The sequence below is a fragment of the Pseudomonas sp. GW822-FHT02G04 genome (assembly GCF_058802085.1).
The window spans coordinates 57,672-115,342 of the sequence record NZ_JBXANU010000011.1 but is presented as its reverse complement, the minus strand read 5'-3'; the positions used below and the strand labels follow the sequence as shown (position 1 = coordinate 115,342).

Here is a 57,671-nt window from a genome sequence, read left to right as displayed (position 1 = left end):
AGGTCCAGCAGCACATTGTCGGTAATGAAGGCGATACCGATCCCCGAGGTGTTGGAGGAAGTCCCAAGGTCGACGAACGGCGAGTTGGTGCTGGTGCTGCCCGGCGTGCCGACGGTGGTCGAAGAGCCGTTGACCCCGGAGCCGTTCCAATTACCCTTCTGCACTGAACCGCCCCAGCGCACGCCAAGGCTTTTGTCGTAATCGACGTTGGCTTCGACGATGCGCGCCTCGATCATCACCTGACGCACCGGAATATCCAGTTGCGCAACGATGCGACGCAGCTCGTCGAGGCGGTCCTGAGTCTGGTAGGCAATGATGTTGTTGGTCCGCTCATCGACAGTGATTGAACCGCGCTCGTCGACTTTCGCCTCGGCGCTGGTCACCGACTGGAACAGCTTGGCGATATCGGCGGCCTTGGCGTAGTTGACCTGCAGCAGCTCGCGACGCAGAGGCGCCAGTTCGGCGATTTGTTTCTGCGACTCCAGCTCCTGACGCTCCCGGGCGGCGATTTCATCGGCCGGCGCCACCAACAGAACATTGCCGATCTTGCGTTTATCCAGGCCTTTGGTTTTCAGCACCAGGTCCAGCGCCTGATCCCACGGCACATTCTGCAGACGCAACGTGATGCCGCCCTGCACCGTGTCACTGGCCACCAGATTGAGGTTGGTAAAATCGGCGATCAGCTGCAGCACCGAACGCACATCAATGTCCTGGAAGTTCAGCGAGAGCTTTTCGCCGCTGTAGGCAAAACGTTCGGCGTTGCGCTTCTGCAAGTCATCGACAGTCATCGGCCGGATGCTGATGGTCAGTTTGTTATCGGTCTGATAGGTCGAATAATCGAAGGCGCCGCTGGGCTCGATGCTGATGATGGCCCGGTCGCCAGTAGCGCTGGCGTTGACGAACTGCACCGGGGTAGCGAAGTCCTTGACGTCGAGGCGTACGCGCAACCGTTCAGGCAATTGAGTCTTGGTGAAGCCGACGATGATCTTGCCATCCCGCTCCTGGATGTCCGGAGCGATGGACGGATCCGACAAATCGATAACCACATTGCCTTCACCCTGGGTGCCACGCTGGAAATCCACGCCACGAATGGCTTTGCCCACGGGAGCACTGGCTCTGGCGGGCGCGGGTACCGCAGTGGCCGCGCGCGGTGCGCTGGCAATCGGTTTGGACGCCTTGTTACCGGCCGCCTGCCCGACGACCACGAACAGGTTGTTGCCTTCGACGCGTGCGTTATACGGAGTCAGCTGAGTCAGACTGATGATCAGCCGTGTGCGGTCCTTGGCTTCCACCACCGTGGCGCTGCGGGCATTGCCGCTGCCCAGGTCTCGACTCTTGCTCGCCAGCTGGCTGGTAATCCCCGGCAAGTCCAGCGCAATCCGCGCAGGCTGCTCAGTCGTATAGCCATGAGGCTGCGGCGGCGGTCCGTCGAACGACAACTTCAGTTCGACACGGTCACCGGGCAACGCGGCGACATCCAGCGCTTTGAGGTTGGCCGCCTGTACCATCGGCGACAGAAACGCTATCCATAGCGAAATACCGAAGGTTGAGAAAATCCTGTTCATTGTTCGAGTTCCACTATGAGTGCTCTTTCAAAGGGATGGTCCGCGGCCGCTCCAGCCAGGCGCCTTCGCCATCGGGGACGATTTCGACCACATCGACTTGCGAACCGCTGATGGCGACGATCCGCCCATCGTTGCGCCCCAGGTAATCGCCGACTTTCAGCCGATGCACACCGCCCGCCCCGCGCAGCAGCGCAAAGGAGCCGGAGGCATTAGAGATTGTGCCGACCATTTCAAATTGCTCGATGTTGAAACCTTCGAGGTACTGCTTGACCCGGTTGGGGTCGGGCTTGACGTTACGCGAGCCATGCTTCTGGCCGGCCAGATCGACTCTGACCTGGCGGGAGAACGGGCTGCGCAGGCTGGCAGCGCTGTAGGTGAATGTCGGATAAGACTGGAATGTCGGCGTTGGTTCAATCTTGCCGGGCGCACGCAGGCGCACTTCGTTCAGGTAGCCGTCGATGTCGCTGAAACCATTGTCACCGCCGCAACCGGCCAGGACGATCAGGCACATAACCATCGACAGGCAACGAATCGGGCTCATTTCTGCAACCCCTTGTCGTTGTAGCGGTAGGTCTTGGCAAGGATGCTCATGCGCAATTTCGGACCGTCCTCGGGATTGGCCGGCACCAGGTCGAAATCATGCAGGGTAACGATCCGCGGCAACCCCGCCACTCCGCTGACGAACGTGGCCAAGTCGTGATAAGCGCCGGTGACGGTGATCTGGATAGGGAGTTCGATGTAGAACTGCTGGGTGACCTCCGGCAGCAGCTTGATCTCTTCAAACTCCAGGCCGCTGCCCAGGCCGGCGCGGGTGATATCCTCCAACAGACCGGGCACTTCGGTGTCGCTGGGCAGTTGCCGTAATAACATGCCGAAGGAGTTCTCCATTTCCTTCATCTGCTGGGTATACAGCTCCAGATTAGCCGCCATGTGGGCTTTGGTCGCGAACTGCTCCTTGAGCGTCGACTCCTCCTCACGCTTGAGTTCGAGGTGGCTTTGCAGGTCGCTGATCAGGAAGCTGTAGCCCAGGGCCAGCACCAGCACCATCAGCAGAACACTCGCCAGGACCTTGATCGCCCTTGGCCAGGAACCCATGTTGTTGGTGTCCAGATCGTTGATGTCGATCTGGCGCAACCCTTCGAGCCATTCGGACAGCCTCATTTAGCCACCCCCACAATTGCCGGCTGGGTCTGACGGACGGTCAGCTGAAAAATATTGGCCTGATCCAGCTGACCGGCGGTGGTCGCTTTGACTTCCGTGAGATTGGGCGCATCGAACCAGTCGGATGCATCTAAATTGCGCATCAAATCCGAAACACGATTGTTGGACTCCGCCGCGCCGGTGATGGACAAGGTCTTGCCGACCATTTTCACTTCGGTGAAGTACACGCCGTCCGGCAAGGTGCGCGCCAACTGATCGAAAATTCTCCCGCTGATCGGACGGTTGCCTTGCAGGTCTTGGATGATGCGCATGCGCTCGACGAGTTGCTGGCGACGAGCCTTCAGGTCGCTGATCTGTTTGATCCGTTCGTCGACCACGGCAATCTGCTTGGCGATGTAATCGTTACGCGCGACTTGTCGATCAATGGCGCCGTTAATGACCTGGTCCGTGATCAGCAACGCCCCCACCGACCCTGCCAGCACACCGACCAACGCCAGCAAAAAGCGTTTGCGACGCGCTTCGCGTAACTCTTCACGCCAGGGTAAAAGATTGATCCGCGCCATCAGTCGAAACTCCTGAGGGCCAGCCCGCAGGCGATCATCAGTGCCGGTGCATCGCTCGCCAGGGCACTGGCGTTGACCCTGTTGCTCAGGGTCATGTCGGAGAATGGATTGGCGACCTGCGTCGGCGTCCCCAGACGCTGCTCGATCAACCGGTCCAGCCCCGGGACCGAGGCAGTGCCGCCGGCCAGGAGAATGTGATCAACCGAGCTGTATTGGCCGGAGGCAAAGAAAAACTGCAATGAGCGCGATACTTGTTGCACCAACGCATCACGAAACGGCTGCAAGACCTCACTGACGTAATCGTCCGGCAAACCGCCCTGTTTCTTCGCCAACCCTGCCTGCTCGACCGTCAGGCCATAACGGCGCTGGATTTCTTCCGTCAGTTGTCGGCCGCCGAACAATTGTTCGCGGGTGTAGATGATCCGCCCATTGTTCAACACGCTCAGGGTGGTCATGGTGGCGCCGATATCGACCACCGCCACGGTCAGATGCTCCTGAGAGGCGGCCAGCTGGGTTGCCAGCAGGCCGAACGATCGCTCCAGGGCATAGGCTTCGACATCGACCACTCGCGCGGTCAGCCCGGCCAGAGCCAGGGCCGCTTCACGAACCTCGACGTTTTCCTTCCGACAGGCGGCCAGCAGTACATTGACCCGCTCGGGGTTGCGCACCGACGCGCCTTGCACTTCGAAGTCGATCGCCACTTCATCCAGCGGATACGGGATGTACTGATCGGCCTCGATCTTCAGCTGGTTTTCCATCTCGTCGTCGGAAAGACCAGCGTCCATCTCGATGGTCTTGGTGATCACCGCCGAACCGGCGACTGCCACCGCGACGTTCCTCTGGCTGGTTTTGGCCTTGAGCAGCACGCGCGCAAGGGCCTGCCCCACGCCTTCGAGCTCGGCGATATTTTTTTCGACCACGGCACTGGCGGGCAGTGGCTCGACCGCATAGGCCTCGACCCGATAACGGTCGCCTTGACGGCTTAACTCCAACAGCTTCACCGACGTAGAGCTGATGTCGATCCCCAGAAGCGCATTGGTTTTTTTATTGAAGAGTCCTAACACTACCAATTCCCTATGACTATCCGTGAGTTACGGACTCTGTAATATCCATTGCGTTCAATACCCCCCGTCTTGACAGAAGCGCAAATGACGCTCCCCGCGGAAAAATGCTTATAATGCCGAGCGTTTTTTCCGCTTTCACTGCAAGCGCGGGTCATTCTCTTTATAGCTTGAACCCTGATGCCTAATTCATTCTTTGCCCTGGATATCCAAAAGCCTTGATTCGTCTGCTGAAATTTTTCGGTTGGTCCATCGTCGCCGTTTTCTGCGGACTGCTCCTGGGTCTGAGCGGCGCTTTTCTTTACCTTAGCCCTGGATTGCCATCTGTGGAGGCTCTGAGAAGTATTCAGTTGCAGATTCCTTTGCGGGTGTACAGCAGCGACAACAAGTTGATCGCAGAGTTTGGCGAAATGCGCCGTACGCCGATCCGTTTCGCCGACATTCCCCCCAATTTCATTAATGCGTTACTAAGTGCTGAAGACGACAATTTCGCCAATCACTACGGCGTCGATCCCAGCAGCCTGATGCGTGCCGCCACCCAGCTGGTAAAGAGCGGACACATTCAGTCCGGCGGCAGCACCATCACCATGCAGGTGGCGAAGAACTTCTTCCTGAGCAGCGAACGCAGCTTCTCGCGCAAGACCACCGAAATCCTCCTGGCCCTGCAGATCGAACGGCAGCTGACCAAGGACGAGATCCTCGAGCTGTACGTCAACAAGATCTATCTGGGCAACCGTGCCTACGGCATCGAGGCGGCGGCGCAGGTCTATTACGGCAAGTCGATTCGTGATGTCAGCCTGGCGCAGATGGCGATGATCGCCGGTCTGCCAAAAGCCCCGTCGCGCTTCAACCCGCTGGCCAACCCGGCGCGCAGCAAGGAGCGTCGCGACTGGATCCTGGGGCGCATGCACAAGCTCGGCAAGATCACCGAAGCCGACTACAGCGCAGCGATCAACGAACCGCTGAACGCCAGTTACCATGTGCCGACCCCGGAAGTGAACGCACCGTACGTCGCCGAAATGGCCCGCGCCGAAATGGTCGGTCGCTATGGCAGCGATGCGTACACCGAAGGTTTCCGCGTCACCACTACGGTGCCGAGCGATTTGCAGGAAATGGCCAATAGCGCGGTTCACGAAGGCTTGATGACCTACGATCAACGCCACGGTTATCGCGGCCCCGAGTCACGCCTGCCGGGTAAAACCCGAGAGGCCTGGACCCTGGAGCTGACCAAGCAGCGGACCATCAGCAGCCTGGAACCGGCGATCGTGACCCAGGTCGACAAGAACGGCGTGCAAGTGCTGACCCGCACCGGCGAAGAACACGTTGCCTGGGACACCATGAAGTGGGCCCGTCCGTTCCTGAACACCAACAGCATGGGCGCCAATCCGAAGCAGCCGTCGGATGTCGCACAGGTCGGCGATCTGATTCGCGTACAACGCCAGCCAGACAATTCGCTCAAATTCAGCCAGATTCCACAGGCCCAGGGCGCACTGGTTTCCCTCGATCCACAGAACGGTGCCATTCGTTCGCTGGTCGGCGGTTTTGCCTTCGAGCAGAGCAACTACAACCGCGCCATGCAGGCCAAGCGTCAGCCGGGTTCGAGCTTCAAGCCATTCGTCTATAGCGCCGCCCTGGACAACGGCTACACCGCCGCCAGCCTGGTGAACGACGCACCGATCGTGTTCGTCGACGAGTACCTGGACAAGGTCTGGCGCCCGAAGAACGACACCAACACCTTCCTCGGCCCGATCCGCATGCGCGAAGCGCTCTACAAGTCGCGCAACCTGGTATCGATCCGCCTGCTGCAAGCGCTAGGCGTCGACCGCACCATCGACTACATCAGCAAGTTCGGCTTCAACAAGCAGGACCTGCCACGCAACCTGTCCCTGGCACTCGGCACCGCGACCCTGACACCAATGGAAATCGCCACCGGCTGGAGCACCTTCGCCAACGGCGGCTACAAGATTTCCCCGTACATCATCGACAAGATCGAAAGCCGCAACGGCGACACGCTGTTCGTTGCCAACCCGCCGAGCGTTCCGAAAGGCAACGTAGTCAGCGACGGTATTGCCGTGCCGGCCACCAATACCTTCACGGTCAACGCCATCCCAGGCGAAGCGCCGGGCGCCCAGCCAGTGTCACAAGCGCCAGCGGTGGCCGAACGTATCATCGATGGTCGTACCACCTACATCCTCAACAGCATGCTTGAGGACGTGATCAAACTCGGTACCGGCCGTCGCGCGCTGGCCTTGGGCCGCAGTGACATTGCAGGCAAGACCGGCACCACCAACGAATCCAAGGACGCCTGGTTCTCCGGCTACAACGCCGATTACGTGACCACCGTCTGGACCGGCTTCGACCAACCGGAAAGCCTCGGCAAACGCGAGTTCGGCGGCACCGTCGCCCTGCCGATCTGGATGAACTACATGGGCGCCGCCCTCAAAGGCAAGCCAGCCCATACCCAGCCGGAACCTGAAGGCATCCTTAGCCTGCGGGTCGACCCAGTCAGCGGTCGTGCAGCCACCCCAAGCACGCCAGGTGCCTACTTCGAGCTGTTCAAGGCCGAAGATACGCCGCCGTCGGTGAATGAGCTGGGTAACGGCAACGTACCGGGCAGCCCGCTGCCAGCAGACGAGGCGGCGCCGATCGATTTGTTCTGATCGCTGCAACACCAAAAAGCCCCGCCTTCGAAAGAAGTGCGGGGCTTTTTATTGCCTGCGGTTGATCGTTCCCACGCTTTGCGTGGGAATGCAGCCCGGGACGCTCCGCGTCCCTTTCGGGAACTGGAACGCAGAGCGTCCCTTGAGGCATTCCCACGCAGAGCGTGGGAACGATCAATACAAACCCCTCAGATACAAAAAAGCCCCGACTCAGAATGAGCCGGGGCCTTTGGTTGAAGCGCTACAACAGCTTAGCCATTGAACACATCATCCACGCTTTTCAGCGGGTAGTTCTTCGGATACGGCAGGGTCGCCACACCTGTCTCGATCGCAGCCTTGGCCACGGCATCGGAGATCACGGTGATCAGACGGGCATCCATTGGTTTCGGGATGATGTACTCACGACCGAATTCCAGCTTGATGCCGCCGTAGGCGTCGCACACTTCCTGAGGCACTGGCAGCTTGGCCAGTTCACGCAGGGCGTTGGCGGCAGCCACTTTCATTTCTTCGTTGATGCGCTTGGCGCGAACGTCCAGGGCACCACGGAAGATGAACGGGAAGCCCAGTACGTTGTTGACCTGGTTCGGGTAGTCCGAACGGCCGGTGGCCATGATCACGTCGTTGCGAGTGGCGTGTGCCAGCTCCGGGGAGATTTCCGGATCCGGGTTCGAGCACGCGAACACGATCGGGTTGGCCGCCATGGACTTCAGGCCTTCAGCGCTCAGCAGGTTCGGACCGGACAGGCCAACGAACACGTCAGCGCCTTCCAGCGCGTCAGCCAGGGTGCGCTTGTCGGTCGCGTGAGCGAACACAGCCTTGTACTGGTTCAGGTCGTCACGGCCGGAGTGGATCACACCGGTACGGTCAACCATGTAGATGTTTTCGATGTTGGCGCCCATGCTCACCAGCAATTTCATGCAGGAGATGGCGGCAGCACCGGCGCCCAGGCAGACGATCTTGGCTTCTGGCAGGGTTTTACCGGCGATTTCCAGGGCGTTGATCATGCCGGCAGCGGTCACGATCGCGGTACCGTGCTGGTCATCGTGGAATACCGGAATGTCGCACTGCTCGATCAGAGCGCGTTCGATCTCAAAGCATTCAGGTGCCTTGATGTCTTCCAGGTTGATGCCACCGAAGGTGATGGAGATGCGCTTGACGGTGTCGATGAAGGCTTGCGGGCTTTCGGAGTCGACTTCGATGTCGAACACGTCGATGCCGGCGAAGCGCTTGAACAGAACACCTTTACCTTCCATCACCGGCTTGGAAGCCAATGGACCGAGGTTACCCAGGCCCAGAATCGCGGTGCCATCGGAAATGACTGCAACCAGGTTGCCTTTGCCGGTGTATTTGTAGGCCAGTTCAGGATCGCGGGCGATTTCGCGTACTGGTTCGGCTACGCCGGGGCTGTAGGCCAGCGACAGATCGCGGGCGGTAGCAGTGGCCTTGGTGAGCTCGACACTCAGCTTCCCTGGACGAGGATTGGCGTGATATTCGAGAGCGGCAGTTTTCAAATCAGACATGTGGGCATTCCGCTTTTTACTGTTGGACAGACGGACCGCCGAGGATACGCGTGTCGCAAAGTCCCCACAAGACTGACCAGTCACCCCTGTCAAGCGCCCTGCCCTACGACTTTGGGCCAAGAGCCACGGAACACAAGGGATAGACTGTTCACAATCGACAGAGTAAATGTCTACAATTTTTTATTACGGTGCGACCTGCAACATCGCCGGATCGGTCAGCGGCAACAGCCAGCGCGCCTGTCCGGGCTTCAGCCCGCCACGGCGCGAACGATCCACGACCCAGCCACGAGCCTCGATTTGCTTGCCTATGAGCCTTTCAAGCGATGCGCCATCGAACTGGCCCAACATATTGGGTGCAACCCGCAATACAACTGAATCCTGCAACTCGATCCAAACTCCGCCACGATTGCGCTGAACCTTGCTCACACGGCCACTGAGCACGGCGAAGCCGGACGCGTTGATCTGCTCCGCTTTCAGTACAGGTGACTGTCGCCACAGCCCGAGGCCGGCCTGACGAGCACTGCGTTCCGCCGCCTGCTGGCAGCCGACCAAATCGACGTTCGGCGCTACAGCGACCTGAAAACCGAGACCTTCAGCCAGCATCTGCGCTTCGAGGTTGGCGCCATCGAGGCTGTAGACATGGGCCAGGGTGCGGCCGTAATGGTCCTTGCCTTCTTTACCCGGCAGCAAACCGACCCGTCCGTCGCTGGCGGCCACCAGGGCTTCCAGGCGTTTGCGCGCGGCCACGGCGAACGGCTCGTCGGACGACCCTGCTTGCCCAGCTCCGGCGTGTTCAAACCGATCATGCGCACACTGCGCCCGTCGCTCAGGCGCAAGGTGTCGCCATCCACCACCCGCTGCACCGCGACTGGCGTCAGCCCGCTCGGCGCCGGGCAGAAGGCCTGGGCAGCGGAAAGCCAAATCGCAGACATAAAAAAGGCGCCCGCGAGGGACGCCTTTTTCATCAGCATGGAAAAACCGTAACGGCCTCCCAAGTTGATCGGCCTTAGGCCTTTTTCGCGCCGAAAGCACCGAAACGGTCTGCGAAACGCTGAACGCGGCCGCCAGTGTCCAGAGTCTTTTGCTTACCGGTGTAGAACGGGTGGCATTCGTTGCAAACGTCGATCGCCAGGGCTTTGCCGTAGGTCGAACGGGTTTCGAACTTGTTGCCGCAGCTGCAGGTAACAGCAACTGCTGGGTATTCTGGATGGATATCAGCTTTCATGGTGTCTTCCTCAGGCTAGCGTGCCGCCACCCAACACTATTGTTGAATACCGCACGTAATTAGGCCGCGGATTCTACCAGACAATGCCGATCACGCAAGCTGTCACTGAAACCGACCGTCTGCTAGGCTCCCGGCCTTCGTCATCGCTCCCCTATCGAGAAAACAATCGCGTGCCCAACGCCATTCTGCGCCTCGCCCTGCCTTCGCCCCTGCGCCGCCTGTTCGACTATCGCGCGCCGGCCGGAGTCCTGCGCGCCCAGTTACACCCGGGCATGCGCTTGCGGGTGCCGTTCGGTCGACGGGAGATGATCGGGATTCTGGTGGAGATCACCGACCACAGCGAAGTCCCGACGGAAAAGCTCAAACCGGCGCTGGCGCTGCTCGATGCCGTACCGCCGCTGCCGCCCGCGCTGTTCAAGCTGTGCCTGTGGACGTCCCAGTATTACCAGCACAGCCTCGGCGACACGTTGAGCTGGGCGCTGCCGGTGTTGCTGCGCCAGGGTGAACTGGCCGAAGCCCGTCAGGAGCGGTTCTGGTCCGCCGCGCCCGGTGCCAGCCTCGATGACCCGCGCATCGCCCGCGCCCCGCGGCAGCGTGAAGCCCTGGCGACCCTGGCTCAACATCCCCACGGCGTCGCCCATCAGTTGCTGAGCAAACTGATGCTGAGCAAGGACAGCCTCGACCTGTTGCTGGCCAAGGATCTGGTGCAGGTAGACATCCGCAGGCACGCGCCCGGCGCTCGCCACGAACACTGGCTGGCGCAACCGGAATTGCCGCTCAACCCGGAGCAGCGCGCCGCTTATGAAGCGATTCGCGCCGGGTTCGACAGTTATCACGCGTTCCTGCTGGCCGGCGTCACCGGCAGCGGCAAGACCGAAGTTTATTTACAGCTGATCCGCGAAACCCTCGAGGCCGGCAAGCAAGCCCTGGTGCTGATCCCGGAGATCAACCTCGGCCCGCAAACCCTGGCGCGCTTCGAGCAGCGCTTCAATGCACGCATCGCGCTGATCCATTCCGCCGTCAACGACCGCGAGCGCCTGGACGCCTGGCTGGCCGCACGGGATGGCGAAGCCGACATTATTATCGGCACCCGTTCGGCGCTGTTCACGCCAATGAAGAACCCCGGCCTGATCATCATCGATGAAGAGCACGACGGCTCCTATAAACAGCAGGAAGGCTTGCGCTACCACGCCCGCGACCTGGCACTGGTTCGCGCCCGGCAGGAAAACATTCCGATTGTCCTCGGTTCCGCCACGCCGTCACTGGAAAGCCTGCAGAATGCCTACACCGGCCGTTATGGCCTGCTGCGCCTGAATGAGCGGGCCGGTGGCGCCAAGCAACCACGTTTCCTGCGCCTGGACGTGAAAAGTCGTCCACTGGACAGCGGCATTTCCGGGCCGATGCAGCAAGCCATCGGTCAGACTCTCGCCGCCGGCCAGCAGGTGCTGGTGTTCCTCAACCGCCGAGGATTCGCCCCGACGCTGCTATGCCATGACTGCGGCTGGATGTCTGAATGCCAGCGCTGCGACGCACGAATGACCGTGCACCAGCGCTCGGGCGAACTGCGCTGCCACCATTGTGGCTACGTCGAACGCGTGCCCCGGCATTGCCCAAAGTGCGGCAAGGTCGATTTGCGGCCTGTGGGCGCCGGTACCGAGCGCGCCGAGGAACGCCTGGGGATTCTATTCCCGGACGTCCCGGTGCTGCGGGTCGACCGCGACAGCACTTCGCGCAAAGACGCGATGAATCAGTTGTTCGCGACCATCCAGAAAGGCCAGCCATGCATTCTGGTCGGCACGCAGATGCTTGCCAAAGGGCACCACTTTCCTCGCGTGACCTTGGTGTCGATTCTCGATGCCGACGGTGGACTGTTTTCCGGCGACTTCCGCGCCAGCGAGCGCATGGCACAGTTGATCGTCCAGGTCGCCGGGCGCGCGGGCCGCGCCGAAGAGCCGGGCAAAGTGATCATCCAGACGCACCTGGCGGACCATCCGCTGCTGGTGCAACTGACCGAACAGGGCTATTTCGCCTTTGCCGAACAGGCATTGAGCGAACGCCGCTCCGCCGGGTTGCCGCCGTTTGCGCATCTCGCGCTGCTGCGGGCCGAAGCGCATAAACCGGGGCAGGCCGAAGGGTTCCTCGACGAGGCGTGCAGCGAGGCCGAGCGACTTCTGGCCGAGCAGCATCTGACCGGTATCGAGTTGCTGGGGCCGGTGCCGGCGCCGATGGAGCGCCGGGCCGGGCGCTATCGCGCACAGTTGCTGCTGCAAGCCACGGCCCGGGCGCCGCTGCATCGATTGCTGAGCTGTTGGTTGCTGGCTTTGGAGCAGATGCCGAGTGGGCGGGCGGTGCGGTGGTCTCTGGATGTCGACCCTGTGGATTTGTATTGATCGAGAGATCGTCTTCGCGGGCAAGCCTCGCTCCTACGATGGATCTTGCTGATCCGCACACTCCCTCTGTAGGAGCGAGGCTTGCCCGCGAAGGCGGCCGATTTGTCACCACATATCCATAACCTGCCCGCTATAGTTGGCAAGCCCGTCTTCGCAACGGATAATGCCCAGTTTTTCCACCAGCGCATCGAAGCGCCGCCGCGCCTGCGGTCGAAAGAGAAGACCATGAAAGACACCATTCGCCAGCTGATCCAACAAGCCATCACCCAACTCGTCAACGAAGGTGTGTTGCCTGAAGGCCTGTCGCCGGCGATCCAGGTGGAAAACTCCCGTGACAAGACTCACGGCGACTTCGCCAGCAACATCGCGATGATGCTGGCCAAACCGGCCGGCATGAAACCTCGTGACCTGGCCGAGAAAATCATCGCCGCGCTGCCGGCTGACGAAAACGTCTCCAAAGCCGAAATCGCCGGCCCAGGTTTTCTGAACTTCTTCCAGAACACTCAAGCCCTGGCGACCCGTCTGGACGCGGCCCTGGCCGACGACCACATCGGCGTACGCAAGGCCGGCCCGGTGCAGCGCACCGTGGTTGACCTGTCGGCACCGAACCTGGCCAAAGAGATGCACGTCGGCCACTTGCGCTCGACCATCATCGGCGATGGCGTGGCCCGGGTGCTGGAATTCCTCGGCGACACCGTGATCCGTCAGAACCACGTTGGCGACTGGGGCACCCAGTTCGGCATGCTGATGGCTTATCTGCAGGAAAACCCGATCACCAGCGACGAGCTGTCGGACCTGGAAAACTTCTACCGCGCAGCCAAACAGCGCTTCGACGAATCCGAAGAGTTCGCCGACCGTGCCCGTGGCCTGGTGGTCAAGTTGCAAGCCGGCGACCCGGACTGCCTGACGCTGTGGACCAAGTTCAAGGACATCTCGCTGTCCCACTGCCAGAAAATCTACGAACTGCTGAACGTCAAACTGACCATGGCCGACGTAATGGGCGAAAGCGCCTACAACGACGACCTGATCAACGTGGTCAACGACCTCAAGGCCAAAGGCATGCTGGTCGAGAGCAACGGTGCCCAGTGCGTGTTCCTCGACGAGTTCAAGACCGCCGATGGCGACCCGCTGCCGGTGATCATCGTCAAGGCCGACGGCGGCTACCTCTACGCCACCACCGACCTGGCGGCCGTGCGCTACCGCAGCGGCGTGCTGAAAGCCGATCGCGCGCTGTACTTCGTCGACCAGCGCCAGGCCCTGCACTTCCAGCAAGTGTTCCAGGTCGCGCGCCTGGCCGGTTTCGTGACCCATCCGATGGAAATGGAACACATGGGCTTCGGCACCATGAACGGCGCCGACGGCCGTCCGTTCAAGACCCGTGACGGCGGCACCGTGAAGCTGATCGATCTGCTGACCGAAGCCCAGGAACGCGCCTACACACTGGTGAAGGAGAAGAACCCGGAGTTGGCCGAAGACGAGTTGCGCAACATCGCCAAGGTCGTGGGGATTGGCGCGGTGAAGTACGCCGACCTGTCCAAGCACCGCACCAGCGACTACAGCTTCAACTTCGACCTGATGCTGAACTTCGAAGGCAACACCGCGCCATACCTGCTGTACGCCTACACCCGCGTGGCCGGCGTGTTCCGCAAACTCGGCAAGGACTTCAGCGAAGTCGAGGGGCAGATCGTCCTCGAAGCGCCGCATGAACATGAGCTGGCAGCGAAACTGGCGCAGTTCGGCGAAATTCTGAATAACGTGTCCGACAAAGGCACGCCGCACATTCTCTGCACCTACCTGTACGATGTCGCCGGCCTGTTCTCCAGTTTCTACGAGAATTGCCCGATCCTCGGCGCCGACACCCCGGCGCAAATGCAGAGCCGTCTGCGCCTTGCTGCACTGACCGGCCGCACTCTCAAGCAAGGCCTGGAACTCTTGGGTCTGGAAACTCTGGAGCGTATGTAAGTTGGCTGCCAAGAAAAAACCTGCACCCAAGCGTGGCGCCAGCCGTTACCAAGCTCCTGCAAAGCAACCGATCCCGGGCTGGCTGTGGATGGCCATCGGCCTGACGGTCGGCGCGTTCATTGTGTTCCTGATGAAGCTGGAGCCGGGCAAGGGCAGTGACAGCGTCAAGCGCGAGAAGGTCGAGCAGCAGCAGAAAGCCACCAAGATCGCCGAGGCCAACAAGACCCCGCCGAGCCCGACGCAGCCGGTGAAGCCGAAGTACGACTTCTACACTTTGCTGCCGGAATCGGAAGTGATCGTGCCGCCGGATGCGGTGCCGGAGAAAACCCTGCCGACGCCACAAGTGCCGGCCGTACCGACCACGCCAGTGACGCCTGCGGAAGCGGCGAAGATCGACACTGCCCGGGCTCAAGCGGCATTGGCCGGCATCACCCCGCCGCCAGCGCCACCGGTGGCAAAAGCGGCGCCGGTGACCAAGTTCTTCCTGCAGGCCGGTTCGTTCCGCAAGCAAGCCGATGCCGACAAGGTTCGGGCGCAGATCATCCTGTTGGGTCAGGCCGTGGCGGTTGAATCCGGCACGGTGAAGGACGAGACCTGGTACCGGGTGCTGGTCGGCCCGTTCAGCAACCGCGAACAACTGACCACCGCCCAGAAGCAACTGGCGGGCAGCGGCTTCAGTAACCTGTTGTTACAACAACGCCAGAGCCGCTGACTCCCTCAGGGACACCGCATCTGATCGTTCCCACGCTCTGCGTGGGAATGCCTCAAGGGACGCTCCGCGTTCCGGCGCCGCAAGGGACGCAGAGCGTCCCGGGTTGCGTTCCCACGCAGAGCGTGGGAACGATCATCTGTCAGGCACCGCTCGTCCCCTCTCCCGTCCTACAGTTGAAAAACGCTCCACCACCCCCATATGAGTTGGCATAAGGCATTTTCGCCCCGCTGCGTGGAGACTCTCCCTTGACCACCATCGTTTCAGTTCGCCGCCACGGCAAAGTCGTCATGGGCGGCGACGGCCAGGTTTCGCTCGGCAATACCGTGATGAAAGGCAACGCGAAGAAAGTTCGCCGCCTGTACCACGGCCAGGTTATCGCCGGTTTTGCCGGGGCCACCGCTGACGCCTTCACCCTCTTCGAACGTTTCGAAGGCCAACTCGAAAAACATCAGGGCCACCTGGTTCGCGCTGCTGTCGAGCTCGCCAAAGAATGGCGCACCGATCGCTCCCTCAGCCGCCTCGAAGCCATGCTCGCGGTCGCCAACAAAGATGCCTCCCTGATCATCACCGGCAACGGTGACGTGGTTGAGCCCGAAGAAGGCCTGATCGCCATGGGCTCCGGTGGCGGCTACGCCCAGGCTGCGGCCAGCGCGCTGTTGAAAAAGACCGACCTGTCGGCCCGGGAAATCGTCGAAACCGCTTTGGGCATCGCTGGCGACATCTGCGTGTTCACCAACCACAACATCACCATCGAGGAGCAGGATCTCGCTGAGTAAGCCTGTCTTGGCCTAAGCGCCACGGCTCACTTTTGCTTGAGGACCGCCAATTACTATGCCCATGACCCCCCGTGAAATCGTCCACGAACTCAATCGCCATATCATCGGCCAGGACGATGCCAAACGCGCCGTCGCCATTGCCTTGCGCAACCGCTGGCGCCGGATGCAGCTGCCCGAAGAGCTGCGCGTCGAAGTCACCCCCAAGAACATTCTGATGATCGGCCCGACCGGCGTCGGTAAAACCGAGATCGCCCGTCGCCTGGCCAAACTCGCCAACGCGCCGTTCATCAAAGTCGAAGCAACCAAATTCACCGAAGTAGGCTATGTCGGCCGCGACGTCGAATCGATCATTCGTGATCTGGCCGACGCGGCGATCAAACTGCTGCGCGAACAGGAAATGACCAAGGTTCGCCACCGTGCCGAAGACGCCGCCGAAGAGCGCATCCTCGACGCCTTGCTGCCTCCGGCACGCATGGGCTTCAGCAATGAAGACGCCGCCCCGGCCCAGGACTCCAACACCCGTCAGCTGTTCCGCAAACGCCTGCGTGAAGGTCAGCTGGATGACAAGGAGATCGAAATCGAAGTAGCCGAAATCTCCGGCGTCGATATCTCCGCGCCACCGGGCATGGAAGAAATGACCAACCAGCTGCAAAGCTTGTTCGCCAACATGGGCAAGGGCAAGCGCAAAAACCGCAAGCTCAAGGTCAAGGAAGCGCTGAAACTGGTTCGCGACGAAGAAGCCGGTCGCCTGGTCAACGAAGAAGAATTGAAGGCCAAGGCGCTGGAAGCCGTCGAGCAGCATGGCATCGTGTTCATCGACGAAATCGACAAGGTCGCCAAGCGCGGTAACTCCGGTGGCGTCGACGTGTCCCGTGAAGGCGTACAGCGCGACTTGCTGCCGCTGATCGAAGGCTGCACCGTCAACACCAAACTGGGCATGGTCAAGACCGACCACATCCTGTTCATCGCCTCCGGTGCATTCCACCTGAGCAAGCCGAGCGATCTGGTGCCGGAGCTGCAAGGTCGCCTGCCGATCCGGGTCGAACTCAAGGCCCTGAGCCCGGAAGATTTCGAACGCATTCTTAGCGAGCCGCATGCATCGCTCACCGAGCAGTATTGCGCGCTGCTAAAAACCGAAGGGCTGCTCATCGAGTTCCAGCCGGACGGCATCAAGCGTATTGCCGAGATTGCCTGGCAGGTCAACGAGAAGACCGAGAACATCGGCGCACGTCGCCTGCACACCTTGCTGGAGCGTCTGCTTGAAGAGGTGTCGTTCAGCGCCGGCGATCTGGCCAGCACCCATGACGAAAAGGCGATCCTGATCGATGCCGATTACGTCAACAGCCACTTGGGCGAATTGGCGCAGAACGAAGACCTGTCCCGTTATATCCTGTAGGTCTCATTCTGTGTGAGCGGGCTTCTGTGGCGAGGGAGCTTGCTCCCGCTGGGTCGCGAAGCGGCTCCAAAGTCGGTGAATGCGGTTTATCTACAAGACCTCATTCGCCGGATTTACGACTGCTACGCAGCCGAGCGGGAGCAAGCTCCCTCGCCACAGGTCACCCGCCGACACAGGGCCTTCATACAAACGGAAGATCGGCCCCATGACGACCCAACTCCCCACCGACATCAAACTGCACAAAGCCTCGAAAACCCTGACGCTCAAATACGCGTCCGGCGAGGAGTATCACCTGCCCGCAGAATTCCTTCGCGTGCACTCTCCTTCCGCCGAGGTCCAGGGCCACGGCAAACCTATCCTGCAATTTGGCAAGATCGGCGTAGGCCTGAGCAAGGTCGAACCGGCCGGTCAGTACGCACTGAAATTGACCTTCGACGACGGCCACGACAGCGGCCTGTTCACCTGGGAATATCTGTACCAGTTGGCGGTGCGCCGAGAGGATCTGTGGAACGATTATCTTGCCGAACTCAAAGCGGCTGGAAAGACCCGTGATCCGAACGAGTCGGTCGTCAAGCTGATGCTCTAGGTCAGGCCTCGAGGTATTTAGAGGGCATTTTCTAATTCCATCTGTTTGAATGCTTGGCTGCCGGGTCAACGATTGGCCCGCTTGCGAAAAAAATTAAACTCGGGTAACCAATGGAGCTGGCAAGTTCCGTGCAGTGCTCTCTGAACTAAAAAGCAGCTATGCGCAATTAACGGTCACCCCGAGCAGTAGTACCTGGCGTTTGTTGTGTGACTACACAGCTGGGCTCAGGTACTCGCCTCAGGACAATGGAGCGTCGTAGATGAGTAACAAGCAAAACGATGACCTGAAATTCCAGGCTTCAGAAAATACCTTGGGACTGAATCCTGTTGTTGGGCTGCGTAGAAAGGATCTACTGGGTTCTGCTCGAATGGTGCTGACCCAGGCCATCAGACAACCCATCCACAGTGCCAGGCACGTCGCCCATTTCGGCATCGAACTCAAGAACGTGCTGTTCGGAAAATCCGAGCTTCAACCGCAAAGCGACGACCGCCGTTTCCTCGACCCGGCCTGGAGTCAAAACCCTCTCTACAAACGTTATTTGCAAACTTATCTGGCGTGGCGCAAGGAGCTCCACACCTGGATCGATAAGAGCAATCTCTCGCCCAAGGACGTCGCTCGCGGGCATTTCGTGATCAACCTCATGACCGAAGCCATGGCCCCGACCAACACGGCGGCCAACCCGGCGGCGGTCAAACGCTTCTTCGAAACCGGCGGCAAAAGCCTGCTCGACGGCCTCTCCCATCTGGCCAAGGATCTGATCCACAACGGCGGGATGCCGAGCCAGGTCAACATGGGCGCGTTCGAAGTCGGCAAGAGCCTGGGCGTGACCGAAGGCGCAGTGGTCTTTCGCAACGACGTGCTGGAGCTGATCCAGTACAAGCCGATCACCGAGCAAGTGCATGAACGCCCACTGCTGGTGGTGCCGCCGCAAATCAACAAGTTCTATGTTTTCGACCTCAGCCCGGACAAGAGCCTGGCGCGATTCTGCCTGCGCAACAACGTGCAGACGTTCATCGTCAGCTGGCGCAACCCGACCAAGGAGCAACGCGAGTGGGGTCTGTCGACCTACATCGAAGCGCTCAAGGAAGCAGTCGATGTAGTCACCGCGATCACCGGCAGCAAAGACGTGAACATGCTCGGTGCCTGCTCCGGCGGCATTACCTGCACCGCCCTGCTGGGTCATTACGCAGCGATCGGCGAAAAGAAAGTAAACGCCCTGACGCTGCTGGTCAGCGTGCTCGACACCACCCTCGACAGCGACGTGGCCCTGTTCGTCGACGAGCAGACCCTCGAAGCCGCCAAGCGCCATTCCTACCAGGCCGGTGTGCTGGAAGGCCGTGACATGGCGAAAGTCTTCGCCTGGATGCGCCCCAACGACTTGATCTGGAACTACTGGGTCAACAACTACCTGTTGGGCAACGAGCCACCGGTGTTCGACATTCTGTTCTGGAACAACGACACCACTCGCCTGCCGGCCGCTTTCCACGGCGACCTGATCGAGATGTTCAAAAACAATCCACTGGTCCGCCCTGACGCACTGGAAGTGTGCGGCACGCCGATCGACCTGAAACAGGTCACTGCCGACATCTTTTCCCTGGCCGGCACCAACGATCACATCACCCCGTGGAAGTCCTGCTACAAGTCGGCACAACTGTTCGGCGGCAAGGTCGAGTTCGTGCTGTCCAGTAGCGGGCATATCCAGAGCATTCTGAACCCGCCGGGCAATCCGAAAGCACGCTACATGACCAGCACTGACATGCCGGTCAAGGCCGAGGACTGGATGGAAAACTCCACCAAGCACACCGACTCCTGGTGGTTGCACTGGCAGGCGTGGCAGGCCGAACGTTCAGGCAAACTGAAGAAGTCCCCCGCCAACCTTGGCAACAAGGCCTATCCCGCGGGTGAGGCGTCGCCAGGCACGTATGTGCACGAACGTTGAGCTTCAAACAACTCGCAGTCCGCGGCACTGGGAGGTGCCGCGATTGTCATTAATCAGCCTCGAGGCCAGCCTCGAACATTCTGCGACGGCCCGGGATGGCCCGATCAGCGTTTAAAACCTACAGGGCTTCGTGCATGCCGCAACCGTTCGTATTCCGTACCGTCAACCTGGATGGGCAGACCCTCCGCACCGCGGTACGCCCCGGCAAGCCTCACTTGACGCCCTTGCTGGTTTTCAATGGCATCGGTGCCAACCTGGAGCTGATATTTCCGTTCGTCCAGGCGCTGGATCCGGACCTGGAAGTCATCGCCTTCGACGTACCTGGTGTCGGCGGCTCATCGACGCCCAGCCGGCCGTATCGCTTTTCGGGCCTGGCGAAACTGACGGCGCGAATGCTCGATTATCTCGATTACGGGCAGGTCAATGTGATCGGCGTGTCATGGGGTGGCGCCCTGGCGCAGCAATTTGCCCATGACTATCCCGAGCGCTGCAAGAAGCTGGTGCTGGCAGCCACGGCGGCCGGCACAGTGATGGTGCCGGGCAAACCGAAAGTGCTATGGATGATGGCCAGCCCACGACGCTACATCCAGCCGTCCCATGTGATTCGCATCGCGCCGATGATCTATGGCGGCTCGTTCCGTCGCGATCCGACCCTGGCGGCCAGTCACGCCGCGCGGGTTCGCTCGGCAGGCAAACTGGGCTACTACTGGCAGCTGTTCGCCGGGTTCGGCTGGACCAGCATTCACTGGCTACACAAGATCCACCAGCCGACCCTGGTGCTGGCCGGCGACGATGACCCCCTGATCCCGCTGATCAATATGCGCATGCTGGCCTGGCGAATTCCCAATGCCCAATTGCACATCATCGACGACGGGCATCTGTTCTTGATTACCCGGGCCGAAGCGGTGGCTCCGATCATCATGAAGTTTCTCGAAGAGGAACGTCAGCGCGCAGTGATGCATCCGCATCCGGCGCCATCGGGCAGTTGATCGGCCCCGGCTTTGGTTCAGGAAAAGAGCGTCGACAGGACGTCGTACCGCGCAACAATCCGCAACAACGTCTATGGTGATTTGTTCGGTGAGTTTGTTTTTGGCCTGATGACGAAGGAGTGTTGACTCATGCGCGACAAACCAGCGAAGGGCTCCTTGCCCACTCCCGCTGCATTCATCAACGCACAGAGTGCGGTTACCGGTCTGCGCGGCCGGGACTTGCTTTCAACCTTGCGCAGCCTGGCCGCCCACGGCCTGCGCAATCCGGTGTACACGGCCCGGCATGCCTTGAAACTGGGCGGCCAGCTGGGTCGCGTGCTGTTGGGTGAGACCCTGCACCCGATCAGCCCAAAGGACAGTCGCTTTGCCGACCCGGCATGGAGCCTCAATCCTTTTTATCGCCGCAGCCTGCAGGCCTATCTGAGCTGGCAGACAGAGGTCAAGAACTGGATCGACGAGAGCAACCTCAACCCGGACGACCGCGCCCGCGCCCACTTTGCGTTTGCCTTGATCAACGATGCCGTGGCGCCGTCCAACACCCTGCTCAATCCGCTGGCGATCAAGGAGATCTTCAACTCCGGCGGTCACAGTCTGGTGCGGGGTATCGGCCATCTGCTCGACGACTTGCTGCACAACGACGGCTTGCCCAGACAGGTCACCAAACAAGCATTCGAGGTGGGTAAAACGGTCGCCACCACCACCGGTTCCGTGGTGTTTCGCAATGAGCTGCTGGAACTGATCCAGTACAAGCCGATGAGCGAAAAACAGTATTCCAAGCCGTTGCTGATCGTGCCGCCACAGATCAACAAGTTCTACATTTTCGACTTGAGCCCCAGCAACAGCTTCGTCCAGTTCGCCCTTAAAAACGGCTTGCAGACCTTCGTGATCAGCTGGCGCAATCCCGATGTGCGTCACCGCGAATGGGGGCTGTCGTCTTACGTCGAAGCTGCCGAAGAAGCGATGAATGTGTGCCGGGCGATCACCGGCGCGCGCGACGTCAACCTGATGGGTGCCTGCGCCGGCGGGCTGACCATCGCCGCGCTGCAAGGGCACTTGCAGGCCAAGCGGCAGCTGCGGCGGGTGTCCAGCGCGACCTATCTGGTCAGCCTGCTCGACAGCCAGATAGAAAGCCCGGCCACCCTCTTCGTCGATGAACAGACCCTGGAAGCGGCCAAGCGCCGCTCGTATCAGAAGGGCGTTCTGGAAGGTCGCGACATGGCCAGGGTTTTTGCCTGGATGCGCCCCAACGATTTGATCTGGAATTACTTCGTCAATAACTACCTGCTGGGCAAGGAGCCACCGGCGTTCGACATCCTCTACTGGAACAATGACAACACGCGCCTGCCGGCAGCGTTTCATGGCGACCTGCTGGACTTTTTCAAGCACAACCCGCTGAGTCATCCGGGCGGGCTGGAAGTGTGCGGCACACCGATCGACCTGCAGAAAGTCACCGTCGACAGTTTCAGCGTGGCCGGCATGAACGATCACATTACCCCGTGGGATGCGGTGTATCGCTCGACCTTGCTGTTGGGTGGCGAGCGGCGTTTCGTGCTGTCGAGCAGCGGTCATGTGCAGAGCATTCTCAACCCGCCGCACAATTCGAAAGCCAACTACGTCGAGAACCCGAAACTGAGCAGCGACCCGCGGGCCTGGTATTACGATGCCAAACGCGTCGACGGCAGTTGGTGGACGCAATGGCTGAGCTGGATTCAGGAACGCTCCGGCGCACTACACGAAACCCAGATGACCCTTGGCAACCAGAACTATCCACCGATGGAGGCGGCACCCGGTACTTACGTGCGCGTGCGCTGACGTTCAATGATCCACGGCCGCCAATGGCCGTGGCCTGACTCGACCATTAAGAAGACTGGATGAAAACCCGCGACCGGATTCTCGAATGTGCCCTGCAGTTGTTCAATCAGAAGGGCGAACCGAACGTTTCCACCATGGAAGTGGCCAACGAAATGGGCATCAGCCCGGGCAACCTCTATTACCACTTCCACGGCAAGGAGCCGCTGATACTGGGGCTGTTCGAACGCTTCCAGACCGAACTGACGCCCTTGCTCGATCCACCGTCCGATGTGGAATTGGCACCCGAAGATTACTGGCTGTTCCTGCACCTGATCGTCGAACGCCTGGCCCAATACCGGTTTCTGTTCCAGGACCTGTCGAACCTTGCCGGCCGCCTGCCGAAACTGGCCAAGGGGATACGCAACCTGCTCAATGCGTTGAAGCGCACACTGGCTTCATTGCTGGCGCAGTTGAAGGCTCAGGGGCAGTTGGTCAGCGACACCCAGGCGCTGGGGCAACTGGTGGAACAAATCACCATGACATTGCTGTTCTCGCTGGACTATCAGCGGATTCTCGACCGTGAAGGTGAAGTGCGACTGGTGGTGTACCAGATCATGATGCTGGTGGCGCCGCACTTGTTGCCGCCGGTAAAAGTCGCGACCGAGCGGTTGGCGTTGCAGTATCTGGAAGAGCATTAAGATCTTTTCAACGCTCAAACAAAAACGCCCGACCTTTACAGGCCGGGCGTGATCGTTCCCATGCTCCGCGTGGGAATGCAGCCGGTGACGCTCTGCGTCACTGCCGCAATGGACGCGGAGCGTCCGGTGAGGCATTCCCACGCGGAGCGTGGGAACGATCATCAGGACTGACTGGTTGGCGCCGATGGAGTCGGTGCGATAGTCGGGGTTACAGCAGGGGTCGGTGCAGCGGCGGAGTTCGCCGGACTGACCGGGGTTACCGGTTTGGCCGCAGCCACTGCTGGTTTCGGGGCGGCCGCTTTCGGGGCTGCCGGTTTTTTCACTGCTGGCTTCTTCGCTGCAGCGGGTTTGGCCGCTGCGGTTTTAGCTGCAGGTTTAGCGGCTGGTTTAGCAGCAGCTTTTACAGCGGGTTTAGCGGCCGCTTTGGCTGCAGGTTTCGCAGCAGCAGTTTTGGCTGCCGGTTTGGCGGCAGGTTTCGCTGCGGCCTTGACCAATGGTTTGGCAGCGCTTTTAGCTGCCGGTTTGGCCGCCGCGGTTTTCGCCGCAACGGGCGCAACCTTGGCACCGGTGAGTTTTTCGATTTGCTTGGTCAGGGTATCGACCTTGCTGTGCAGTGCCTTGACTTCATTGCGGCTCGGTACACCCAGGCGCGAAATGGCGCTGTTCAGGCGCTTGTCGAAAGCCCCTTCCAGCTCATCCCACTTGCCCAGTGCGCGATCTTTCACGCCGCTGATGCGCGACTTGGCCGACGAAGCGGAGTCCTTGGCAGCATCGACAGTCTTGCCGACAGCGCTCTTGGTGAGCTTCTCGGCTTTCTCGCCGTCCTTAACCAATGCATCGAAGAGTTTGCTGCCGTCAGTATCAATCTTCGAGTACACGCCTAAACCAGCCAGCCAGATCTTGCGGGAGTAGTCTTCGACCTTCCCGATCCACGAGCTGCCTTCTTTTTCAGTATTCTTTTTGCCAGCCATCCCGTTCTCCTTAAGATTTACGCGCGACACGTTCGAGCAATGCTGTCAGCTCATCGAGCTTAGCAGAGAGTGTCTCCACGTCATGTTTAGACGGAATGCCGATACGATTCAAGGCACTTGCGATACGCGTATCGAAAGCCTTCTCGACTTTGTCGAGTTGAAGTTCGACTTTGCCTTTGAAAGTACTCACTTCACTCTTGGCTTCATCGATCTCGGCATTAGCCGCTTCAAGTTTCTCAGCAACTACTTTTTTGCCTTTCTTTTCAACAGCTTGACCAGCCTTGATCAACTCTAGAACGTACTCGCTACCCTCTTGACCGACCTTGGTGTAAGCACCCAGGCCTGCCAGCCAGATCTTGCGGGCATACGATTTGACGTCGCTCAGCGTGTTGGTCTCAACGTCGACTTTTTTCTTCACAATAACTTTGGCCATGGTCCACCTCACGCGCAGAAGGGTTGAGGAACTGCCCGCGAAAGTGTCGGGCTCCGGCACAAAGTAGGGAGAAAAATTAGAAACGGCACCCTAACAACCGCAACAATTGCGTGCCGTGAAATACCTGTAGGAGCGAAGCTTGCTCGCGAAGAGGCCGGCCCATCCGCAACATCTTCGATGGCAGGACCTCCGCCTTCGCGAGCAAGCTTCGCTCCTACAGGTCGGAATCACGCGAGGGCTTTGTCGAGGGCCCTTTCGATTTCCGATTTGATGGTGCCGCTCATGGCGGACATCAACAGCCCCAGTTCGACATCGACCCTGATCGAATCCTCGCCCACATGCACCGCGCCTTTCACACCGGAGCGCTTGAGGTTCAGGGTGTCGCCGGACCACTGCGGCTCCAGGCCATATTGATCGGACAGTTTCTGCGCCAACTTGTCGGCCTTCTCGCGGGCCGCTTCCTTACCCAGGCCATGGGCACGCTCAACACTAATATGGGCCATCGAATGACTCCTGCTTTATGGACACTTCCTGAAGCATCTTGACCGTTACTGCGTCAAAACGTCCCGGTTTCTCTATATCTTACCTTCAGCCTTGCCAAGACAAAGCAGGCCACCGGGATTAGAATGTCCCGCATTCTATTTTGGTGACAGCGATATGACTGATCAGCGCAAAGGCAGCGATGCCGAACCCACCACTCACTTCGGCTTCAAAAACGTTCCGGAAAGCCAGAAAGCGGAAAAAGTCGCTGAGGTTTTCCACTCGGTAGCCGCCAAGTACGACTTGATGAACGACCTCCTGTCGGGCGGCATGCACCGTCTGTGGAAGCGTTTCGCGATCGAACTGTCGGGCGTGCGTGCCGGTAACCGCGTGCTGGACATCGCCGGCGGCACCGGCGACCTGACCAAAAAGTTTTCGCATCTTGTGGGACCGACTGGTCAGGTAGTGCTGGCCGACATCAACGAATCCATGCTCAAGGTCGGTCGTGACCGCCTGCTGGATCTGGGTGTGTCCGGCAACGTCGAATTCGTCCAGGCCGACGCTGAAAAGCTGCCGTTCCCGGACAACCACTTCGACTGCGTGACCATCGCTTTCGGCCTGCGCAACGTGACGCATAAAGAAGACGCCCTGCGCTCGATGCTGCGCGTGCTCAAGCCCGGCGGTCGCCTGCTGGTGCTGGAGTTCTCCAAACCCACCAACGCACTGATGTCCAAAGCCTACGATGCCTATTCGTTCGCCTTCATGCCGTTGATGGGCAAGCTGATCACCAATGATTCGGAAAGCTATCGCTACCTGGCCGAATCGATCCGCATGCACCCGAATCAGGAAACCCTGAAGTCGATGATGGTCGAGGCCGGTTTCGACCGCGTGACCTACCACAACATGACCGCAGGCATCGTCGCCCTGCACCGCGGCATCAAACCCTGATGTTGCTGGCCGGCCTGCTCGCCAGCGTTGAACTCGGTCTGAACCGGGTGTTGCGTCTCGACAGCACGGCGCTGCCGCGGCTGGCGCATTTGAGTGGCAAGGTGATTGCCGTCGACTGCCGCAGCCCGGCACTGCAATTGTTCATCCTGCCCAGCGACGAAGGCCTGATGCTGGCGTCCCACTGGGAAACCGGTGCCGACTGTACCTTGCGCGCACCCGCCTCAAGCCTGCTGAAACTGGCGACGAGCAAAGACAAGACGTCGGTTCTGCATGGCCCGGAGGTCGAACTCGACGGCGACAGCGGCGTGCTGCTGGAACTGGCGGCGGTCCTGCAGGACCTGGAGCTGGACTGGGAGTACGAACTCTCGCGCTGGCTGGGACCTGTGGCCACGCAACTGGTCGGCGGTCACCTGCGCAGTCGCGCACGCTGGTATCAGCAAGGGTTCGCCAGCCTCAACCAGAACCTGGGCGAATACCTGGCCGAAGAATCGCGCACCCTCGTCGGTCAGCGCGAAGCCGAAGCCCGTTTCAGTGAACTGGACCAGATCAAGCTCGATCTGGAACGTCTCGAGGCGCGTTTCGAGCGCCTTTCCCGATCCCTCGACCCAAGCGATAACGCATGAAGCTGCTTGCCGTCCGCCGTTTGTTGCGCATCCAGCGCGTCGTGATCCGCTACCGCCTCGATGACCTGCTGTTCGCCCTGCCATTGCCCTGGTTTCTGCTGGCGCTGCGCTATGCCTTGCCGTGGCGCTGGTTCCCGCGCAAACCCCTGGACCTGAGCCGTGGCGCACGATTGCGCCTGGCGTTGCAGGACCTTGGGCCGATTTTCATCAAGTTCGGCCAGATTCTCTCGACGCGCCGCGACCTGCTACCCGAAGACATCGCCGATGAGCTGATGATGTTGCAGGACCGCGTGCCGCCGTTCGACTCGCAAGTGTCGGTCCGGCTGATCGAAGAGCAGCTCGGCAAGAAGATCAGTGAAGTCTTCTCACGTTTCGACGTCGAACCGCTGGCCTCGGCCTCGGTGGCGCAGGTGCACGCCGCGCAACTGAAAACCGGTGAAGAAGTGGTGGTCAAGGTGATCCGCCCTGGCCTGAAACCGGTGATTGCCCAGGACCTGGCGTGGCTGTTCATTCTTGCCCGCGCCGCAGAAAAACTCTCGGCCGATGCCCGTCTGCTGCACCCGGTGGACGTGGTCAGCGACTATGAAAAAACCATCTACGACGAACTCGACCTGCTGCGCGAGGCGGCCAACGCCAGCCAGTTGAAGCGCAACTTCGACGGCTCACCGCTGCTGTATGTGCCGCAAGTCTATTGGGACTGGTGCCGACCGAAAGTGCTGGTGATGGAGCGCATCTACGGGATTCAGGTCACCGACCTCGCGACCCTGGCCGATCAGCGCACCGACATGAAAATGCTCGCCGAGCGCGGTGTGGAGATCTTCTTCACCCAAGTGTTCCGCGACAGCTTCTTCCACGCCGACATGCACCCCGGCAACATTTTCGTCAGCACCGTGCAGCCCTGGAGCCCGCAGTACATTGCCATCGATTGCGGCATCGTCGGCAGCCTGACCCCGGAAGACCAGGACTATCTGGCGCGCAACCTGTTCGCATTCTTCAAGCGTGATTACCGGCGTGTCGCGCAGTTGCACATCGACTCGGGCTGGGTACCGGCGGAAACCAAACTCAACGAATTCGAAGCGGCGATCCGCACGGTGTGCGAACCGATTTTCGAAAAACCGTTAAAAGATATTTCCTTCGGTCAGGTGCTGATGCGCCTGTTCCAGACCGCTCGACGCTTCAACATGGAAGTGCAGCCGCAGTTGGTCTTGCTGCAAAAAACCCTGTTGAACATCGAAGGCCTGGGTCGTCAGTTGTACCCGGACCTTGATCTGTGGAACACCGCCCAGCCGTTCCTCGAACGCTGGATGCGCGAGCGCGTCAGCCCCAAAGCCTTGCTGGGCAACGTGCAGAGCCAGTTCGAACAGATCCCGCACCTGGCCAACATGGCCCGCGACCTGCTTGAGCGCATGTCCCAACCCCACGCCAACGACCCGCCGCCTCCGTGGCACAGGCGCAAGGACGACGTGTTCCTGCGCCTGCTTGGTACCGCTCATCTGGCGGGTGGCACGATACTCGCCGCCGGTGGCCCGCTGCACGAACTGGGGCATTGGCCCGCCGGAATCATGGTGGCGATCGGCTTGTATCTGGTCGTTCGCCGATAGCCAGTTGGATCATCGGCTGGCACACTGTTTGAACGCTGAATTTGAACATTGGCCTCAACTATTGAAGTAGAGCCCGCTGTCGGAGTCGAAGATGAAAAACTGGCTGGACGAGATCAAGTGGGACGCCGATGGACTGGTGCCCGCGATTGCCCAGGATCACAAGACCGGACGCGTCCTGATGATGGCCTGGATGAACCGCGAAGCACTGCAATTGACCGCCGCCGAGAACCGTGCCATTTACTGGTCACGTTCCCGTGGCAAGCTGTGGCGCAAGGGCGAAGAGTCCGGCCACGTGCAAACCCTGCATGAGATGCGCCTGGACTGTGACGCTGACGTGATCATCCTGATGGTCGAGCAGATCGGCGACATCGCCTGCCATACCGGCCGTCAGAGCTGCTTCTACCGCGTCTTCGAGAACGGCGACTGGAAAACCGTCGACCCGGTGCTCAAAGACCCGCACGCCATTTACTCCGCAGGACATACTCATGAGTGACACCCTGACCCGTCTGGCCCAGGTGCTGGAAGAGCGCAAAGGCGCCGCCGCCGACAGCTCGTATGTCGCCAGCCTGTACCACAAGGGCTTGAACAAGATTCTGGAAAAAGTCGGCGAAGAGTCGGTCGAAACCATCATTGCCGCCAAGGATGCCGCCATCAGCGGTGACTGCAGCGATGTGATCTACGAGACCGCCGACCTGTGGTTCCACAGCATGGTCATGCTCGCCCAGCTGGGGCAACATCCACAGGCTGTGCTCGATGAACTGGACCGTCGCTTCGGTCTGTCCGGACACGCCGAGAAAGCCTCGCGTCCGTCCGCCTGAATAATTATTAGAGAGGAACGCAACATGGGCATTTTTGACTGGAAACACTGGATCGTCATCCTGGTTGTCGTGGTGCTGGTGTTCGGCACCAAGAAACTGAAAAACCTCGGCACTGACGTGGGCGAGTCGATCAAGGGCTTTCGCAAGGCCATGAACGACGAAGAGAAACCGGCCGACCCGACTGCGACTCCGGCCCAACCGGTTCCGCCGACCCAGCCACAGGCCACAACGTCTGTGAACCCGCCGCACACCATCGACGTGCAGGCGCAAAAAGTCGAAGAGCCGATCCGCAAAGACTCGTGAGCACTGACTAATGTTTGGTATCAGCTTCTCTGAACTGCTGCTCGTCGGCCTCGTCGCCCTGCTGGTGCTGGGCCCCGAGCGCCTGCCGGGTGCTGCGCGCACCGCTGGCCTGTGGGTCGGGCGGCTGAAGCGCAGCTTCAACGCGATCAAACAGGAAGTTGAACGTGAAATCGGTGCCGACGAGATTCGCCGGCAACTGCACAACGAGCACATTCTGTCTCTGGAGCAGGAGGCGCGGAAGATTTTCACGCCGACTCAGCAGGAGCCAACACCGGTGGAACCTGTAGCCACGCCGACGATTCATGCGCCGGCGGCCGAGACTACGCCGACTGAAACGGTGAAAACCGTTGAAACAGCACCGGTTATTGCTCCAGTAGAACCTGTTGCTCCTGCCGCCGCGCCGACAACGCCGGCGCCTCACGACACCACTTTGCCGCCGCGAGCCCCATGAGCGATCTCCCCGAAAACGACCAGCACATGCCGCTGGTTTCGCACCTCACCGAGCTGCGCACCCGTCTGCTGCGCTGTGTAGCGGCGATCTTCATTATCTTCGCCGGGTTGTTCGCCTTCACCCAGCAGATTTACACCTTCGTCTCCACGCCGCTGCGCCAGTACCTGCCGGCCGGCGCGACGATGATTGCCACTGACGTGTCGTCGCCGTTCCTGACGCCGCTGAAGCTGACCATGATGGTCTCGCTGTTCCTGGCAATCCCGGTGATCCTGCATCAGATCTGGGGTTTCATCGCGCCAGGCCTGTACAAGCATGAGAAGCGCATCGCCGTGCCGTTGCTGGTCTCCAGCATCCTGCTGTTCTACACCGGCATGGCCTTCGCCTATTTCCTGGTGTTCCCGCTGATCTTCAAGTTCTTCGCCGCCGCCACCCCGGCCGGCGTGGAAATGATGACCGACATCACCAGCTACCTCGACTTCGTCATGACGCTGTTCTTCGCCTTCGGTGTGGCGTTCGAAATCCCGGTGGCCGTGGTGCTGCTGGTGTGGATCGGCGTGGTCAACGTCGCTTACCTGAAGAAAATCCGTCCGTACGTGGTCATCGGTTGCTTCGTGGTCGGCATGATCCTGACCCCGCCGGACATCTTCTCGCAGACGCTGTTGGCCGTACCGATGTGGTTGCTGTTCGAGATCGGCATCCTGTTCGGCAGCCTGATCAGCAAACGCAGTGAGCACCTGGACGAAAAACCGGCTGACGATCACAACGACCAGCCGCCAGCGACCCAAGCGTGAACCTGCTGCTCCTCGAGGAGGCCGACTTCATTGCGGCCGACCGGGCGATCCTGCGCGATCGCCGATTGACTCATATGCAGGAAGTCCACCGCTGTGAAGTGGGTGACAGCATGCGCGTCGGACGTATCGGCGGGCTGATGGGTGCCGCCGAAGTACTGCGCCTGGACGCTGACGAAGCCGAGTTGCGCGTCACCCTCGATCAACCGCCACCGACCAAGCTGCCACTGACCCTGGTGTTGGCCCTGCCACGCCCGAAAATGCTCCGCAGGGTGTTCCAGACCGTGGCCGCCATGGGTGTGCCGCGAATCGTGCTGGTGAACAGCTATCGCGTCGAGAAGAGCTTCTGGCAAACCCCGTTCCTGGAACCTGAAGCGATTCGCGAGCAATTGATCCTGGGGCTTGAACAAGCCAGGGACAGCGTGCTGCCGGAAGTCGTGATCGAGAAACGCTTCAAGCCTTTTGTCGAAGATCGTCTGCCGGCGATCACCGAAGGCACCCTCGGTCTCGTCGGCCATCCCGGCCACTACCCGCCCTGCCCTCGTGGCCTGGACGAACCCGTGACCCTGGCCATCGGCCCCGAAGGCGGCTGGATTCCTTACGAAATCGACCTGCTGGCCAAGGCTGGCCTGCAACCGGTGCAACTTGGCGAGCGCATCCTGCGGGTCGAAACCGCCGTCACTGCGCTGCTCTCGCGTCTGTTTTAACCCAGACACTTACCCTGTGGCGAGGGAGCTTGCTCCCGCTTGGGCGCGAAGCGGCCACCGCTTTTTTCCAGCAAGACCGCATTCACCGGTTTTACGACTGCTTCGCAGCCGAGCGGGAGCAAGCTCCCTCGCCACAGGTGTTTGCTCACCTACAGGTTCCAGCCTGCCTGCCGATACAGTCCCCATAAAACCGATTAATGGTCCGAGGGGAGTTGCAGCATGTACCGTTGGCTAGCCGAAAAACTTGGAAACGTAAGCGTCAATCGCAAACTGGGTGTCGGCTTCGGTCTGGTGCTGCTTCTAACCTTGTTGATCACCTTCACCGGCTGGACCGGCCTGAGCGGTGTGATCAGCCGTGGCGACACGCTCGGGTTTATTTCCAGCCTCAATGAGCTGACCAAAGACCTGCGCCTGGCCCGTCTGGACTACGACATGCGCCGTGGCGAACAAGGCCCGGGCGCCGTCAACGAGCTGATCGGCAAACTCGATGCCGGCCTGAAAACCGCCCGCACGCTGATCGAGCAACCTGGCGACGTGGCATTGCTCGACCAGCAACTGGCCGCCATCAGCGAGTACAAACGCGCCTTCGCCGACCTGACCCAGGCCACCGCCGCTCGCGAAGATGCTCGCAGCAAACTGGGCGCCACCGCCGATAACGCCGTGGCCCGCGTCGCCGGAGTCGAAAAATCCATGCTGCAGGGCGACAGCGTCACCCAGTTCAACAGTGTGATCGACCTGAGCAAACTGATTCAGCAAGCGCGCTTCCAGGTCCGCGGCTACACCTACAGCGGCAAACCCGAGGCCGAGCAGCCAGCGCTGGACGCCATCGACAACGCCCTGAAAAACCTCGAAAGCCTGCCAGCCAAACTGCCGGAGCAGCACATCGCCAACCTGCAACAGGCGACCGACTCGCTCAAAGCCTATCGCGCGGCGGTCAGCCAGTTCCGCGACTCCCAGGTCGCCAGCGCTGCCGCCTTCAAACGCATGAGCGCCCAGGGCGACATTCTGTTCGACGTCAGCAAAAAGCTCACCACCTCGCAAACCGCCGTGCGTGACGCCGATACGGCGCATGCCAAAAACCTGCTGCTGATGGCCACCGTCCTCGCGTCGGCCTTTGGTCTGTTCGCGGCCTGGGCCATCACCCGCCAGATCGTCATTCCCCTGAGCCAGACCCTGAAAGTAGCCGAGCGTGTCGCCGCGGGCGACCTGAGCCACAACCTGATTTCTGAACGCCAGGACGAACTGGGCCAACTACAGCGCGCCATGCAGAGCATGACCCTGGGCCTGCGAGAACTGATCGGCGGCATCAGCGACGGCGTGACCCAAATCGCCAGCGCCGCTGAAGAACTGTCTGCCGTTACCGAGCAGACCAGCGCCGGGGTCAACAGCCAGAAGGTCGAAACCGATCAAGTGGCCACCGCCATGCACGAAATGACCGCCACCGTGCAGGAAGTCGCGCGCAATGCCGAGGAAGCGTCCGAAGCCGCCGTCGCCGCCGACCAGCAGGCCCGCGAGGGTGACAGGGTGGTCGGCGAAGCCATCGCCCAGATCGAGCGCCTGGCCCTCGAAGTCGGCAACTCCACTGCCGCCATGGGCGATCTGAAGCGCGAAAGCGACAAGATCGGCAGCGTGCTCGACGTGATCAAATCCGTGGCCCAGCAAACCAACCTGCTGGCGCTCAACGCCGCCATCGAAGCCGCTCGCGCCGGTGAAGCCGGGCGTGGCTTTGCGGTGGTCGCCGACGAAGTCCGCAGCCTGGCCCAACGCACCCAGAAGTCCACCGAAGAAATCGAAGAGCTGATCGTCGGCCTGCAAACCGGCACTCAGCAAGTCGCGACCATCATGGACAACAGCCGCAGCCTGACCGACAGCAGCGTCGAACTGACTCGCCGTGCCGGTGGCTCGCTGGAAAGCATCACCCGTACCGTGTCGGCGATCCAGTCGATGAACCAGCAGATCGCCGCTGCCGCCGAGCAACAGAGCGCAGTGGCCGAAGAGATCAACCGCAGCGTACTGAACGTGCGAGACGTGTCCGAGCAGACCTCGGCCGCCAGCGAAGAAACCGCGGCCTCCAGCGTCGAGCTGGCGCGGTTGGGGACGCATTTGCAGATGCTGGTGGGCAGGTTCAAGGTTTGAGATTAACTTAGCCAGTGGACTGTACAGTCCACTGGCTAGTGCTTTAGTGTGTCATTGCCTCACCACCGCTCGTCGCTACTATCAGATCTGACAGTAGATGACTCTCTGATAGTACCGCACGCTGATACCTGTCACTAATCCATTGACAGGATATCGAAATGAATCTAAATCAGTCCCTCAGCCAACCGAAATTAGCGCCCCTCACCCTTCATAACTTCAAGGGCAACACACTGATTCTTAGCCAACAAACTGAAAATCTCCGCATCGTTGTACCCCCACTGTCCAACATCAGCAGCGACTTTCAGGTGATGCTGTATTCCGTCGGTAAGAACACCAAGGGAACAGATACCATCGTGACATTGCGGAACCCCAACGCCGTCACTCTTACCGAATCAAATAATTCCTCAACTTATGAAATCCCACTAACTTACTTGAAAGAACTTGCACACAATAGCGTACTTAACATTATTTTGCGTGTAGATGTGGATATCGAAGTAAAGCCTCGTCCAGTGGCCAGCTCGGTAATGCGTATCCAGATCCAGCAGACGCCAGACGAGTTACATCAAACGGTGGAGCCTAAAACAAATTACAAACGATGGATGACGGATATTCAGTCGGATATTGCCAATCTCATGCTTCATGAAATCGCTTTGCCAGGGCTTCACAACGCGGGGGTTGACATGGAGTCGACAGAGCTCACCGACGAACTATGGGGCGCTTGCCAGGATGACACGTTCAGGTGGCAACTTGAACATGGTGGTCGAGTTCTCGATCTACGTGTAAAGGATGTAACAGAACAAAATGGTGGTAAAAATATCTTCTGGTTTTATCATGGGATTATTACCGGGGAGCGACGTCTCGTAGATTGCGTGTCAGAGATCAACTCATTTCTGGCAAGCAACCCCGATGAGATCGTCATATTAGACATACATGAAACGCGTCCGGATTTCGATGGTCAATTCCGGACCGATGTATTCATCAGCCAACTCAACCCTCTATTTGACAAACTCATTCCATTATCAGCGAGAAATCTAACTGTCGCTCAAATCCGCCAACAACACCCCGAAAAAAACATAATTATCGCTTGGACTGGAGGTTCCGAACACGGCTTCTGGCCAACAATAAATCACAAGTGGATTAATCAAGATATAATCTCACCTGAGGAACTTTTTGACTTTGTTAAAGAAACAATGAAAAACCCACCTGAAAATGTATTATGGTCATTATCTAACGCAGCTTATAGCTGGTGGTCTGGCCCGGTACGCTTCCCATCTACACATGTCTGCATGCAACTCCCTTTCTTTCCAGGGAACAAACCAAGCATCGTGAATGTAGATTTTATTGCTGACACCGGCACTGTTGATAACTGTATAAACTACAACAAAAACCTTGGACAAGGCCGTAACGCCCTAATTAAACAGGTTTAATTACTAACAACCCCAATGAAATTTTAAGTTTTAACATGATCAGCCCCACTAAGCGATTTTGGTTTACGCTCAGTGGGCCATCATCAATACTACAAAACCTGGCGCAAAAACGCCTGTGCACGCGGATCCTTCGGTGCATCGAAGAACTCGGCCGGTGAGGCGTCTTCCAGCAATTTGCCGTGATCGAAGAACAACACCCGGTCCGCCACTTCCCGTGCGAAGCCCATTTCGTGGGTGACGCAAACCATGGTCATGCCTTCCACCGCCAGGGTCTTCATCACATCCAGCACTTCACCGACCATTTCCGGGTCGAGCGCCGACGTCGGCTCATCGAACAGCATGACCTTCGGCTCCATCGCCAACGCCCGGGCGATGGCCACGCGCTGTTGCTGACCACCGGACAGGCGCGATGGAAACTCGTGAGCCTTCTGCGCGATACCGACCTTTTCCAGCAACACCATGGCCTTGGCCTCGCGCTCCTTCTTGCCGCGCTTGCGCACGACTTTCTGGGCCAGGCAGAGGTTTTCCAGCACAGTCATGTGCGGGAACAGGTTGAAATGCTGGAACACCATGCCGACTTCGCGGCGGTAGGCATTGACGTCGGTTTTCGGGTCGGCCAGTTGTAAGCCGTCGATGCTCACCGAGCCGGAGTCGAACGCTTCCAGGCCATTCAAGCAGCGCAGAAAGGTCGACTTGCCGGAACCGGACGGGCCGATCACCACCAATACTTCGCCCTTCGCCACTTGGGTGGTGACGTTATCCACCGCGCGAACCACCTGGCCGCGGGTGTCGAAGACTTTTATCAGATCGCGGACTTCAATCACTTTGTGCGAGCCTCCGCTCAAGCCGACTGGCGATTTTCGACAGCGGCAGGTTGATCAACAGGTACAGCCCGGCCACGCAGAACAGGATTTCGAACGGCGAGAACGAGGTGGTGATGACTTCGCGACCGCTTTTCAACAGTTCAGTAATCGCGATCACCGACACCAGCGAGGTGTCCTTGACCAGACTGATGAACTGCCCCGCCAGCGGTGGCAGCACGCGCTTGAACGCTTGCGGCAGCACCACATGACGCATCGACTGGCCACCGCTCAAACCCAGGGAGCGCGCCGCTTCGTTCTGGCCACGGGCAATGGACTGCACGCCGGAACGGATGATCTCCGCCACGTAGGCACCGGTGAACAGCGACAACGCGGCGATCCCGGCGAACTCCCGGGAGAGGTTCATCACGGTGCCAATGAAGAAGTAGAAAATGAAAATTTGCACCAGCAGCGGCGTACCGCGCACCAGCTCGACATAGATCGTCGAGAGGTCGCGCAGGGTCGGGTTGTTCGACAGGCGGCACAGCCCGGTGGCCAGGCCGATCAGCAGGCCAAGCACGCCAGACACCATGGACAACCACAACGTGGTCCAGAGACCCCATAGCAGCGGGCCGGCGGCCCAGTGCCGGGTCACGCCGATCACATCGCCTTCAGCCACATCATCGCCTTGCGCGACTTGCAGGCTGTTGTCGTCGACCGTCAGGTGCTGCTCGTCACCGGCATCATTACGCAGGGTGACTTCAGCCTTGCCGCCCTTGCGCACCAATTCGCTGACAGTGGAGATGTCGGCTGCGCGCTGGGACTCTTCGGCGTGGTAGGCGAAGTACTGCGGTACGCGGTTCCAGCGCCATTCGTAGGACATCAGCGAGGTGGCGTAATACAGCGCGCCGGCCAGGCCGATCAGCACCAGCACGGTTAATACGTGCCAGGGCCATTGGGCTTTTTTCTGTTTCATTGGGTTTGCAGGTTCCGAATTTGATCGTTCCCACGCTCCGCGTGGGAATGCCGCCCGGGACGCTCCGCGTCCCTTCGAAGGCGTGACGCAGAGCGTCACAGGATGCATTCCCACGCAGAGCGTGGGAACTATCAGCGGTGGGGTTTATTCCATGTCCTTGAGCCAAGCAGTGTCTTTAAACCACTTGTCATGGATGCGATCGTATGTGCCGTCTTCGTGAATCTGGTGCAGGAAGTTGTTGATGAAGTTGAGGCTGTCGTAGTCGCCTTTCTTCAGGCCGAAAGCCAGAGGCTCATAGGTGAACGGCTTGTCGAGGAACACCAGCTTGCCGTTGCCGACCTTGTTCACCGCCACGACGTTGTAAGGCGCGTCGTAGATGAAGGCGTCGGCCTTGCCGTTGACCACGTCGAGCACCGCTTCCTGTTCGTTGTCGTAGCCGTGGTACTTGGCTTTGGAAATGAGTTTTTTGGCGACCATCTCGCCAGTGGTGCCGAGCTTGGAGGTGATGCGGTAGTCGGCGGTGTTCAGGTCTTTATAGGACTTGATGGTGCCTTCCAGCTCCTTGCGGATCAGCAGCGTCTGGCCGACCACGATGAAGGGTTCGCTGAAGTTCAGGCGCAGGTTGCGCTCCTGGGTCAGGGTCATGCCGCTGCCGATCATGTCGAATTTGTCGGTCAGCAGGGCCGGGATGATGCCGTCGTAGCCGGTGGAAACCATTTCCAGCTTGACGCCCATGGCCTTGGCCATGGCTTTGAGGATGTCGACTTCGAAGCCGATGATTTCGCCGCGCTTGTTGGTCATTTCGAACGGCATGTAGGTCGGGTCCATCCCGACTTTCAGCGTGCCGCGCTTGACCGCGTCATCGATGGCACCGGCCTGCGCCGCGTTGACTGCAACCAATGCCGTGACGCCGACCAGCAGCATCGACAGATACTTCTTCATCATCAAGTCCCCAAAACCCATCGCATTGTGAGGCACGCAAACCACAGATTTCCTTTGGGAAACCGGCAGATACGAACAGAAAGTTGTCCGGGCGCACCAATTCGGGGACGGATGCTAACGCACTCGGCCGTTTGCACAAGGGGTTGAGGGGGATTTGTTTGATCGTTCCCACGCAGAACACGGGAATGATCATCAGCACAAAAAAAACCCCGCTTTCGCGGGGTTTTTCATTATGCCAACTGAGGCTGCACGTTCAACGGCTTGAGCGGCAACAGCGGCGCATGCGGATCGGCATCCACCGAAGTACGCCAGGCTTGCAGCCACTCGGCATGGCCTTCGCTCCAGACCTGCTCATGCAAGCGACCCAGTGCCACCGGATCACTCAGCAGGGCCACGCGCTCGTTGTTGGTCAGCCCTTCAGGCCCGACCTTCATCGCATGGCGAACCCGCTCGATACGCAACCATTCGATCGGCTCGGCCTGACGGTGACGAGACGTCGCCAGCGCACACGCCAACGCGTTCTGCTGTGGATCGACCACCGAGCGGACGAAGCCGTCGTGCAGTGCATGCCAGCGGTTTTCATGGGTGTACTGATCGGTCGCCAGCAATGCCTGCGGCGGATTGTATTCCTCAGGAATCAGGAACAGGCTCTCGTCACGGGACTTCAGGCCCAGACCGACACGACTGGAGATCACCGACACCGGAATCGACAACATCAGCGAACCGACGATCGGTACCAGCCACCAGAGGAAGCTCGGGTTCAGCCAGATCACCAGCAGGGCCCAGAAGAAGCCCAGCAAGGTTTGCGGACCGTGGCGCTTGACCGCTTCGCTCCACGGCGTGGAGTCGTCGTCACGTTGCGGCGAGTTCCAGGTCGCGGCCCAGCCGAGGAACGCGGCGAGTACGAAACGAGTGTGGAAAATCATCCGCACCGGCGCCAGCAGCATGGAGAACAGCATCTCCAGCAGCATCGACAGCGTCACCTTGAACCTGCCACCGAACTCTTTCGCGCCCTTGGCCCAGATCAGGATGATGCTCAACAACTTCGGCAGGAACAGCAGCACGATGGTCGTCGAGAACAGCGCAATCGCCTTGTCCGGGTGCCATTGCGGCCACAACGGATAGAGCTGACGCGGTTCCAGGAAGTACTGCGGCTCCATCAGCGTATTGGTCGCCAGCAGGGCTGTCGACAGCACGAGGAAGAAGAACCACAACGGCGCCGACAGGTAAGACATCACGCCTGTCAGGAACACCGCACGGTGTACCGGGTGCATGCCCTTGACCAGAAACAGCCGGAAGTTCATCAGGTTGCCGTGGCACCAGCGGCGGTCACGCTTGAGTTCGTCCAGCAGGTTCGGCGGCAGTTCTTCGTAGCTGCCCGGCAAGTCATAGGCAATCCACACGCCCCAGCCGGCACGGCGCATCAGCGCAGCTTCAACGAAGTCGTGGGACAGAATCGCACCGGCGAACGCGCCTTTACCGGGCAACGGCGCCAGGGCGCAGTGCTCGATGAACGGCTTCATGCGGATGATCGCGTTGTGGCCCCAGTAGTGGGATTCACCCAACTGCCAGAAGTGCAGGCCAGCGGTGAACAGTGGACCGTACACACGGGTGGCGAACTGCTGCATACGCGCATAAAGAGTGTCCATGCCCGACGCACGCGGCGCGGTCTGGATGATCCCGGCGTCCGGCGTGGCTTCCATCAGGCGCACCAGGCTGCTCAGGCATTCGCCACTCATTACGCTGTCGGCGTCGAGCACGACCATGTACTTGTAGTCACCGCCCCAACGACGGCAGAAGTCGTCGAGGTTGCCGCTTTTACGTTTTACGCGACGACGACGGCGGCGGTAGAAGATCTTGCCGAAGCCCTTGGCTTCACGGCAGACGTCCAGCCAAGCCTGCTGTTCGGCGACGCAGATATCGGCGTCGTTACTGTCGCTGAGCACGAAAAAGTCGAAGCGATCGAGGTTACCCGAGGCTGCAACCGACTCGAAGGTCGCCCGCAAACCGGCGAATACCCGCGGCACGTCTTCGTTGCAGATCGGCATCACCAATGCGGTGCGTGCGTCCTTGGCGATCGGCTCGTTGCCGGCGCTGGCGCCGGAGATGCGGTACTTGTCGCGACCGGTGATCAACTCGAGGAAGCCCATCAACGCGGTCCAGAAACCGGCCGACACCCAGCAGAACAGAATCCCGAACAAAATCAGGATGCTGGTTTGCAACGCGTAAGGCAGCACCTGGGCCGCGGTTTGCAGGAGCGGTTGGTGCAGGACTTCTTCAAGATCGACGAACGACCAGCCCTGGTACGGCATGATGCCTTTCATGTACCAGCCGGCGACGATCGTCTGACCAAGCATCAGTACCAACAGAATGTAACGACGGATCGAACCGACGGTGCGCCAGCGAGCCGCCGGCAGCACGTTCTCGTCTTTCGGCGGCTGCGGCGGGTTGGTGCGACCGGTCAGCCGACGCCAGCCACGCACCAGAATATTGGTGCGCCATGGCTCTGGAACGACTTTGGTCCGACGGATCGGCGGGGCTGCCTTGAGGCAAACCCGACCACTGGCGTCGAGTCCCAACATTTGCGCATCCGCCAGTTCTTCGGCGGTGTTCAGGGTCAGGCGCCGCCCGACCGACGCCTGAGCGGCATCGGTCGGCGCGTCGAACGCCTGGGACGACAGACGTTCGTGCAATTCACTGAAAGACTTGCAGCCCGCGAGTTCCGCGCGCTGCTCGTCGGTCATCGGCAAATGCGCCAGGTACTCGGCAAGCGTTTGTGGCTGTACTTGTGAATTACTCATCGGCGGGCAACTGATAGCTCCAGGTCTCGGTCAGGACTTGTTCAGTCGGTGCCGATTCCGGTGTGGCAGGGGCCGCTTCGGCAGCGACAGGCTGCTTGGCGTCTTTGTTGTCCTTGTCCTTGGTGTCCTTGACTTGCTGGGCTTGCGCTTCAGCTTGCTTGGCTTCCTTGTCCTTCTTCTCCTGCTGACGGGCGGCGATCTTGTCGGCCTTGGCAACGGAAGAGCTGGACGCTGGCGCCGTGGTCTTGATCGTCTCGGCAGGCGTGATGGTCTTGACCAGTGCTGCACGCATTTCGGTGGACTTGTTCGGATCCTTGATCTTCATCCGCAGGGTCAGGCGCCAGCCCTTGGTTTCAGGGTTGTAACGGACGCTGTTCTCGACCAGCTCCGCGTTGTCGCCAACGCTCACCTGGCTGCGCACTTCGGCATCTTCCGGCAAGTCTTGCAGGGACGGACCCTGGAAATCCACCAGGTAGGCCACGCTGCCGTCCGGCTGACGAATCAGGTTCGACTGCTTCACGTCACCCGTGGAACGCAGGGTCTGTTGAACCCAGGCGCTGTCCGCCGAATGCAGGGAGGCTTCGTCGATGGTCCAGTGCATGCGATAGGCGACGTCCAGGGACTGGCCAGGCTCTGGCAGTTTTTCCGGGCTCCAGAAAGCAACGATATTGTCGTTGGTTTCGTCAGCGGTAGGAATCTCCACCAGATCGACGGAGCCCTTGCCCCAATCGCCTTTCGGCTCGATCCAGGCACTTGGGCGCTTGTCGTAGCGGTCATCGAGGTCTTCGTAGTGGCTGAAGTCACGACCACGTTGCAGCAAGCCGAAACCGCGCGGGTTCTCGATCGAGAAGTTGCTCACGGCCAGGTGTTTCGGGTTGTTCAATGGGCGCCAGATCCATTCGCCGTTGCCGGCATGGATCGACAGACCGCTGGAGTCGTGCAGTTCGCGACGGTAGTTCAGCACTTTCGACGGCTGGTTGGCGCCGAACAGGAACATGCTGGTCAGCGGCGCAACGCCGAGTTTGGTGACCTTGTCACGCAGGAACATCCTGGCCTTGACGTCGACGACCGTGTCGCTGCCCGGACGCAGGGTCAGGCGATAGGCACCGGTGGCACGCGGCGAATCCAGCAGGGCGAAGATCACCAAGTGTTTGTCGCCCGGCTTCGGCTGCTGAATCCAGAACTCGGTGAAACGCGGGAACTCTTCGCCGGACGGCAAGGCGGTATCGATGGCCATGCCGCGAGCGGACAAGCCATAGGTGTGGCCCTTGCCGACAACGCGGAAGTAACTCGCGCCGAGCATGGTCATGATTTCGTCTTGCTTGTCGGCCTTGTTGATCGGGTAGAGCACACGGAAACCGGCATAACCCAGCTTCTCAGTGGCTTTAGGATCGAACTTCATATCGCCGAAATCGAAACGACTTGGGTCGTATTTGATCTCTTCGACGGCGTTGGCGGTGATTTCGTTGATTTTCACCGGCGTATCGAAGTGCATGCCCTGGTGATAGAACGACAGCTTGAATGGGGTTTTCTGGTTAGCCCACTCGGCTTTTTCGGTGAGGAAGCGAATTTTTTGATAATCCGCGAATTTCATCTCACGAAATTCATTCGGCAGGTTACTGCGCGGGGCTTCGTATTTTTGCCCGGCCAGCTCTTTTGCCTTGACCGATACGTCATCCAGATTGAATGCCCAAAGCTGGCCGGCGCTGAACAGGCAGAGCAGTGCAGAACCCGCTACCAGAGCATTTCGAAACCGTTTGGCAGACAATTTTGGTGCATTACAGGGACTAACAATCACGAGCAACCCTCGCCGAAAACAGATCAAAAAACCAACGGCCAGTTAAAGTGCCAGCACGGTGTACGGTGGAAAAAAACCGACCCTGCGGACCACTCTTGCCAAGTTGGCGAGCATTGTTCCGACTCCCATGGGGCAAAATGATTCCCCAACAGGTCCCGGACAAGTCTCTACCTAAGTCAAAATGGACCAACGAACGCTGATCCCCGTAGCGCGCGATTATCTAGTAGGCCGCGTTACAACGCATCAGGGGGAAGCAAGTATTTATCGGGAAAAGCCTCTGTTTTCAGCCGAAATGCCCTTAAAAACATGTTTCAAGCGCTTTCACGTCTGTAACAGGAAGGTTACCGGGCCATCATTGACCAGGTGCACCTGCATATCCGCGCCGAATCTACCTGATGCCACAGTGCCATGCACCTGTTTCGCTTTGCCCAATAAATAGTCGAACAGCGCCTCGCCCAAGGCCGGAGGGGCTGCAGTCGAAAAACTCGGGCGCAACCCGTTTTTGGTATCGGCGGCCAGGGTGAACTGCGAGACCAGCAACAACCCGCCGCCCACGTCCGCCAAGGACAAATTCATCTTGCCCTCGGTGTCACTGAATACTCGATAGTTAAGCAGCTTATGCAGAAGTTTGTCGGCGCTGGCCTGCGTGTCGTCGGGTTCGACCGCCACCAGCACCAGCAACCCCTGATCTATCGCACCAACCACCTCTCCCGCGACCTCGACTCGCGCACCGCGCACGCGTTGCAGCAGGCCCTTCATGCTTCGTCAGGCGACAGGTCGAGCAAACGACGGGCCATCTGATCGGCGGCGCGTACCAATGCATCGGTGATCCCCGGTTCGGACGCCGCATGGCCGGCGTCGCGAATCACCTGCAATTCGCTGTTCGGCCAGGCTTGATGCAGTTCCCAGGCGTTGTCCAGCGGGCAGATCACGTCATAACGACCATGGACAATGACACCGGGCAAATGGGCGATCTTGCCCATGTCGCGGATCAGCTGATTCGGCTCGAGGAAAGCGTTATTGGTGAAGTAGTGGCATTCGATACGGGCGATGGACAATGCGCGCTGGGGTTCGGAGAAGCGATCGACCACCAGCGGGTTCGGACGCAGGGTCGCGGTGCGGCCTTCCCAGATGGACCAGGCCTTGGCCGCGTGCATCTGGGCGATCTGGTCGTTGCCGACCAGGCGCTTATGGAATGCCGAGAGCAAGTCATCGCGCTCGTCCAGCGGGATCGGCGCGATGTAGTCCTGCCAGTAATCGGGGAACAGGCGACTGGCGCCACACTGGTAGAACCACTCGATTTCCTGGGGACGGCAGAGAAAAATCCCGCGCAGAATCAGCCCGTGCACGCGCTCCGGATGGGTTTGCGCGTAAGCCAGGGCCAGGGTCGAACCCCAGGAACCGCCGAACAGCACCCATTTGTCGATGCCCAGGTGTTTGCGAATCCGCTCGAGGTCGGCGACCAGATCCCAGGTGGTGTTGTTCTCAAGGCTGGCGTGGGGCGTGGAGCGACCGCAACCGCGCTGGTCGAAGGTAACAATGCGATACAGGTTCGGATCGAAATACCGGCGGCTCTGCGCATCACACCCGGCGCCAGGGCCGCCGTGAATGAACACTACCGGCAAACCTTCCGGTGAACCGCTTTCGTCGACATACAGCGTGTGGGTTTTATCGACGGCCAGATCGTGCCGGGCGTGGGGTTTGATCTGCGGGTACAAAGTCTGCATTGCGCGCTCCGTAAGGGGTCGAGGTCATCCCTGTGGGGACTTCTATTATTCTGCCGTCCGGCATCATAAACCCGAATTACTTCAATGAGCATGCCCCTCGCAGCGTCAGCGTTTGTCAGCCCGTCTTGTCAGCCAAATAGCCGAGCAGGGTTTCATAGAGTCGGTCGACTTCGGCAACCTGCCCCCGCGCCCGCAAACAGCCATGAACCAGCCCCTGACCGTAATAAAGCATTGCGCTCACGCCGGCGGCGTTGAGTCGCCCGGCGTACAGCACGCCGTCATCGCGCAACGGGTCGAACTGCGCCACGGCGATCAACGTCGGCGGCAGACCGCTGAAGTCGTCGGCGAGCAAGGGCATCGCATAGGCCGTTGGCTGACGGATACCGCCCAGATACAGCGCGTGATAGCAATCCAGATCGCTGCTGCCAAGCAATGGCGCGTCGGCGCATTCGCTGCGTGATGGCAACCGGTGATCACCGCCCAGGCCCGGATAGATCAGAACCTGTGCACAAGGCCCCGGTTCGCCCGCATCGCGCAAGGCCAGACACAGCGCAGCGGCAAGGTTGCCGCCAGCGCTGTCGCCGGCCACCAGCGTCCGCGCCGGGTCGAGCTGAAACGGCCCCGTGCGCAGCGCGCGCCAGACACTCAGACAGTCATCGAACGCCGCCGGAAACGGATGTTCCGGCGCCAGCCGATAATCGACGGCGATCACCAACACACCGAGCACCGATGCCAGTTCGGCGCAGATGAAGTCGTGGGAATCCAGATCCCCCACCACCCAACCGCCGCCATGCAGATACACAATGCAGGGCCAACCGTTGGTCGGCGGCGGAACCGGCGGTTGCCAGGCGCGCACCGCCACTCCCGCCAACTCGAAATCGACCACCTCAAGCCCCGCCGGATGTGGCGGGGTAAACGCCCGGCACATGTCGCTGTAGGCCTGACGCATACCGGCGAGGCTGCTGTCAGTGCTGTTGAAGCTGACGGTTTTCTCGACGAAAGCCGCCATCTGTTCAGAGAGTGGATAAGAAGCCATGTGTCTGCAGCCAAGAGGAGAGAATTGAGCGACGAAAATCCTGTAGGAGCGAGGCTTGCCCGCGAAGAATGCACCGCGGTTTTTCAGGCATACGCGTCATCGTTCTTCGCGGGCAAGCCTCGCTCCTACACAGTGATCCCGCTGGACCAGTCAGTTTTTCAAACTGGCCTGAACGGTTGCCGCGCCATCCTTGCCATCGAAACTGCTGACACCCGCCAGCCAGCGCTGAAGGTCTTCGGGATGATCGCGCAGCCACTGTCTGGCAACGTCCTGCGGCGTCTTGCGCTCCATGATCGGTACCATCAACTGGCTTTCCTGAGCGGCGGTGAAGGTCAGGTTTTCCAATAGACGGTTCACGTTCGGACAACGCTCGGCATAGTCCGGCGCGGTCACGGTGGAAACGGTTGCCGCGCCTTCGTTCGGGCCGTAGACGTCTTCGCTGCCGGTCAGGTAGGCGATATTCATGTTGATGTTCATCGGATGCGGGGTCCAGCCGACGAACACCACGAACTCCTTGCGATTGACCGCCCGTTGCACGGCGGCGAGCATCCCGGCCTCACCGGACTCGATCAGCTTGAAGTCCTTCAAGCCAAAGCGGTTGGTCTCGATCATGGTTTTGATGGTGGTATTGGCGCCGCTGCCCGGCTCGATGCCGTAGATCTTGCCGCCGAGCTGATCCTTGAATCTGGCGATGTCGGCGAAAGTTTTCAGGCCGGCGGCAGCGACATAGTCAGGTACCGCGAGCGTTGCCTGGGCGTCGGCCAGACTCGGTTTGTCCATGACCTTCACCTGATTGGCGGACACGAACGGAGCGATGTTCTTGTCCATCGCCGGTTTCCAGTAACCGAGGAAGATATCCAGACGCTTGTCGCGGATGCCGGCGAAGATGATTTGCTGCACGGCGCTGGTTTGCTTGCTTTCATAGCCAAGGCCATTGAGCAGCACATCGGCCATGCCGCTGGTGGCAATGACGTCGGTCCAGTTGACCACGCCCATGCGCACGGTCTTGCAGGAAGCGGGGTCGTTGGCGAAAACGCTGGTGCTCAGAAGAGCAGTGCCGGTGAGGATTAACAGACAGCGGTTGAACAGTCGTTTCATCGGGAAGGCTCGCTCGGCAGCAGATTATTGTGGGCCCGGTGTCTTTGTGCACCGTGCCCACAACGTTACGCAGCGCCGAGTCGGCAAAAGTGACCTGTGGCGACCGTGTTTTGCACGGTGGCGACAGGATCGTTCCCACGCTCTGTGTGGGAACGCAGCAAGGGACGCTCTGCGTCCCAAAAGCGGACGCGGAGCGTCCGAGGAGGCATTCCCACGCGGAGCGTGGAAACGATCATACGATCAAGCTGCGTGGTGTTGTTGCCCCCACGCCAACAGCCCTTGCAGTAATTCCCGGAGTACCACTTGCGTCGGCTCGGCCAAATCCGGGCGATAACGGAACGGCTGGAACTCTTCCATATAAGTGCACTGGCCCAACTCCAGTTGCACGGCATGAATGTTCTCGGCCGGATTGCCATAGTGCCGGGTGATGTGCCCGCCCTTGAAGCGGCCGTTCAGCACATGGCTGTAATCGGTGTGCTTCGCGCAGATCGCTTCCAGCTGTGTGGCCAACTGCGGATCGCAACTGGCGCCGTTGAAGGTGCCGAGGTTGAAGTCCGGCAGCTTGCCGTCGAACAGGTGCGGGATTATCGAGCGGATCGAGTGCGCGTCGAACAGCAGCGCGTAGCCGAACTCGGCTTTCAGCCGTGCCAGTTCTTCCTGCAAGGTGCGGTGGTACGGCGTCCAGATCTGCTCCAGATACGTCGCCCGTTCCGCAGCCGACGGCTCCAGCCCTTCGCGGAACAACGGCACGCCATCAAACAGCGTCGCCGGATACAGACCGGTGGTGGCGCCGACATATAGAGGCTTGTCGTCGGACGGCCGGTTCAGGTCGATGACAAACCGCGAGTACTCGGCCGCCAAGGTGCTGGCGCCCAGTTCGGCGGCGAATTCATAAAGCCTGGGGATATGCCAATCAGTGTCCGGCAGGCTTTTCGCGTCGGGGATCAACCCCGCGTCCACCACTGGGGTCAGGCGCACGCCGGCGTGAGGCATGCTGATCAGCAGTGGCACGCGGCCTTGTTTGAAGTTCAGAACCTTATCCACAACTGCTCTCCTAAACGCTTGTTTCGACGCCGTGACGCACGACGCGTTTTTCCAGGTCGCCGCCCAGCCAGTACGACAGGTCGGCCGGACGATCGATTTGCCAGGCGACGAAGTCTGCGACCTTGCCGGCTTCCAGCGAACCGTGGGTTTGGCCCATGCCCAACGCGGTGGCGGCATGAATAGTCGCGCCTGCCAGCGCCTCTTCCGGGGTCATGCGGAAACAGGTGCAGGCCATGTTCAGCATCAAGCGCAACGACAACGCCGGCGAAGTGCCCGGGTTCAGGTCGCTGGCAATGGCAATTTTCACCCCGTGTTTGCGCAGGGCTTCCATCGGCGGCAATTGGGTTTCCCGCAGGAAGTAAAACGCGCCGGGCAGCAATACCGCGACGGTGCCGGACTTGGCCATGGCGATGGCGTCGTCTTCGGTCATGAATTCCAGATGATCGGCGGACAGTGCGTGGTAACGCGCCGCCAGGCTCGAACCGTGCAGCGATGACAATTGCTCGGCGTGCAGCTTCACCGGCAAGCCAAGGTTCTGCGCGGCGACGAACACTCGTTCGACTTGTACAGGCGAAAACGCCAGGTATTCGCAGAACGCGTCCACCGCATCCACCAGCCCTTCGGCCGCCAGGGCCGGGAGCATTTCGCTGCAGATATGATCGATGTACGCATCGGCGCGGTCGGTGTATTCCGGTGGCAAGGCGTGGGCCGCCAGGCAAGTGCTGCGCACGCTGACCGGCAACTCGGCGCCAAGACGACGGATCACCCGCAGGATTTTGCGTTCGCTGGCCAGGTCCAGGCCGTAGCCGGATTTCATTTCGACCGTGGTCACGCCATCGCGCATGAGGCTCTTCAGGCGCTTGGCGGCACTGGCGAACAGCTCGTCTTCACTGGCGGCGCGGGTGGCGCGCACGGTGCTGGCAATGCCGCCGCCGGCAGCGGCGATTTCCGCGTAGCTGACGCCTTGCAGGCGCTGCTCGAATTCGCCGCTGCGGTTGCCGCCGAACACCGTGTGGGTGTGGCAGTCGATCAGGCCCGGAGTGACCCAGGCCCCGCTCAAGTCATTGACGGCCGGGTACTCGCCGGCCGGCAGTTCGGCGCGTGGGCCGATCCACTCAATGTGCGCACCGGACGTCACGATGGCCGCATCCTCGATGATCGAGTAGACGCCTTGCGCCATGGTTGCGACGTGGCAGTGTTGCCAGAGCGTTTTCATCCTTGGCCTCCGTTAGGTTATCGATGAGAAAAAGAAGGTTCCTGTTCCACCGGTACCGCCTTGCCTGCCGCCGGTTTGACCCACGTCAGGTAGGCCAGCACCAGCAACACAATCCAGACCACGCCAACGATCAACGCTGCCTGGGTGTCCGGGAAATAGCCCAGCACGCCGAAGATGAACAGCATGAAGGCAATCGCCGCCATCGGCGCATAGGGCCAGAATGGCACCGGGAATTTCAATTGCGCGACCTGCTCGGCACTCATGGAGCGACGCATGGCCACTTGGGTGAACAGAATCATCAGCCAGACCCACACCGTGGCAAAGGTCGCGATGGAGGCGATCAGCAGAAAGACGTTTTCCGGGATCAGGTAGTTCAGCAACACACCCAGCAGCAGCGCGCAGCTCATCACTATCACCGTCAACCACGGCACGCCATTGCGCGACAAGCGGGCGAAGCCTTTCGGTGCATGCCCTTGCTGAGCCAGGCCATACATCATGCGGCCCGCGCCGAAGATGTCACTGTTGATGGCCGACACCGCCGCCGAGATCACCACGATGTTGAGGATGGTTGCCGCCGAGCTGATACCCAGGTTGTCGAAAATCTGCACGAACGGGCTGCCTTGGCTGCCGATCTGCTGCCACGGGAAGATCGACATCAGCACCAGCATCGTCAGCACGTAGAACAGCAAGATACGCAACGGTACGGCATTGATCGCTCGGGGCAGCACATGCTGCGGATCTTTGGCTTCGCCGGCGGTAACGCCGATGATTTCAATACCGCCAAAGGCAAACATCACCACCGCAAACGAGGCGATCAAGCCGCCCACGCCATTGGGCATGAAGCCGCCCTGGGTCCAGAGGTTGCTGATATCGGTCGCCTGGGCACCGGGCGCATTGCTGATGCCGAACAGCATGATGCCGAAGCCGCCGAGGATCATCGCGACGATGGCCGCGACTTTGAGCAGCGACAACCAGAACTCCATTTCGCCGAAGACTTTGACGTTGCACAGGTTCAAGCCACCGACCACCGAAACGATGCCCAGCACCCAGATCCAGCGGGAGACTTCCGGAAACCAGAAACCCATGTATATGCCGAACGCGGTCACGTCGGCCATACCGACAATGACCATTTCAAACGCGTAGGTCCAACCGAGGATAAAGCCCGCCATCGGCCCCAGATAGGTGCTGGCGTACTGGCCGAATGAGCCGGCCACCGGGTTATGCACCGCCATCTCGCCGAGGGCGCGCATGACCATGAACACCGCCGCGCCACCGATCAGGTAAGCGAGCAGGACCGCGGGGCCGGCCATTTGAATGGCTGAGGCAGAACCGTAAAACAGCCCGGTGCCGATCGCCGACCCCAGTGCCATGAAGCGAATATGTCGGGCAGAGAGCCCGCGTTTCAAACCTTTTGCTGGCTGTTGCATTTCTCGTCCTTAATTATTTTTATTGGCGACATGATCGTTCCCACGCTCCGCGTGGGAATGCCTCTGGGGACGCTCCGCGTCCAGTGACGCGGAGCGTCACGGGGCTGCATTCCCACGCAGAGCGTGGGAACGATCATCAGAGAAGGGCCGTTACAGGCTAGGCAGCAACTTCGCCGTCACCAGGCCATTCAGGCAACGCGTGGCCAACAACTCACTGGCCGCATTGATGTCCGGCGCAAAGAAGCGATCCTTCTCATAGAACGGCACTTCGGCACGCAGGATGGCGCGGGCTTTTTCCAGTTTTGGCGAGGTTCTCAGACCGTCGCGCAGATCCAGACCCTGGGCCGCCGCCAACCATTCCACCGCGAGAATCCCGCGAGTGTTCTCGGCCATTTCCCACAGACGCTTGCCGGCAGCCGGCGCCATGGACACATGGTCTTCCTGGTTGGCGGAAGTCGGCAGGCTGTCCACCGAATGCGGATGGGACAGCGCCTTGTTCTCGCTGGCCAATGCCGCCGCAGTCACCTGGGCGATCATGAAGCCGGAGTTCACACCGCCATTGGCCACCAGGAACGGCGGCAGTTGCGACATGTGTTTGTCCATCATCAGCGAGATGCGGCGCTCGCTCAGGGAGCCGATTTCGGCGATGGCCAGGGCCATGTTGTCGGCGGCCATGGCCACCGGCTCGGCGTGGAAGTTACCGCCGGAGATCACGTCGCCTTCAGCGGCGAACACCAATGGGTTGTCCGATACGGCGTTGGCTTCGATGGCGAGCACTTCGGCGGCCTGACGGAACTGGGTCAGGCAGGCGCCCATGACTTGCGGCTGGCAGCGCAGGGAGTACGGGTCCTGGACCTTTTCGCAGTTCTGGTGCGAGTCGGACACTTCACTGCGCTCGCCCAGCAAATCGCGGTAAGCGGCAGCGGCATCGATCTGGCCTTTCTGGCCGCGAGCGGCATGAATGCGTGCGTCGAATGGCGAGCGCGAGCCCAGTACCGCTTCGACCGTCAGGCCGCCAAGGGCCAGAGCGCCGGCGAACAGATCTTCGCCTTCGAACAGACCACGCAGGGCGTAGGCGGTGGACACCTGAGTGCCGTTGAGCAGCGCCAGGCCTTCTTTCGCCGCCAGGGTCAGCGGTGTCAGACCGGCGACTTTCAGCGCTTCGGTGGCGGGCAGCCATTCGCCTTTGTAGCGCGCCTTGCCTTCGCCCAGCAGCACCAGCGACATGTGCGCCAACGGCGCCAAATCGCCGGACGCGCCGACCGAACCTTTCAAAGGAATATGCGGGTAAACCTCGGCATTGATCAGCGCGATCAGTGCATCGATCACCTGACGACGAATGCCGGAGAAACCACGGCTCAGGCTGTTGACCTTGAGCACCATGACCAGCCGCACCAGGGCGTCGCTGATCGGCTCGCCGACACCGGCGGCGTGGGACAGCACCAGCGAGCGCTGGAGGTTTTCCAGGTCTTCGCTGGCGATGCGGGTCGAGGCCAGCAGGCCGAAACCGGTGTTGATGCCATACGCGGTGCGGTTCTCGGCGAGGATCTGTTCCACGCAGGCAACGCTGGCTTCGATTTGCGCCGAAGCGCTTTCGTCGAGGGTGATTTTGACCGGTTGCTGATAAACATCACGCAGTTGGGCAAGGCTCAGTTGGCCGGGAATCAAATTAAGCGCAGTCACATTCATTCTCCTTTTGAGAGCATTTTTATTAACTAACCAGACGCTCCGGAGATATCCGTTGTCCGTCGCTTCCCGCCTTTTGGAGGGGCCGCGCCTTGGCACGCTGGTATTGTGGAAATCAGTTGAGGTTCGGTAAAGCCTTGTGCAGCAAAATCGGGTCTTTCAAAACAGCAGCAGCGCTGGCGATGTCCGGCGCCAGCCAGCGGTCCTGGTCGTAAGCCGGAATACGTTCGCGCAGCAAGCGCCACGCGACATCGGTGCCAGCGCCGAAGCGTTGTTCTTTCAGGAATTCAAAGGCCTGGGATGCCAGCAAGTATTCGATGGCGAGAATCTGTGTGCAGTTTTCCAACGCGCGGTGCAGCTTCAGCGCGGCGTTGGTGCCCATGCTCAGGTGGTCTTCCTGCAAGCCCGAAGTAACGTAGTTATCGAGCACCGCCGGCTGCGCCAACTGGCGGTTTTCCGCACACAGCGACGCGGCGACGTATTGCACGATCATCATCCCCGAGTTCACGCCCGGATTGGCCACCAGAAAGGCTGGCAAGCCGCTGACGTGCGGGTTGACCAAGCGGTCCAGGCGACGTTCGGCGATGGAACCGATTTCGGCCATGGCGATCGCCAGCAAGTCAGCTGCCAAAGCAACCGATTGGCCGTGCGGATTGGCCTGGGACATGACGCGGAAGTTGTCCGGCGTGCCCAGCAGCAACGGGTTGTCGGTGACGGCGTTGAGCTCGGTTTCGATCTGTTTTCTGGCGTGTTCCAGCTGATCGCGGGCAGCGCCGTGCACTTGTGGAATCGAGCGGATGCTCAGCGCATCCTGAGTGCGAATGCCTTTGCTGCTGGCGATCACTTCACTGCCGTCGAGCAACGCTCGCAGATTGATACCCACTTGTTGCATGCCCGGATGCGGCTTGAGCGCGATGATCTCGGCATCGAACGCGGCAATCTGCCCGCGCTGGGCTTCGAAGCTCATGGCGCCGATCACATCGGCCCACTGCACCAGGTTCGTTGCATCGGCCAGGGCCAGGCAGCTGAGGCCGGTCATGCACGGTGTGCCGTTGACCAGGCACAAACCATCTTTGGCACCCAGTTGAACCGGTTGCAGCCCTTCTTCGGCCAAGGCTTGTTGTGCAGAAACGATCTGCCCGCGATAGCTGACATTGCCGACGCCCAGCAGCGCGATGCCGATGTGGGCCATGTGGGTCAGATAACCGACCGACCCCTGGGACGGTACTTGCGGAGTGATGCCGCGATTGAGCAGCGCCAGCAACGCTTCGACCACCCGACGGTGAATGCCGGATTTGCCATGGCTGTAGTTGTGGATCGCGGCGCAGAGGATCGCACGAGTCTGTTCGTCGGACAGCGGAGCACCGACGCCGCAGGCATGGCTGAGCAAGGTGTTGCGCGACAGCTGGCTGAGTTGTTCGTCCTTGAGCGAGACGTTGCACAAGGCGCCCAGGCCGGTATTGACGCCATAGGCACGCTCGCCGCTGGCGACGATGCGCTGGACGATCGCCTGGGCATTCTCGATCCGCGCCCAGGCCTGGGCCGACAGCTCAAGCTGCGCGCCGTGGCGGGCTACCGCGACCACATCCTGCCAACGCAACGGGGCATCGGCGATAACGATTTTTTCAGCCTGGGACATCTAGAGCCTCATACAAAATTCATGGACGTATGACACCTGTGGCGAGGGAGCTTGCTCCCGTTCGACCGCGCAGCGGTCGCAGATTTTCAGGGCCGCTTCGCAGCCCAGCGGGAGCAAGCTCCCTCGCCACAAAAACGATCAACCTCAAACCACCGCCGCCCGCCGCTGTACGAACCGGTCTACATACTCATCAGCCGGCGAATGCAGGATCTCTCGTGGCGTGCCGACCTGAATCAGCCGGCCATCCTTGAGGATCGCGATGCGGTTGCCGATGCGCACGGCCTCGTCGAGGTCGTGGGTGATGAAGACGATGGTCTTGTGCAGGGTCTTTTGCAGTTCCAGCAACTGGTCCTGCATTTCGGCGCGGATCAGCGGGTCGAGGGCGCTGAAGGCTTCGTCCATCAGGATGATGTCAGTGTCCGCCGCCAAGGCGCGAGCCAGGCCCACACGCTGGCGCATACCGCCGGAAAGCTGATGCGGGTATTTATTTTCGTAGCCCTTCAGGCCCACGGTGTTGATCCAGTGCAGCGCGCGCTCGGAGCACACCTGCTTGCTCTCGCCACGCACTTTCAGGCCGTAGGCGACGTTATCCAGCACGCTTTTGTGCGGCAGCAGGCCGAAGCTCTGGAACACCATGCTGATCTTGTGCCGGCGAAATTCGCGCAGGGCTTCCATGTCGTATTGCAGGATGTCCACACCGTCCACCAGGATCGCGCCACTAGTAGGGTCGATCAGGCGGTTGAAGTGACGCACCAGGGTCGACTTGCCGGATCCCGACAGGCCCATGATCACGAAGATCTCGCCGGTGCCGATGCTCAGCGACAGGTCATTCACGCCGACCACGCAACCGGTTTCGGCCAGTACCTGGTCTTTGGTTTTGCCCTGGCTGATCATGCCCAGCGCATCCTTGGAACGGTTGCCAAAAATCTTGAAGACGTTTTTGACTTCAATCTTGCTGATGGCTGCGTTGCTCATTTGCTCACCTCATGCCGTGCACGACCGTACGCCTGTGTAATGCGGTCGATCACCACTGCCAGAATCACGATCGCCAGACCGGCCTCAAGACCACGTCCGACGTTGAGGGTCTGAATCCCCACCAATACGTCTTCACCCAAGCCACGGGCACCGATCATCGAGGCAATTACCACCATCGACAGGGCCATCATGGTGGTCTGGTTGATCCCGGCCATGATGCTCGGCAGGGCCAGCGGCAGTTGCACGCCGAACAGTTGCTGCCAGCGGTTGGCACCGAAGGCGTTGATGGCTTCCATCACTTCACCGTCGACCTGGCGAATGCCCAGATCGGTCAGGCGGATCAGCGGCGGCGCGGCGTAGATCACCGTGGCGAAAATCGCCGGGACCTTGCCCAGGCCGAACAGCATCAGCACCGGAATCAGGTACACGAAGCTCGGCATGGTTTGCATGATGTCCAGCAGCGGCATCAGTATCGAACGCAGGCGATTGCTGCGCGCAGAAAGAATGCCCAACGGAATGCCGATCAGCACCGAGATGACCGTCGCCACCATCATCAGCGCCAGGGTCTGCATCAGCTTGTCCCAGAGACCGACCGCGCCCACCAGGAACAGCAAACCGACGATGACCGCCGTGGTCACGACTTTGCGGGTCGCGTGCCAGGCAACGCCCGCCACGATCGCCAGCATCAGCCACCAGGGCGCCGCACGCAGCAGCCCTTCAAGATTGACGATGGCCCACAGCAGGGTGTCGGAGATGCTGCGGAACACGTCGCCGTAGTTGGTGACCAGCGTATCGACCCAACCGTTGACCCAGTCGGCGATGGAAAAGGTAAAGCTTTCGGGAAACATAAGAGACTCTCAATCAAGGGGTTGCGATCAAGCATCCGACTGCCGTTGCCGACAGTCGGAGAGGCTCAACCTACAAGGCCGCGTCGATTTTCTTGGCTGCGTCGTCGCTCACCCATGCGTGCCAGACTTCAGGATGTTCCTTCAAGAAGATCTTGGCCAGTTTTGGCGACTCGATCCGCTCTTTGGCCATACGCCCGAGGTTCTGATTCAGCAGGTCGATCGGCAGGTTGACCTTTTCCAGCACGGTCACCAGTTCCGGGGCCTGCTCGTGGAAAGTCTTGGACAGGCCGACCTTGATGGTCACGCGCTTGTCGACACCCGGTTTTTCTTCCAGTTTGACCACGTCGATCTGGCCCATCAGCGGGGTTGGCGACCAGTAGTAGAACAGGATCGGCTCGCCACGCTTGTAGCTCGACAGCACCGCCGCATCCAGCGCCGGGCCGGTGCCTGGACGGAAGTTGGTGTAGCTGTTTTCCAGGCCGTAGCTTTTCAGCATTTCGCTGTTATCCAGCTCGCAGGTCCAGCCGGCCGGGCAGTTGTAGAAACGGCCTTTGGATGGCTCTTCGGCGTCCTTGAATACCGCGGAATATTTGGCCAGATCGGCAATGTTTTTCAGGTCCGGAGCCTTGGCTTCCAGCTTACGCTTGGCGTCGCCTTCGATCACGTAGCGCGGCACGTACCAGCCTTCGACGGCACCCACCACCGGAGCGCCGACACCGACGACTTTGCCGGCCTTCTCGGCCTTGTTCCAGACTTCGCTGCGGCCGACCCACTCTTCGGCGAACACTTGGATGTCGTTGCTGCTCAGGGCGTTTTCCATGGTGATGGAGTTGCCCGGCAGGCTGTCGGTCTTGCAGTCGTAGCCTTTCTCCAACACGACTTGCAGCACGTCGGTCAGCAGCATGGCACTTTCCCAGTTCAGGCCGGCGAATTTCACCGGTTTACCCGATTCGCACCAGCCAGCCGCCTGGGTGGCACCGGCACTGGCCAGCAGGCCCATGGAAAGCAAAGTGGTCAGCAGGGTCTTGTTCGATTTCATTGTGTGACGCTCCTAATCATGAGTTGGCTTACGGCAGTCAAGAGGCATCCAGCCCTGTCCACATCCAATCAGGCCTGCGCAACCGCGCGACCCGCCCCGCTTGTTGTTAGGTCTGCAACGTCGTGATCTCTGCAGGAGCTGCCACGGCAGCTCCTGCAGCGGTCTTTTCTCTTATTTGCCGGTGATCATCGGCAGGTTCAGCCCCTGTTCCTTGGCGCAGTCGATCGCGATCTGGTAACCGGCATCGGCGTGACGCATGACACCGGTGGCCGGGTCGTTGTGCAGCACGCGAGCGATACGCTCGGCCGCTTCGTCAGTACCGTCGCAGACAATCACCATGCCCGAGTGCTGGGAGAAGCCCATGCCGACGCCGCCGCCGTGGTGCAGGGAAACCCAGGTCGCGCCGCTCGCGGTGTTCAGCAGAGCGTTGAGCAGTGGCCAGTCGGACACGGCGTCGGAACCGTCTTGCATCGATTCGGTTTCGCGGTTCGGGCTGGATACGGAGCCGGAGTCCAGGTGGTCGCGACCGATCACGATTGGCGCGGACAATTCACCGCTGCGCACCATTTCGTTGAACGCCAGACCGAGCTTGGCGCGCAGACCCAGGCCAACCCAGCAGATACGTGCCGGCAGACCCTGGAAGCTGATGCGCTCGCGGGCCATGTCCAGCCAGTTGTGCAGGTGAGCGTCGTCCGGGATCAGTTCTTTGACTTTAGCGTCGGTCTTGTAGATGTCCTGCGGATCGCCCGACAGCGCAGCCCAACGGAATGGGCCGATGCCACGGCAGAACAGTGGACGGATGTAAGCCGGTACGAAACCCGGGAAGTCGAATGCGTTTTCCACGCCTTCTTCTTGCGCCATCTGACGGATGTTGTTGCCGTAGTCGAAAGTTGGGATACCTTGCTTCTGGAAGTCGAGCATCGCTTTGACGTGCACGGCCATCGATTGCTTGGCGGCTTTGATCACAGCAGCCGGCTCGGTCTTGGCGCGAGCGCGGTACTCTTCCCAGGTCCAACCGGCTGGCAGGTAACCGTTGAGCGGATCGTGGGCGCTGGTCTGGTCGGTGACCATGTCCGGACGCACACCGCGACGGACCAATTCCGGCAGGATTTCTGCCGCGTTACCCAGCAGGGCGATGGAAATCGCTTTGCCTTCTTTGGTGTATTTGGCGATGCGCGCCAGCGCGTCGTCGAGGTCTTTGGCCTGCTCGTCGACATAACGGCTTTTCAGGCGGAAATCGATGCTCACTTGCTGGCATTCGATGTTCAGCGAGCAAGCGCCGGCCAGGGTTGCGGCCAGAGGTTGAGCGCCACCCATGCCGCCCAGGCCAGCGGTCAGTACCCACTTGCCGGTCAGGTTGTCGTTGTAGTGCTGGCGACCGGCTTCAACGAAGGTTTCGTAGGTGCCTTGAACGATGCCCTGGCTGCCGATGTAGATCCAGCTGCCGGCGGTCATCTGGCCGTACATGGCCAGGCCTTTGGCGTCCAGTTCGTTGAAGTGTTCCCAGCTCGCCCAGTGCGGTACCAGGTTGGAGTTGGCGATCAGAACGCGCGGGGCGTTGCTGTGGGTCTTGAACACGCCGACCGGCTTGCCGGATTGCACCAGCAGGGTCTCGTCGTCGTTCAGGTTGGTCAGGCTTTCGACGATCTTGTCGTAGCATTCCCAGTTACGTGCCGCACGACCGATACCACCGTAAACCACCAGTTCTTTAGGGTTCTCGGCGACTTCCGGGTCGAGGTTGTTCATCAGCATGCGCAGCGGCGCTTCAGTCAGCCAGCTCTTGGCGGTCAGCTTGTTACCACGGGCAGCGCGGATTTCAACATCACGAAACTTGGTAGGTTTAATGTCAGTCACGAAAAAGACTCCTCAGCAATCAATCCAAACCAGCCCAGGCAGTGGGCGAGCAAGCCAATGGGCATCAGTGCACACCGGCGAATCA

At 60.1% G+C, this 57,671-nt stretch carries 50 protein-coding genes and 1 pseudogene (1 of these 51 only partly in view); 22 read left to right on the top strand and 29 right to left on the bottom strand.

Translation table 11 applies throughout. From position 1 onward, the window contains the following. The 5 genes in view from AC1RO5_RS16115 to AC1RO5_RS16095 are tightly spaced (at most 13 nt apart) and all read right to left on the bottom strand, a layout consistent with a single transcriptional unit that may run on beyond the window. Positions 1-1,565 carry the 5' portion of a type IV pilus secretin PilQ gene (locus tag AC1RO5_RS16115; RefSeq protein WP_493176174.1) on the bottom strand. The gene continues 511 nt to the left of window position 1, outside the view, so 1,565 of the gene's 2,076 nt are visible here — the first part of the coding sequence; its start codon is at positions 1,563-1,565; the stop codon falls past the left edge of the window. 13 nt (positions 1,566-1,578) lie between these two features. Beyond that, entirely contained in the window at positions 1,579-2,106 is a 528-nt protein-coding gene (locus AC1RO5_RS16110; protein ID WP_493176173.1) for a pilus assembly protein PilP, read from the bottom strand. Beyond that, complete coding sequence (gene pilO, locus AC1RO5_RS16105) at positions 2,103-2,726, bottom strand: type 4a pilus biogenesis protein PilO (protein ID WP_493176171.1); 624 nt, start codon at positions 2,724-2,726, stop codon at positions 2,103-2,105. The genes AC1RO5_RS16110 and pilO overlap by 4 nt, the downstream gene beginning before the upstream one ends. After that, on the bottom strand, positions 2,723-3,289 hold the full coding sequence (locus AC1RO5_RS16100; RefSeq protein WP_493176169.1) for a PilN domain-containing protein: 567 nt from the start codon (positions 3,287-3,289) through the stop codon (positions 2,723-2,725). Before AC1RO5_RS16100 ends, pilO begins: the two co-directional genes overlap by 4 nt. Further along, positions 3,289-4,353, bottom strand: coding sequence for a pilus assembly protein PilM (locus tag AC1RO5_RS16095; RefSeq protein ID WP_493176167.1), 1,065 nt, complete (start codon positions 4,351-4,353; stop codon positions 3,289-3,291). The genes AC1RO5_RS16100 and AC1RO5_RS16095 overlap by 1 nt, the downstream gene beginning before the upstream one ends. 215 nt (positions 4,354-4,568) lie before the next feature. Here AC1RO5_RS16095 and AC1RO5_RS16090 point away from each other — a divergent pair, with 215 nt between their 5' ends. Continuing rightward, positions 4,569-7,010 (top strand): penicillin-binding protein 1A, encoded by a 2,442-nt coding sequence (locus tag AC1RO5_RS16090; RefSeq protein WP_493176166.1) that lies wholly within the window; start codon positions 4,569-4,571, stop codon positions 7,008-7,010. A 251-nt stretch (positions 7,011-7,261) separates the two neighbouring features. Here AC1RO5_RS16090 and AC1RO5_RS16085 read toward each other — a convergent pair whose 3' ends face one another. The 3 genes and pseudogenes from AC1RO5_RS16085 to rpmE all read right to left on the bottom strand — a co-directional run bounded on the left by AC1RO5_RS16085 (position 7,262) and on the right by rpmE (position 9,755). Continuing rightward, positions 7,262-8,530 (bottom strand): malic enzyme-like NAD(P)-binding protein, encoded by a 1,269-nt coding sequence (locus tag AC1RO5_RS16085; RefSeq protein WP_204123936.1) that lies wholly within the window; start codon positions 8,528-8,530, stop codon positions 7,262-7,264. A gap of 183 nt (positions 8,531-8,713) precedes the next feature. After that, positions 8,714-9,501: pseudogene (locus tag AC1RO5_RS16080) on the bottom strand (thermonuclease family protein). Between the two features lie 35 nt (positions 9,502-9,536). Further along, entirely contained in the window at positions 9,537-9,755 is a 219-nt protein-coding gene (gene rpmE, locus AC1RO5_RS16075) for a 50S ribosomal protein L31 (RefSeq protein WP_018929146.1), read from the bottom strand. A gap of 170 nt (positions 9,756-9,925) precedes the next feature. Here rpmE and AC1RO5_RS16070 point away from each other — a divergent pair, with 170 nt between their 5' ends. The 10 genes from AC1RO5_RS16070 (at position 9,926) to AC1RO5_RS16025 (ending at position 22,994) form a co-directional block, all read left to right on the top strand. Then, a complete protein-coding gene (locus AC1RO5_RS16070) occupies positions 9,926-12,145 on the top strand; it encodes a primosomal protein N' (protein ID WP_493176164.1) in 2,220 nt (739 codons plus the stop codon). Between the two features lie 225 nt (positions 12,146-12,370). Further along, positions 12,371-14,107, top strand: a complete 1,737-nt coding sequence (argS, locus tag AC1RO5_RS16065) for an arginine--tRNA ligase (RefSeq protein WP_493176162.1) — start codon at positions 12,371-12,373, stop codon at positions 14,105-14,107. Position 14,108: 1 nt separating this feature from the next. Continuing rightward, positions 14,109-14,819, top strand: a complete 711-nt coding sequence (locus tag AC1RO5_RS16060) for an SPOR domain-containing protein (protein ID WP_007936813.1) — start codon at positions 14,109-14,111, stop codon at positions 14,817-14,819. A gap of 245 nt (positions 14,820-15,064) precedes the next feature. Next, positions 15,065-15,595, top strand: coding sequence for an ATP-dependent protease subunit HslV (hslV, locus tag AC1RO5_RS16055; RefSeq protein ID WP_007936812.1), 531 nt, complete (start codon positions 15,065-15,067; stop codon positions 15,593-15,595). A gap of 55 nt (positions 15,596-15,650) precedes the next feature. Beyond that, positions 15,651-16,991, top strand: coding sequence for an ATP-dependent protease ATPase subunit HslU (hslU, locus tag AC1RO5_RS16050; RefSeq protein ID WP_026345985.1), 1,341 nt, complete (start codon positions 15,651-15,653; stop codon positions 16,989-16,991). Positions 16,992-17,196: 205 nt separating this feature from the next. Then, positions 17,197-17,577: a gamma-butyrobetaine hydroxylase family protein gene (locus tag AC1RO5_RS16045; protein ID WP_493176160.1), complete on the top strand. Its 381-nt coding sequence runs from the start codon at positions 17,197-17,199 to the stop codon at positions 17,575-17,577. Positions 17,578-17,836: 259 nt separating this feature from the next. After that, positions 17,837-19,516, top strand: a complete 1,680-nt coding sequence (gene phaC / locus AC1RO5_RS16040) for a class II poly(R)-hydroxyalkanoic acid synthase (protein ID WP_258672087.1) — start codon at positions 17,837-17,839, stop codon at positions 19,514-19,516. A gap of 134 nt (positions 19,517-19,650) precedes the next feature. Then, entirely contained in the window at positions 19,651-20,505 is an 855-nt protein-coding gene (phaZ, locus tag AC1RO5_RS16035) for a poly(3-hydroxyalkanoate) depolymerase (RefSeq protein WP_493176159.1), read from the top strand. A gap of 129 nt (positions 20,506-20,634) precedes the next feature. Beyond that, on the top strand, positions 20,635-22,317 hold the full coding sequence (phaC, locus tag AC1RO5_RS16030; RefSeq protein ID WP_493176158.1) for a class II poly(R)-hydroxyalkanoic acid synthase: 1,683 nt from the start codon (positions 20,635-20,637) through the stop codon (positions 22,315-22,317). 59 nt (positions 22,318-22,376) lie between these two features. After that, entirely contained in the window at positions 22,377-22,994 is a 618-nt protein-coding gene (locus AC1RO5_RS16025) for a TetR/AcrR family transcriptional regulator (RefSeq protein ID WP_007936804.1), read from the top strand. Between the two features lie 161 nt (positions 22,995-23,155). Here the strand turns inward: AC1RO5_RS16025 and AC1RO5_RS16020 are convergent, their stop codons facing one another. The 3 genes from AC1RO5_RS16020 to AC1RO5_RS16010 form a co-directional block, all read right to left on the bottom strand. Beyond that, the gene (locus tag AC1RO5_RS16020; protein WP_493176156.1) at positions 23,156-23,965 is read right to left on the bottom strand and encodes a phasin family protein; all 810 of its coding nucleotides are present in this window, start codon (positions 23,963-23,965) and stop codon (positions 23,156-23,158) included. A 10-nt stretch (positions 23,966-23,975) separates the two neighbouring features. Then, entirely contained in the window at positions 23,976-24,398 is a 423-nt protein-coding gene (locus tag AC1RO5_RS16015; RefSeq protein WP_493176154.1) for a phasin family protein, read from the bottom strand. A gap of 227 nt (positions 24,399-24,625) precedes the next feature. After that, positions 24,626-24,901: a polyhydroxyalkanoic acid system family protein gene (locus tag AC1RO5_RS16010; RefSeq protein ID WP_018929158.1), complete on the bottom strand. Its 276-nt coding sequence runs from the start codon at positions 24,899-24,901 to the stop codon at positions 24,626-24,628. A gap of 154 nt (positions 24,902-25,055) precedes the next feature. Between AC1RO5_RS16010 and ubiE the strand changes: the two genes are divergently transcribed. The 11 genes from ubiE to AC1RO5_RS15955 all read left to right on the top strand — a co-directional run bounded on the left by ubiE (position 25,056) and on the right by AC1RO5_RS15955 (position 34,680). Beyond that, positions 25,056-25,826, top strand: a complete 771-nt coding sequence (gene ubiE / locus AC1RO5_RS16005) for a bifunctional demethylmenaquinone methyltransferase/2-methoxy-6-polyprenyl-1,4-benzoquinol methylase UbiE (protein ID WP_007936800.1) — start codon at positions 25,056-25,058, stop codon at positions 25,824-25,826. After that, complete coding sequence (locus AC1RO5_RS16000) at positions 25,826-26,449, top strand: ubiquinone biosynthesis accessory factor UbiJ (protein WP_493176153.1); 624 nt, start codon at positions 25,826-25,828, stop codon at positions 26,447-26,449. The genes ubiE and AC1RO5_RS16000 overlap by 1 nt, the downstream gene beginning before the upstream one ends. After that, positions 26,446-28,050, top strand: coding sequence for a ubiquinone biosynthesis regulatory protein kinase UbiB (gene ubiB, locus AC1RO5_RS15995; protein WP_007936798.1), 1,605 nt, complete (start codon positions 26,446-26,448; stop codon positions 28,048-28,050). The genes AC1RO5_RS16000 and ubiB overlap by 4 nt, the downstream gene beginning before the upstream one ends. 91 nt (positions 28,051-28,141) lie before the next feature. Then, on the top strand, positions 28,142-28,543 hold the full coding sequence (hisI, locus tag AC1RO5_RS15990; RefSeq protein WP_007936797.1) for a phosphoribosyl-AMP cyclohydrolase: 402 nt from the start codon (positions 28,142-28,144) through the stop codon (positions 28,541-28,543). Then, the gene (locus AC1RO5_RS15985) at positions 28,536-28,868 is read left to right on the top strand and encodes a phosphoribosyl-ATP diphosphatase (RefSeq protein WP_007899279.1); all 333 of its coding nucleotides are present in this window, start codon (positions 28,536-28,538) and stop codon (positions 28,866-28,868) included. Before hisI ends, AC1RO5_RS15985 begins: the two co-directional genes overlap by 8 nt. Positions 28,869-28,892: 24 nt before the next feature. Further along, positions 28,893-29,171: a twin-arginine translocase TatA/TatE family subunit gene (locus tag AC1RO5_RS15980; protein ID WP_018929163.1), complete on the top strand. Its 279-nt coding sequence runs from the start codon at positions 28,893-28,895 to the stop codon at positions 29,169-29,171. A 10-nt stretch (positions 29,172-29,181) separates the two neighbouring features. Further along, positions 29,182-29,622, top strand: a complete 441-nt coding sequence (gene tatB / locus AC1RO5_RS15975; protein WP_258672078.1) for a Sec-independent protein translocase protein TatB — start codon at positions 29,182-29,184, stop codon at positions 29,620-29,622. Next, a complete protein-coding gene (gene tatC, locus AC1RO5_RS15970; protein ID WP_493176151.1) occupies positions 29,619-30,413 on the top strand; it encodes a twin-arginine translocase subunit TatC in 795 nt (264 codons plus the stop codon). Before tatB ends, tatC begins: the two co-directional genes overlap by 4 nt. After that, positions 30,410-31,117 (top strand): 16S rRNA (uracil(1498)-N(3))-methyltransferase, encoded by a 708-nt coding sequence (locus AC1RO5_RS15965; protein ID WP_493176149.1) that lies wholly within the window; start codon positions 30,410-30,412, stop codon positions 31,115-31,117. Before tatC ends, AC1RO5_RS15965 begins: the two co-directional genes overlap by 4 nt. Before the next feature lie 219 nt (positions 31,118-31,336). Next, positions 31,337-33,253: a methyl-accepting chemotaxis protein gene (locus AC1RO5_RS15960; RefSeq protein WP_493176147.1), complete on the top strand. Its 1,917-nt coding sequence runs from the start codon at positions 31,337-31,339 to the stop codon at positions 33,251-33,253. A 158-nt stretch (positions 33,254-33,411) separates the two neighbouring features. Further along, on the top strand, positions 33,412-34,680 hold the full coding sequence (locus AC1RO5_RS15955) for a phosphatidylinositol-specific phospholipase C domain-containing protein (protein WP_493176145.1): 1,269 nt from the start codon (positions 33,412-33,414) through the stop codon (positions 34,678-34,680). 89 nt (positions 34,681-34,769) lie between these two features. On the opposite strand, the gene AC1RO5_RS15950 is transcribed toward AC1RO5_RS15955, so the two are convergent. The 18 genes from AC1RO5_RS15950 to hutU all read right to left on the bottom strand — a co-directional run bounded on the left by AC1RO5_RS15950 (position 34,770) and on the right by hutU (position 57,586). Then, positions 34,770-35,504 (bottom strand): amino acid ABC transporter ATP-binding protein, encoded by a 735-nt coding sequence (locus tag AC1RO5_RS15950; protein ID WP_007936789.1) that lies wholly within the window; start codon positions 35,502-35,504, stop codon positions 34,770-34,772. Further along, on the bottom strand, positions 35,497-36,456 hold the full coding sequence (locus tag AC1RO5_RS15945) for an amino acid ABC transporter permease (protein ID WP_007936788.1): 960 nt from the start codon (positions 36,454-36,456) through the stop codon (positions 35,497-35,499). The genes AC1RO5_RS15950 and AC1RO5_RS15945 overlap by 8 nt, the downstream gene beginning before the upstream one ends. Before the next feature lie 144 nt (positions 36,457-36,600). Further along, positions 36,601-37,398 carry a transporter substrate-binding domain-containing protein gene (locus AC1RO5_RS15940; protein WP_493176144.1) on the bottom strand — a complete coding sequence of 266 codons (798 nt, stop codon included), beginning with the start codon at positions 37,396-37,398 and terminating at the stop codon, positions 36,601-36,603. Positions 37,399-37,628: 230 nt separating this feature from the next. Beyond that, positions 37,629-40,199 carry a glucans biosynthesis glucosyltransferase MdoH gene (mdoH, locus tag AC1RO5_RS15935; RefSeq protein WP_493176143.1) on the bottom strand — a complete coding sequence of 857 codons (2,571 nt, stop codon included), beginning with the start codon at positions 40,197-40,199 and terminating at the stop codon, positions 37,629-37,631. Beyond that, entirely contained in the window at positions 40,192-41,997 is a 1,806-nt protein-coding gene (locus AC1RO5_RS15930; RefSeq protein WP_493176141.1) for a glucan biosynthesis protein G, read from the bottom strand. The genes mdoH and AC1RO5_RS15930 overlap by 8 nt, the downstream gene beginning before the upstream one ends. A 321-nt stretch (positions 41,998-42,318) precedes the next feature. After that, the gene (gene dtd, locus AC1RO5_RS15925; protein ID WP_493176139.1) at positions 42,319-42,756 is read right to left on the bottom strand and encodes a D-aminoacyl-tRNA deacylase; all 438 of its coding nucleotides are present in this window, start codon (positions 42,754-42,756) and stop codon (positions 42,319-42,321) included. Beyond that, on the bottom strand, positions 42,753-43,724 hold the full coding sequence (pip, locus tag AC1RO5_RS15920) for a prolyl aminopeptidase (RefSeq protein ID WP_007936780.1): 972 nt from the start codon (positions 43,722-43,724) through the stop codon (positions 42,753-42,755). The genes dtd and pip overlap by 4 nt, the downstream gene beginning before the upstream one ends. Positions 43,725-43,839: 115 nt before the next feature. Then, positions 43,840-44,760: an alpha/beta hydrolase gene (locus AC1RO5_RS15915; RefSeq protein ID WP_493176137.1), complete on the bottom strand. Its 921-nt coding sequence runs from the start codon at positions 44,758-44,760 to the stop codon at positions 43,840-43,842. Between the two features lie 150 nt (positions 44,761-44,910). Continuing rightward, positions 44,911-45,858 carry a choline ABC transporter substrate-binding protein gene (locus AC1RO5_RS15910; RefSeq protein ID WP_493176135.1) on the bottom strand — a complete coding sequence of 316 codons (948 nt, stop codon included), beginning with the start codon at positions 45,856-45,858 and terminating at the stop codon, positions 44,911-44,913. Positions 45,859-46,098: 240 nt separating this feature from the next. Next, entirely contained in the window at positions 46,099-46,902 is an 804-nt protein-coding gene (hutG, locus tag AC1RO5_RS15905; RefSeq protein ID WP_493176133.1) for an N-formylglutamate deformylase, read from the bottom strand. 10 nt (positions 46,903-46,912) lie between these two features. Then, entirely contained in the window at positions 46,913-48,118 is a 1,206-nt protein-coding gene (hutI, locus tag AC1RO5_RS15900; RefSeq protein ID WP_493176131.1) for an imidazolonepropionase, read from the bottom strand. 17 nt (positions 48,119-48,135) lie between these two features. Next, on the bottom strand, positions 48,136-49,545 hold the full coding sequence (locus tag AC1RO5_RS15895; RefSeq protein WP_493176129.1) for an amino acid permease: 1,410 nt from the start codon (positions 49,543-49,545) through the stop codon (positions 48,136-48,138). Between the two features lie 150 nt (positions 49,546-49,695). Continuing rightward, the gene (hutH, locus tag AC1RO5_RS15890) at positions 49,696-51,234 is read right to left on the bottom strand and encodes a histidine ammonia-lyase (RefSeq protein WP_493176128.1); all 1,539 of its coding nucleotides are present in this window, start codon (positions 51,232-51,234) and stop codon (positions 49,696-49,698) included. Between the two features lie 112 nt (positions 51,235-51,346). Then, on the bottom strand, positions 51,347-52,870 hold the full coding sequence (gene hutH / locus AC1RO5_RS15885) for a histidine ammonia-lyase (protein ID WP_493176126.1): 1,524 nt from the start codon (positions 52,868-52,870) through the stop codon (positions 51,347-51,349). A 144-nt stretch (positions 52,871-53,014) separates the two neighbouring features. Next, entirely contained in the window at positions 53,015-53,845 is an 831-nt protein-coding gene (locus AC1RO5_RS15880) for a quaternary amine ABC transporter ATP-binding protein (RefSeq protein ID WP_007936770.1), read from the bottom strand. Then, a complete protein-coding gene (locus AC1RO5_RS15875; protein ID WP_019650806.1) occupies positions 53,842-54,693 on the bottom strand; it encodes an ABC transporter permease in 852 nt (283 codons plus the stop codon). The genes AC1RO5_RS15880 and AC1RO5_RS15875 overlap by 4 nt, the downstream gene beginning before the upstream one ends. A 70-nt stretch (positions 54,694-54,763) precedes the next feature. Continuing rightward, positions 54,764-55,732 (bottom strand): ABC transporter substrate-binding protein, encoded by a 969-nt coding sequence (locus AC1RO5_RS15870; RefSeq protein WP_019650807.1) that lies wholly within the window; start codon positions 55,730-55,732, stop codon positions 54,764-54,766. Between the two features lie 171 nt (positions 55,733-55,903). Further along, positions 55,904-57,586, bottom strand: a complete 1,683-nt coding sequence (gene hutU / locus AC1RO5_RS15865; RefSeq protein WP_493176123.1) for a urocanate hydratase — start codon at positions 57,584-57,586, stop codon at positions 55,904-55,906. Positions 57,587-57,671 lie beyond the last annotated feature (85 nt).

Coding starts and splice junctions, on each gene's coding strand:
- AC1RO5_RS16110 (WP_493176173.1), bottom strand. CDS start 2,106: ATGAGCCCGATTCGTTGCCTGTCGATGGTTATGTGCCTGATCGTCCTG.
- pilO (WP_493176171.1), bottom strand. CDS start 2,726: ATGAGGCTGTCCGAATGGCTCGAAGGGTTGCGCCAGATCGACATCAAC.
- AC1RO5_RS16100 (WP_493176169.1), bottom strand. CDS start 3,289: ATGGCGCGGATCAATCTTTTACCCTGGCGTGAAGAGTTACGCGAAGCG.
- AC1RO5_RS16085 (WP_204123936.1), bottom strand. CDS start 8,530: ATGTCTGATTTGAAAACTGCCGCTCTCGAATATCACGCCAATCCTCGT.
- rpmE (WP_018929146.1), bottom strand. CDS start 9,755: ATGAAAGCTGATATCCATCCAGAATACCCAGCAGTTGCTGTTACCTGC.
- argS (WP_493176162.1), top strand. CDS start 12,371: ATGAAAGACACCATTCGCCAGCTGATCCAACAAGCCATCACCCAACTC.
- hslU (WP_026345985.1), top strand. CDS start 15,651: ATGCCCATGACCCCCCGTGAAATCGTCCACGAACTCAATCGCCATATC.
- AC1RO5_RS16045 (WP_493176160.1), top strand. CDS start 17,197: ATGACGACCCAACTCCCCACCGACATCAAACTGCACAAAGCCTCGAAA.
- phaC (WP_258672087.1), top strand. CDS start 17,837: ATGAGTAACAAGCAAAACGATGACCTGAAATTCCAGGCTTCAGAAAAT.
- phaZ (WP_493176159.1), top strand. CDS start 19,651: ATGCCGCAACCGTTCGTATTCCGTACCGTCAACCTGGATGGGCAGACC.
- phaC (WP_493176158.1), top strand. CDS start 20,635: ATGCGCGACAAACCAGCGAAGGGCTCCTTGCCCACTCCCGCTGCATTC.
- AC1RO5_RS16025 (WP_007936804.1), top strand. CDS start 22,377: ATGAAAACCCGCGACCGGATTCTCGAATGTGCCCTGCAGTTGTTCAAT.
- AC1RO5_RS16020 (WP_493176156.1), bottom strand. CDS start 23,965: ATGGCTGGCAAAAAGAATACTGAAAAAGAAGGCAGCTCGTGGATCGGG.
- AC1RO5_RS16015 (WP_493176154.1), bottom strand. CDS start 24,398: ATGGCCAAAGTTATTGTGAAGAAAAAAGTCGACGTTGAGACCAACACG.
- AC1RO5_RS16010 (WP_018929158.1), bottom strand. CDS start 24,901: ATGGCCCATATTAGTGTTGAGCGTGCCCATGGCCTGGGTAAGGAAGCG.
- ubiE (WP_007936800.1), top strand. CDS start 25,056: ATGACTGATCAGCGCAAAGGCAGCGATGCCGAACCCACCACTCACTTC.
- AC1RO5_RS16000 (WP_493176153.1), top strand. CDS start 25,826: ATGTTGCTGGCCGGCCTGCTCGCCAGCGTTGAACTCGGTCTGAACCGG.
- ubiB (WP_007936798.1), top strand. CDS start 26,446: ATGAAGCTGCTTGCCGTCCGCCGTTTGTTGCGCATCCAGCGCGTCGTG.
- hisI (WP_007936797.1), top strand. CDS start 28,142: ATGAAAAACTGGCTGGACGAGATCAAGTGGGACGCCGATGGACTGGTG.
- AC1RO5_RS15985 (WP_007899279.1), top strand. CDS start 28,536: ATGAGTGACACCCTGACCCGTCTGGCCCAGGTGCTGGAAGAGCGCAAA.
- AC1RO5_RS15980 (WP_018929163.1), top strand. CDS start 28,893: ATGGGCATTTTTGACTGGAAACACTGGATCGTCATCCTGGTTGTCGTG.
- tatB (WP_258672078.1), top strand. CDS start 29,182: ATGTTTGGTATCAGCTTCTCTGAACTGCTGCTCGTCGGCCTCGTCGCC.
- tatC (WP_493176151.1), top strand. CDS start 29,619: ATGAGCGATCTCCCCGAAAACGACCAGCACATGCCGCTGGTTTCGCAC.
- AC1RO5_RS15960 (WP_493176147.1), top strand. CDS start 31,337: ATGTACCGTTGGCTAGCCGAAAAACTTGGAAACGTAAGCGTCAATCGC.
- AC1RO5_RS15955 (WP_493176145.1), top strand. CDS start 33,412: ATGAATCTAAATCAGTCCCTCAGCCAACCGAAATTAGCGCCCCTCACC.
- AC1RO5_RS15945 (WP_007936788.1), bottom strand. CDS start 36,456: ATGAAACAGAAAAAAGCCCAATGGCCCTGGCACGTATTAACCGTGCTG.
- AC1RO5_RS15940 (WP_493176144.1), bottom strand. CDS start 37,398: ATGAAGAAGTATCTGTCGATGCTGCTGGTCGGCGTCACGGCATTGGTT.
- mdoH (WP_493176143.1), bottom strand. CDS start 40,199: ATGAGTAATTCACAAGTACAGCCACAAACGCTTGCCGAGTACCTGGCG.
- dtd (WP_493176139.1), bottom strand. CDS start 42,756: ATGAAGGGCCTGCTGCAACGCGTGCGCGGTGCGCGAGTCGAGGTCGCG.
- pip (WP_007936780.1), bottom strand. CDS start 43,724: ATGCAGACTTTGTACCCGCAGATCAAACCCCACGCCCGGCACGATCTG.
- AC1RO5_RS15915 (WP_493176137.1), bottom strand. CDS start 44,760: ATGGCTTCTTATCCACTCTCTGAACAGATGGCGGCTTTCGTCGAGAAA.
- AC1RO5_RS15910 (WP_493176135.1), bottom strand. CDS start 45,858: ATGAAACGACTGTTCAACCGCTGTCTGTTAATCCTCACCGGCACTGCT.
- hutI (WP_493176131.1), bottom strand. CDS start 48,118: ATGAAAACGCTCTGGCAACACTGCCACGTCGCAACCATGGCGCAAGGC.
- AC1RO5_RS15895 (WP_493176129.1), bottom strand. CDS start 49,545: ATGCAACAGCCAGCAAAAGGTTTGAAACGCGGGCTCTCTGCCCGACAT.
- hutH (WP_493176128.1), bottom strand. CDS start 51,234: ATGAATGTGACTGCGCTTAATTTGATTCCCGGCCAACTGAGCCTTGCC.
- hutH (WP_493176126.1), bottom strand. CDS start 52,870: ATGTCCCAGGCTGAAAAAATCGTTATCGCCGATGCCCCGTTGCGTTGG.
- AC1RO5_RS15880 (WP_007936770.1), bottom strand. CDS start 53,845: ATGAGCAACGCAGCCATCAGCAAGATTGAAGTCAAAAACGTCTTCAAG.
- AC1RO5_RS15875 (WP_019650806.1), bottom strand. CDS start 54,693: ATGTTTCCCGAAAGCTTTACCTTTTCCATCGCCGACTGGGTCAACGGT.
- AC1RO5_RS15870 (WP_019650807.1), bottom strand. CDS start 55,732: ATGAAATCGAACAAGACCCTGCTGACCACTTTGCTTTCCATGGGCCTG.